The organism is Ohessyouella blattaphilus, from assembly GCF_024721265.1.
Lineage (GTDB): Bacteria > Bacillota > Clostridia > Lachnospirales > Lachnospiraceae > Aequitasia > Aequitasia blattaphilus_A.
In genome coordinates this window covers 1-57,671 of record NZ_JAMXOC010000017.1, presented here as the reverse complement: position 1 = coordinate 57,671, position 57,671 = coordinate 1, and the positions used below count along the sequence as shown (strand labels likewise).

Annotated in this window: 61 protein-coding genes and 1 pseudogene (1 of these 62 running past the window's edge); 9 read left to right on the top strand and 53 right to left on the bottom strand. The window is 42.8% G+C overall.

Annotation, left to right across the window (positions count from 1 at the left end; all coding sequences use genetic code 11):
- The 10 genes from NHH16_RS11075 to NHH16_RS11030 all read right to left on the bottom strand — a co-directional run.
- Positions 1-122, bottom strand: the 5' end (the start) of a protein-coding gene (locus NHH16_RS11075) for a transketolase family protein (protein ID WP_262069669.1). The gene continues 811 nt to the left of window position 1, outside the view; the window shows 122 of its 933 coding nt (coding positions 1-122); its start codon is at positions 120-122; the stop codon falls past the left edge of the window.
- Complete coding sequence (locus NHH16_RS11070) at positions 123-947, bottom strand: transketolase (protein WP_262069668.1); 825 nt, start codon at positions 945-947, stop codon at positions 123-125. It lies immediately after the preceding gene.
- 15 nt (positions 948-962) lie between these two features.
- On the bottom strand, positions 963-1,922 hold the full coding sequence (locus NHH16_RS11065; protein ID WP_262069667.1) for an ABC transporter permease: 960 nt from the start codon (positions 1,920-1,922) through the stop codon (positions 963-965).
- A gap of 5 nt (positions 1,923-1,927) precedes the next feature.
- Entirely contained in the window at positions 1,928-3,439 is a 1,512-nt protein-coding gene (locus NHH16_RS11060; RefSeq protein ID WP_262069666.1) for a sugar ABC transporter ATP-binding protein, read from the bottom strand.
- A 67-nt stretch (positions 3,440-3,506) separates the two neighbouring features.
- The gene (locus tag NHH16_RS11055) at positions 3,507-4,577 is read right to left on the bottom strand and encodes a sugar ABC transporter substrate-binding protein (RefSeq protein WP_262069665.1); all 1,071 of its coding nucleotides are present in this window, start codon (positions 4,575-4,577) and stop codon (positions 3,507-3,509) included.
- Between the two features lie 257 nt (positions 4,578-4,834).
- The gene (locus tag NHH16_RS11050; protein WP_262069664.1) at positions 4,835-5,863 is read right to left on the bottom strand and encodes a LacI family DNA-binding transcriptional regulator; all 1,029 of its coding nucleotides are present in this window, start codon (positions 5,861-5,863) and stop codon (positions 4,835-4,837) included.
- 86 nt (positions 5,864-5,949) lie between these two features.
- Complete coding sequence (locus tag NHH16_RS11045; RefSeq protein WP_262069663.1) at positions 5,950-6,300, bottom strand: DUF2200 domain-containing protein; 351 nt, start codon at positions 6,298-6,300, stop codon at positions 5,950-5,952.
- 2 nt (positions 6,301-6,302) lie between these two features.
- Positions 6,303-7,046, bottom strand: a complete 744-nt coding sequence (locus tag NHH16_RS11040) for a class I SAM-dependent methyltransferase (RefSeq protein ID WP_262069662.1) — start codon at positions 7,044-7,046, stop codon at positions 6,303-6,305.
- A gap of 13 nt (positions 7,047-7,059) precedes the next feature.
- Positions 7,060-9,495, bottom strand: a complete 2,436-nt coding sequence (locus NHH16_RS11035; protein ID WP_262069661.1) for a glycoside hydrolase family 3 N-terminal domain-containing protein — start codon at positions 9,493-9,495, stop codon at positions 7,060-7,062.
- Positions 9,496-9,565: 70 nt separating this feature from the next.
- A complete protein-coding gene (locus tag NHH16_RS11030; protein ID WP_262069660.1) occupies positions 9,566-10,813 on the bottom strand; it encodes an MFS transporter in 1,248 nt (415 codons plus the stop codon).
- Between the two features lie 949 nt (positions 10,814-11,762).
- On the opposite strand from NHH16_RS11030, the gene NHH16_RS11025 reads away from it, so the two are divergent.
- Positions 11,763-13,394 (top strand): GH3 auxin-responsive promoter family protein, encoded by a 1,632-nt coding sequence (locus tag NHH16_RS11025; RefSeq protein ID WP_262069659.1) that lies wholly within the window; start codon positions 11,763-11,765, stop codon positions 13,392-13,394.
- Positions 13,394-15,940, top strand: a complete 2,547-nt coding sequence (locus NHH16_RS11020) for an HD domain-containing phosphohydrolase (protein WP_262069658.1) — start codon at positions 13,394-13,396, stop codon at positions 15,938-15,940. Before NHH16_RS11025 ends, NHH16_RS11020 begins: the two co-directional genes overlap by 1 nt.
- Before the next feature lie 56 nt (positions 15,941-15,996).
- On the opposite strand, the gene NHH16_RS11015 is transcribed toward NHH16_RS11020, so the two are convergent.
- The 3 genes from NHH16_RS11015 to NHH16_RS11005 all read right to left on the bottom strand — a co-directional run bounded on the left by NHH16_RS11015 (position 15,997) and on the right by NHH16_RS11005 (position 17,508).
- Positions 15,997-16,569, bottom strand: a complete 573-nt coding sequence (locus tag NHH16_RS11015; RefSeq protein ID WP_262069657.1) for a 4Fe-4S binding protein — start codon at positions 16,567-16,569, stop codon at positions 15,997-15,999.
- On the bottom strand, positions 16,562-16,768 hold the full coding sequence (locus tag NHH16_RS11010) for an ATP-binding protein (protein WP_262069656.1): 207 nt from the start codon (positions 16,766-16,768) through the stop codon (positions 16,562-16,564). The genes NHH16_RS11015 and NHH16_RS11010 overlap by 8 nt, the downstream gene beginning before the upstream one ends.
- An 80-nt stretch (positions 16,769-16,848) precedes the next feature.
- Positions 16,849-17,508, bottom strand: a complete 660-nt coding sequence (locus NHH16_RS11005) for a Crp/Fnr family transcriptional regulator (protein WP_262069655.1) — start codon at positions 17,506-17,508, stop codon at positions 16,849-16,851.
- A gap of 82 nt (positions 17,509-17,590) precedes the next feature.
- Between NHH16_RS11005 and NHH16_RS11000 the strand changes: the two genes are divergently transcribed.
- A complete protein-coding gene (locus NHH16_RS11000; protein ID WP_262069654.1) occupies positions 17,591-18,289 on the top strand; it encodes an ATP-binding protein in 699 nt (232 codons plus the stop codon).
- Between the two features lie 29 nt (positions 18,290-18,318).
- On the top strand, positions 18,319-19,848 hold the full coding sequence (gene hcp / locus NHH16_RS10995) for a hydroxylamine reductase (RefSeq protein ID WP_262069684.1): 1,530 nt from the start codon (positions 18,319-18,321) through the stop codon (positions 19,846-19,848).
- A 52-nt stretch (positions 19,849-19,900) separates the two neighbouring features.
- On the opposite strand, the gene NHH16_RS10990 is transcribed toward hcp, so the two are convergent.
- From NHH16_RS10990 to NHH16_RS10955, 8 genes are all read right to left on the bottom strand, one after another.
- Positions 19,901-20,284 carry a hypothetical protein gene (locus NHH16_RS10990; protein WP_262069653.1) on the bottom strand — a complete coding sequence of 128 codons (384 nt, stop codon included), beginning with the start codon at positions 20,282-20,284 and terminating at the stop codon, positions 19,901-19,903.
- Positions 20,285-20,294: 10 nt separating this feature from the next.
- Positions 20,295-22,061: a molecular chaperone DnaK gene (gene dnaK / locus NHH16_RS10985; RefSeq protein ID WP_262069652.1), complete on the bottom strand. Its 1,767-nt coding sequence runs from the start codon at positions 22,059-22,061 to the stop codon at positions 20,295-20,297.
- A gap of 26 nt (positions 22,062-22,087) precedes the next feature.
- A complete protein-coding gene (locus NHH16_RS10980) occupies positions 22,088-22,828 on the bottom strand; it encodes a DnaJ domain-containing protein (protein WP_262069651.1) in 741 nt (246 codons plus the stop codon).
- Positions 22,818-23,645 carry a DUF5685 family protein gene (locus NHH16_RS10975; RefSeq protein ID WP_262069650.1) on the bottom strand — a complete coding sequence of 276 codons (828 nt, stop codon included), beginning with the start codon at positions 23,643-23,645 and terminating at the stop codon, positions 22,818-22,820. The genes NHH16_RS10980 and NHH16_RS10975 overlap by 11 nt, the downstream gene beginning before the upstream one ends.
- Positions 23,646-23,774: 129 nt before the next feature.
- Complete coding sequence (locus NHH16_RS10970; RefSeq protein WP_262069649.1) at positions 23,775-24,986, bottom strand: MFS transporter; 1,212 nt, start codon at positions 24,984-24,986, stop codon at positions 23,775-23,777.
- Between the two features lie 5 nt (positions 24,987-24,991).
- On the bottom strand, positions 24,992-25,579 hold the full coding sequence (locus tag NHH16_RS10965; RefSeq protein ID WP_262069648.1) for a DUF1349 domain-containing protein: 588 nt from the start codon (positions 25,577-25,579) through the stop codon (positions 24,992-24,994).
- Positions 25,569-26,183: a DUF1349 domain-containing protein gene (locus NHH16_RS10960; RefSeq protein WP_262069647.1), complete on the bottom strand. Its 615-nt coding sequence runs from the start codon at positions 26,181-26,183 to the stop codon at positions 25,569-25,571. The genes NHH16_RS10965 and NHH16_RS10960 overlap by 11 nt, the downstream gene beginning before the upstream one ends.
- 4 nt (positions 26,184-26,187) lie before the next feature.
- Entirely contained in the window at positions 26,188-26,415 is a 228-nt protein-coding gene (locus NHH16_RS10955) for a hypothetical protein (protein ID WP_262069646.1), read from the bottom strand.
- Between the two features lie 132 nt (positions 26,416-26,547).
- Here NHH16_RS10955 and NHH16_RS10950 point away from each other — a divergent pair, with 132 nt between their 5' ends.
- Positions 26,548-27,441: an AraC family transcriptional regulator gene (locus tag NHH16_RS10950; RefSeq protein ID WP_262069645.1), complete on the top strand. Its 894-nt coding sequence runs from the start codon at positions 26,548-26,550 to the stop codon at positions 27,439-27,441.
- A 382-nt stretch (positions 27,442-27,823) separates the two neighbouring features.
- Here the strand turns inward: NHH16_RS10950 and NHH16_RS10945 are convergent, their stop codons facing one another.
- The 26 genes and pseudogenes from NHH16_RS10945 to NHH16_RS10820 form a co-directional block, all read right to left on the bottom strand.
- Entirely contained in the window at positions 27,824-28,435 is a 612-nt protein-coding gene (locus NHH16_RS10945) for a HipA domain-containing protein (RefSeq protein ID WP_262069644.1), read from the bottom strand.
- An 80-nt stretch (positions 28,436-28,515) separates the two neighbouring features.
- The gene (locus NHH16_RS10940; protein WP_262069643.1) at positions 28,516-28,734 is read right to left on the bottom strand and encodes a helix-turn-helix transcriptional regulator; all 219 of its coding nucleotides are present in this window, start codon (positions 28,732-28,734) and stop codon (positions 28,516-28,518) included.
- Positions 28,735-28,845: 111 nt separating this feature from the next.
- Positions 28,846-29,094 (bottom strand): DUF1905 domain-containing protein, encoded by a 249-nt coding sequence (locus tag NHH16_RS15725; protein WP_262069683.1) that lies wholly within the window; start codon positions 29,092-29,094, stop codon positions 28,846-28,848.
- Positions 29,095-29,139: 45 nt separating this feature from the next.
- Positions 29,140-29,541, bottom strand: a pseudogene (locus tag NHH16_RS15720) (iron chaperone); the annotation flags it as partial.
- Positions 29,542-29,559: 18 nt separating this feature from the next.
- The gene (locus NHH16_RS10925; RefSeq protein ID WP_262069642.1) at positions 29,560-30,282 is read right to left on the bottom strand and encodes a phage Gp37/Gp68 family protein; all 723 of its coding nucleotides are present in this window, start codon (positions 30,280-30,282) and stop codon (positions 29,560-29,562) included.
- Positions 30,283-30,347: 65 nt separating this feature from the next.
- The gene (locus NHH16_RS10920; protein ID WP_330643518.1) at positions 30,348-31,091 is read right to left on the bottom strand and encodes a class I SAM-dependent methyltransferase; all 744 of its coding nucleotides are present in this window, start codon (positions 31,089-31,091) and stop codon (positions 30,348-30,350) included.
- Positions 31,092-31,194: 103 nt separating this feature from the next.
- Entirely contained in the window at positions 31,195-32,544 is a 1,350-nt protein-coding gene (locus NHH16_RS10915; RefSeq protein WP_262069640.1) for an IS200/IS605 family accessory protein TnpB-related protein, read from the bottom strand.
- Between the two features lie 24 nt (positions 32,545-32,568).
- The gene (tnpA, locus tag NHH16_RS10910; protein WP_262069639.1) at positions 32,569-32,997 is read right to left on the bottom strand and encodes an IS200/IS605 family transposase; all 429 of its coding nucleotides are present in this window, start codon (positions 32,995-32,997) and stop codon (positions 32,569-32,571) included.
- On the bottom strand, positions 32,994-33,122 hold the full coding sequence (locus NHH16_RS10905; RefSeq protein ID WP_262069638.1) for a hypothetical protein: 129 nt from the start codon (positions 33,120-33,122) through the stop codon (positions 32,994-32,996). Before NHH16_RS10905 ends, tnpA begins: the two co-directional genes overlap by 4 nt.
- Positions 33,123-33,203: 81 nt before the next feature.
- A complete protein-coding gene (locus NHH16_RS10900; protein ID WP_262069637.1) occupies positions 33,204-33,479 on the bottom strand; it encodes a hypothetical protein in 276 nt (91 codons plus the stop codon).
- Positions 33,479-33,922: a VOC family protein gene (locus tag NHH16_RS10895; protein ID WP_275982203.1), complete on the bottom strand. Its 444-nt coding sequence runs from the start codon at positions 33,920-33,922 to the stop codon at positions 33,479-33,481. Before NHH16_RS10895 ends, NHH16_RS10900 begins: the two co-directional genes overlap by 1 nt.
- A 13-nt stretch (positions 33,923-33,935) precedes the next feature.
- Complete coding sequence (locus tag NHH16_RS10890) at positions 33,936-34,460, bottom strand: flavodoxin domain-containing protein (protein WP_262069636.1); 525 nt, start codon at positions 34,458-34,460, stop codon at positions 33,936-33,938.
- Positions 34,461-34,482: 22 nt separating this feature from the next.
- Entirely contained in the window at positions 34,483-35,148 is a 666-nt protein-coding gene (locus NHH16_RS10885) for an ABC transporter ATP-binding protein (protein WP_262069635.1), read from the bottom strand.
- A 5-nt stretch (positions 35,149-35,153) separates the two neighbouring features.
- Complete coding sequence (locus NHH16_RS10880; protein ID WP_330643517.1) at positions 35,154-36,449, bottom strand: ABC transporter permease; 1,296 nt, start codon at positions 36,447-36,449, stop codon at positions 35,154-35,156.
- A gap of 166 nt (positions 36,450-36,615) precedes the next feature.
- Positions 36,616-37,698 carry a sensor histidine kinase gene (locus NHH16_RS10875; protein WP_262069633.1) on the bottom strand — a complete coding sequence of 361 codons (1,083 nt, stop codon included), beginning with the start codon at positions 37,696-37,698 and terminating at the stop codon, positions 36,616-36,618.
- Positions 37,686-38,357, bottom strand: a complete 672-nt coding sequence (locus tag NHH16_RS10870; RefSeq protein ID WP_262069632.1) for a response regulator transcription factor — start codon at positions 38,355-38,357, stop codon at positions 37,686-37,688. The genes NHH16_RS10875 and NHH16_RS10870 overlap by 13 nt, the downstream gene beginning before the upstream one ends.
- A 21-nt stretch (positions 38,358-38,378) precedes the next feature.
- Positions 38,379-38,636, bottom strand: a complete 258-nt coding sequence (locus NHH16_RS10865; protein WP_262069631.1) for a hypothetical protein — start codon at positions 38,634-38,636, stop codon at positions 38,379-38,381.
- Positions 38,637-38,804: 168 nt separating this feature from the next.
- Positions 38,805-39,023, bottom strand: a complete 219-nt coding sequence (locus NHH16_RS10860; RefSeq protein WP_262069630.1) for a hypothetical protein — start codon at positions 39,021-39,023, stop codon at positions 38,805-38,807.
- A 17-nt stretch (positions 39,024-39,040) separates the two neighbouring features.
- Positions 39,041-39,751, bottom strand: coding sequence for an ABC transporter permease (locus NHH16_RS10855; RefSeq protein ID WP_262069629.1), 711 nt, complete (start codon positions 39,749-39,751; stop codon positions 39,041-39,043).
- A complete protein-coding gene (locus NHH16_RS10850; protein WP_262069628.1) occupies positions 39,748-40,428 on the bottom strand; it encodes a fluoroquinolone export ABC transporter permease subunit in 681 nt (226 codons plus the stop codon). Before NHH16_RS10850 ends, NHH16_RS10855 begins: the two co-directional genes overlap by 4 nt.
- Positions 40,425-41,273, bottom strand: coding sequence for an ABC transporter ATP-binding protein (locus NHH16_RS10845; RefSeq protein WP_262069627.1), 849 nt, complete (start codon positions 41,271-41,273; stop codon positions 40,425-40,427). The genes NHH16_RS10850 and NHH16_RS10845 overlap by 4 nt, the downstream gene beginning before the upstream one ends.
- A gap of 24 nt (positions 41,274-41,297) precedes the next feature.
- Positions 41,298-42,251, bottom strand: coding sequence for a winged helix-turn-helix transcriptional regulator (locus tag NHH16_RS10840; RefSeq protein WP_262069626.1), 954 nt, complete (start codon positions 42,249-42,251; stop codon positions 41,298-41,300).
- Positions 42,252-42,358: 107 nt separating this feature from the next.
- A complete protein-coding gene (gene rlmD, locus NHH16_RS10835; RefSeq protein ID WP_262069625.1) occupies positions 42,359-43,741 on the bottom strand; it encodes a 23S rRNA (uracil(1939)-C(5))-methyltransferase RlmD in 1,383 nt (460 codons plus the stop codon).
- A gap of 71 nt (positions 43,742-43,812) precedes the next feature.
- Complete coding sequence (locus NHH16_RS10830; RefSeq protein ID WP_262069624.1) at positions 43,813-44,067, bottom strand: DUF4366 domain-containing protein; 255 nt, start codon at positions 44,065-44,067, stop codon at positions 43,813-43,815.
- An 80-nt stretch (positions 44,068-44,147) separates the two neighbouring features.
- Positions 44,148-46,376 carry a DNA helicase PcrA gene (gene pcrA / locus NHH16_RS10825; protein ID WP_262069623.1) on the bottom strand — a complete coding sequence of 743 codons (2,229 nt, stop codon included), beginning with the start codon at positions 46,374-46,376 and terminating at the stop codon, positions 44,148-44,150.
- Positions 46,377-46,379: 3 nt separating this feature from the next.
- Positions 46,380-46,778: a DUF3783 domain-containing protein gene (locus NHH16_RS10820; protein WP_262069622.1), complete on the bottom strand. Its 399-nt coding sequence runs from the start codon at positions 46,776-46,778 to the stop codon at positions 46,380-46,382.
- 137 nt (positions 46,779-46,915) lie between these two features.
- Between NHH16_RS10820 and NHH16_RS10815 the strand changes: the two genes are divergently transcribed.
- Positions 46,916-48,193, top strand: coding sequence for a polysaccharide deacetylase family protein (locus NHH16_RS10815; protein ID WP_262069621.1), 1,278 nt, complete (start codon positions 46,916-46,918; stop codon positions 48,191-48,193).
- 14 nt (positions 48,194-48,207) lie between these two features.
- The gene (locus tag NHH16_RS10810; protein WP_262069620.1) at positions 48,208-48,816 is read left to right on the top strand and encodes a DUF1836 domain-containing protein; all 609 of its coding nucleotides are present in this window, start codon (positions 48,208-48,210) and stop codon (positions 48,814-48,816) included.
- Between the two features lie 18 nt (positions 48,817-48,834).
- Here the strand turns inward: NHH16_RS10810 and NHH16_RS10805 are convergent, their stop codons facing one another.
- Together NHH16_RS10805 and NHH16_RS10800 are read right to left on the bottom strand one after the other, a co-directional pair.
- Positions 48,835-49,125, bottom strand: a complete 291-nt coding sequence (locus tag NHH16_RS10805) for a YerC/YecD family TrpR-related protein (protein WP_262069619.1) — start codon at positions 49,123-49,125, stop codon at positions 48,835-48,837.
- A gap of 56 nt (positions 49,126-49,181) precedes the next feature.
- Complete coding sequence (locus NHH16_RS10800; RefSeq protein ID WP_262069618.1) at positions 49,182-49,907, bottom strand: phosphatase; 726 nt, start codon at positions 49,905-49,907, stop codon at positions 49,182-49,184.
- A gap of 79 nt (positions 49,908-49,986) precedes the next feature.
- Here NHH16_RS10800 and NHH16_RS10795 point away from each other — a divergent pair, with 79 nt between their 5' ends.
- Complete coding sequence (locus NHH16_RS10795) at positions 49,987-51,006, top strand: asparaginase (protein ID WP_262069617.1); 1,020 nt, start codon at positions 49,987-49,989, stop codon at positions 51,004-51,006.
- A 72-nt stretch (positions 51,007-51,078) separates the two neighbouring features.
- Here NHH16_RS10795 and NHH16_RS10790 read toward each other — a convergent pair whose 3' ends face one another.
- Positions 51,079-52,368 carry a D-serine ammonia-lyase gene (locus NHH16_RS10790; protein WP_262069616.1) on the bottom strand — a complete coding sequence of 430 codons (1,290 nt, stop codon included), beginning with the start codon at positions 52,366-52,368 and terminating at the stop codon, positions 51,079-51,081.
- 100 nt (positions 52,369-52,468) lie between these two features.
- Here NHH16_RS10790 and citC point away from each other — a divergent pair, with 100 nt between their 5' ends.
- Complete coding sequence (gene citC, locus NHH16_RS10785) at positions 52,469-53,515, top strand: [citrate (pro-3S)-lyase] ligase (RefSeq protein ID WP_262069615.1); 1,047 nt, start codon at positions 52,469-52,471, stop codon at positions 53,513-53,515.
- Positions 53,516-53,576: 61 nt separating this feature from the next.
- Here the strand turns inward: citC and NHH16_RS10780 are convergent, their stop codons facing one another.
- The 3 genes from NHH16_RS10780 to ptsP all read right to left on the bottom strand — a co-directional run bounded on the left by NHH16_RS10780 (position 53,577) and on the right by ptsP (position 57,531).
- Positions 53,577-54,401, bottom strand: a complete 825-nt coding sequence (locus tag NHH16_RS10780) for a DUF368 domain-containing protein (RefSeq protein ID WP_262069614.1) — start codon at positions 54,399-54,401, stop codon at positions 53,577-53,579.
- A gap of 95 nt (positions 54,402-54,496) precedes the next feature.
- Positions 54,497-55,879 (bottom strand): NCS2 family permease, encoded by a 1,383-nt coding sequence (locus tag NHH16_RS10775; protein ID WP_262069613.1) that lies wholly within the window; start codon positions 55,877-55,879, stop codon positions 54,497-54,499.
- A 32-nt stretch (positions 55,880-55,911) separates the two neighbouring features.
- Positions 55,912-57,531, bottom strand: coding sequence for a phosphoenolpyruvate--protein phosphotransferase (gene ptsP / locus NHH16_RS10770; RefSeq protein WP_262069612.1), 1,620 nt, complete (start codon positions 57,529-57,531; stop codon positions 55,912-55,914).
- Between the last annotated feature and the right edge of the window lie 140 nt (positions 57,532-57,671).

The following is a 57,671-nucleotide window of genomic DNA, read 5'->3' as shown; positions in this document are numbered from 1 at the left end:
GCAAACGGCGTTAACGAAGCCGATCCTCTTGAATCACTACAAAGCACAACTATTTCTTGATCTTCGTTTACGCGCTCCAAGAGTGTTTCGCAGATTGCTTGCCTATTAGCAACTTTATTCATTTAGAAATCCTCCTTCCGCTGGGCAAAATCTTTGATAATTTGCTCATACTCTTCACTAGTTGGAACCTTATGGTGCCAATTGGCCTTATTCTCCATAACCTTAGAACCTTTACCTTTAATGGTGTTGGCAATCACTACCGCCGGCTTACCTTTTACTGTTTTAGCTAATTCATAAGCCTCTACAAGTTGGCTGATACAGTTGCCATCACTTACATCGATAACGTGCCACCCAAAGCTCCTAAAGCGTTCCGATAAATCGTCGTGTCCCATAACCTCTTCTGTATTGCCCGAAATTTGCAAACGATTACGATCAACCGTGGCACATAGATTATCTAGCTTATACTGAGCAGCCGCCATTGCGCCTTCCCATACAGAACCTTCTGCTAACTCGCCATCACCCATTACCGTATAGACCCGATAGCTCTTCTGATTCATTTTTCCTGCTAAGGCCATCCCCACACTTACTGGTAACCCGTGACCTAAGGAGCCGGTATTCATTTCTATTCCCTTTACCTTATTATTCGGATGTCCAATATAATTCGAACCCACTTTATTAAAATTCGCTAAGACATCTTCTAATTGAATAAAACCTGCATTTGCCAGAACCGCGTAATACGCTTCCATACTATGCCCCTTGCTCATAATAAACCGATCGCGATTTTCATCTGTGAAATTTTCAGGTGAAACATTCATAATCTTCTTATACAAGCTTACTAGGATCTCCATAACGCTCATATCACCGCCGATATGACCGCCTTTTCCAGCCACAATAATATCAACTGTATCTTTTCTTAAATCATAAGCTAATTTACTTAAATCTTTCATACCTTCCCCTTTCCTTTACTTTACAGACTTTCTAAATCTATCAAGTCCGACTGCAAGGAGCACTACAATACCCATACACACTTGTTGCCAATAGGTATTAACATTTAGAATCGTCAAGCCGTTATTGAGAACAGCGATAAAAATGGCGCCAACAAGCGTTCCACCCATACTACCAATGCCACCCTTGGTAAAACTAGCTCCACCGATAACCGCAGCAGCAATAGCATACATTTCATATGACTGACCTGCAATCGGTTGACCGGAATTGAGTCGACCCATATAGATAACACCACTAAGAGCAGAGCAAAAACCTGAAAGAATAAAAGTACCAAGGATCACTCGCTTAACCCCAATACCTGATAGTCTTGCCGACTCTCCATTATCACCAACAGCACAGACTTTTCTACCCATTGTTGTCTTATTAAGAACGATATAACAGATAGCGTAGACAATAGCGATAATCCATACGATATTGGGAATAAACAAGATACTTCCTAGGGCCATACTGGTAATCCCCTCTGGCAAGCCAGTAACCGCTTGCCCGCCAGTATAGAGATAGGCAAGACCACGAAATAGCCACATTGTTGATAAGGTTACAATAAATGGTTGAAACTTTAGATAAGCAATTAGAAATCCATTGAACGCTCCTAGAAGAATCCCCGCCCCTAAGGCGCATAGAACCCCCAAAATCACATTATCTGTCTGTACCATTGTCGTCGCTCCGATACAGGAGGAAAGGGCTAAGATTGCCCCTACTGATAAGTCAGTATTCCCTGAAATAATTACGTACGTCATCCCGACGGATATAACCGCATTGGTACCACTTTGAATCAGTACATTGGTTAAGTTACTACTGGTAAAAAACGTTGGCGATAATACTGCAAATACAAGCATCAAGACGATTAACATCAGAACCGTTCCAAAACCACCAGATAAAATTCTTTTTAATGAAAAATTCTTTTTTACTTTTTCCACTTCTCCTACCTACCCTTCGTCGTCACATATTTAAGAATATTGTTTTGCATGATATCTTCGCCTTCAAGTTCACCTGTAATATGTCCCTTTGACATGATGATGACTCGATCACTAACTGCAGTTAATTCGTTTACTTCCGAGGAAATAACGATTGCCGCTTTACCCTCTTCCTTGGCAAAATCCCTAATCAGCTGATGAATTTCTGCTTTCGCTGCCACGTCAATCCCTCTAGTGGGTTCATCAAAAATCAAGATATCGCATCCTGCATGCAACCACTTGGCAATCGCTACCTTTTGCTGATTACCGCCACTTAAATTCATCACCTTTGTTGCGGAAATGCCTTTTGTCTTAAGCTTCCTTATATATTCATCCGAGATTCCTCGTACTTTTTTCCAATTAATAATGCCACCTGTGCTAACCGCTCCCATATCACAATGAACCGTGTTTTCTTCAATGGACATTCCCAGCGATAGTCCGTCTTCTTTTCTGTTCTCGCTTAAATATCCGATTTTATTAAGAATGGCTCCTTTAGCATCTTTAATCTTACAGACTTTTCCTTTAATCTTGACCGTACCACCAACAAGCTTATCAGCACCACAGATCATTCTTGCAAGCTCTGTCCGTTTTGAGCCAACTAAACCGCCGATTCCTAATACTTCACCTTCATATAGCTTCAAATTTAAATCTTCGATAAAACCACCATCCGTAATGTGTTCAAGTTCTAAAATTACATTACTCGTCTTAGCACCTCTTTCTTTATCCGTCAGATCCACATCCACCACTTTACCGCTCATCATTTGCACTAAATCATCTGGTGTACTATCCGCAATGTTTATTTCACCTACGTACTTACCATCTCGCATAACAATGGCACGATCACAAATTTGAAATATTTCATTCATTCTATGAGAGATGTAGATAACCGTTATCCCCTGCTTTCTAAGGGTATCAATAATCGTAAATAACTTTTCTGATTCCTCCCACGTAAGAGACGTGGTGGGCTCATCCATAATTAGAACCTTACAATCAACGGCTAGAGCTTTGGCAATCTCCACCATCTGCTTTTCTGGCAGGGTAAGCTCTTTAACCTTTTTACAAGGATCTATGTGCTGAGCGTTAAGTTTTGCTAACTGAACGAGCGTATCTTCTTTCATTTTCTTATAATCAATTAACTTAGCTGGTGCGAATTTTATAGGTTCATGAGAAATATAGACATTTTCCATGACACTCATTTCCATCATTAAACTCAGCTCTTGGTAGATAATTGCTACTCCGAAATGTCTCGCTTCTAGGGTCGTGTACTGTTTAGGCAACTCTTTGCCGCCTAAGATTACGCTACCGCTGTCTCTTGTGTAGGCACCACTAAGCACCTTCATAAGAGTTGATTTCCCAGCACCGTTCTCCCCCAGAAGAGCTACCACTTCTCCCTTATCAAAGTCCATAGAAACATCATCTAAAGCCTTAACTCCAGGGAATTCTTTCTTTATATTTTTAAATTCCAGTATTTTCTCAGGCATTTGCTTCTCCTTGTCTTTCTTTAGAAATACAGGCTTTGCCGATGAGACAAAGCCTGCTAGTTAAATTCTAGTAACCGTTTTCGGTAACACCGCGAAGCGGAAATCTCTCTGCCGCAAACTCATAGATTGTTTGATCTGTTAAACCATCAATATAGCCGTCTGTTACTAAAGTACAATCATAAATAATCTCTCTGTCGTATACATACTCACTATTCATAACTAGTGCCGAGGCAAGTTTAACACCCATTGCTCCTTCATCTAAGTTTGGTAGAGACACGAAAGCATCAAGATCACCAGCTAGAACAAGATCAACCGCGTCAAGAATACCGTCAAATCCGACTAGCACAAGATCATCTGCGCTTTTCCCTGCTGATTTAGCTGCATTCACCATGCCCACAGCCATCTGGTCATTACATGCAAAAATTGCTTTTACATTTGGATTAGCCGTCAAAATATTAGTAGTAACATCTGCTGCTTTATCACTTGACCACTCTGCACTTTGCTCTGCTACTACTTTGATTCCTGTGTACTCTTCACATGCTCTCATAAATCCCGCATGTCTATCCACACCTGTAGACTGTGCCATCAACCCAGTAATAATAGCCACTTCACCTTCTCCGCCAAGTTGCTCACAGATATATTTTCCAGCTTTATATGCACCGGCTTCATCATCACCACCGACGAAAGCATCGATTACCGATTTGTCACTGATTCTTGTATCGAAGTTTACAATTTTGATTCCCTGCTCTCTCGCCTTCTTAATGGCAGGAACAACACCGTCAGAACTTGCTGCTGAGATTACAATGGCATCGGCATTTTTTTCAATAGCGGTCTCAATCATCGCTACTTGCTTCTCTAGGTCAACCTCCTCTTGCGGAATCGCAATTGTTAGGTTAACACCTAAAGCATCTGCTTCTTGCTGCGCAAAATCAGAAACGGAAATCCACCATGGATTATTTAATGTCTTACCTATCCAGTACACATTAATGTCTTCCTTCTTCTCCGTAGATGCTGAGGCATCTGCCTTGTCCGTAGTTTCTTCTGAGGTGGTACTGCTCTCACCACCTGAAGAGGTACAGGCAACCATCCCTAGCGCCAACACCATTACCATTAATAAACTTGCTACTTTTCTTTTCATTCTCTTCCTCCTTTGTTTTAAACTATTTACTAAATTATTATTTATTTACTTTACTAATTTAGTATTTTTATAGTTTTTTTAGTTGTTTGAATTATAGCAACGGGTTTCTCAAAGGTCAATACAGTTTAGTAAATAAAATAAATTTTGGTAATTATATTTAGTTTCTTCCACCTAATTTAGTTGATTTGTACATAAAAAAAGCAGTTATCATTAAAACAATAACCACTTTCTCTAAATTCTCTATTGACTTTTGGTATTTAATCTAAACGTTTGACACTTTCACGGACAATAATATTGGTCCCCACAACGATCTTCAGCGACTGCTGTCGCTTTTCTTCTATCTTACTGATTAATAAAGCCACAGACTCAGGGCCAAATATTTCTTTTGGAACATTAATCGTCGTTAGACGAGGTTCAACCAGCTCACTAATCGGTCGATTATCAAAGCCAATCACCGAGATGTCTCCTGGAACCTGGTATCCTTTTTCTTGAAGCATACGCATTACATTGCAACCTAAAAAATCATTTTCAGCAAAAAAGGCTGTGGGTAATTCTTCTTTATTCATACCATCTAAATAAATGTTCACATCCTCTTGAATCATCGACTTAGAATATCCCACATTTAGAATATGCTTACGGTCTTCCTCAATTCCCAAATGACGCAGCTTACGTTTGAAAGCAGAGCGTCTTTCTTCAAAACTATTGATTCGCACCTTGCTTTTAATATAACCAATCCTCCGGTGTCCCATCTCATAGAGATAATCAACCGCTTTACTCACACCAAGGTTATTATTAATAGCTACTGCATCGATATCACTTTCAGGAAAAGAATTGTCAATGATTACAAAAGGAAGATTCGACTTTTTTAGAACATCGAGGTCTTCGTATATCATCTCTACTCCAAAGACCAATAACCCTTTGTAGTCTATTCCTTTGATTTGGGCTTCCTTCTCCTCTTGAGACATATTACTATTAATATAAATAAAATTTAATATATAACCGTTATCGTAGGCTCTCGCGGTCATGCCTTCGAGCAGATAATTAAAAAACGGCGATTCATCCACAATACTGCCTTCTCGCTTATAGACAACAAAACCAATGTATCCCTTATGAGATACCTGTCCGCTCCCCTTCTTCAGCAGGTCTTCGCAGCCAAGTTCATTGATTTTGTTTATTATAATCTCACGAGTCTTTTCTCCAACTCCAGGCTTATTGTTAAGTACTAGTGAAACCGTTGTCGGAGAAACTCCTAGTTCTCTAGCTATATCTTTCGCTTTGTACTTCACGTGAACCTCCATATGCTTTATTTATCTGCATTATAAAATAATTTATTAAATAAAGCAAGTTATTTAGCAAATTTTTAGTTTTTTTACTACTTCCGTAATATCTTCTCCATACTCTTTCCCTTAGCCAGCTCATCCACCAGCTTATCAAGCCAGCGAATCTGCTGCATTAAGGGCTCCTCAATCTCTTCTACCCGGTAACCGCAGATCATTCCCTTTATAAGCTCGGCCTTAGGATTCATCAACGGTGCCTCTTTAAAGAAGGTCTCAAAGTCTACCTCATGGTCTAATTGTTCCTGAAGGCCGTTCTGATTATAACCAGCTAACCAGTAAATCACTTCATCAAGCTCCTCTTTCGTGCGCCCCTTCTTCTCCACCTTCGCTAGATACATAGGATACACCCTAGCTACGGTCATCCTATAGGCTTTCGTATTATCCATGCTTATCTCCCTTCCTGCTTCTTCGCCGCCACTAAAAGCATCATCGGTCTGCGCAGTTCGTCCTTCATGCCTAGAACGGTCTCTAAGAGCTCTGGCGCTGGACGTGGCTCTACAATTTCGGTAATAGCGAATCCTGTTTGTAGCAACGTATTTAAATACGTTGTTAACGTCTTATGGTATTTAACCACCGTCTCTCCGAGAAATACTGCCTCTCGCCTTCCCTCTGTAAAATAGTGATCCACTGGCCAGTGGCTAGCTACGCCTGCTTGGTCATACACCCACTCCTGAGTCCCTAAAGCGGTAAACACTGGGTGCTCCACCGAGAATACAAAGTCGCCCCCACTACGCAGGCACTTGCTAATCCGCCCGCAAACCTCGCTGAAATCTGGCGTATAGTGAAAGGCTAGCGAACTAAGCACCACATCAAAAGAATCTGTAGGAAAATCAAGATCCTCCATCGCTAGCTGCCGATACTCCACATTGGGATATTTCGTCTTTTCTTTTGCTACCTTAAGCATCTTTTCGGATATATCCGTTCCCACAACCTTAGCGGCTCCCCTCTCAGCTGCGTATAAGCAGTGCCAACCAAAGCCACAACCAATATCTAAAACCCGCTTGCCTTTAAAATCAGGGAGCATTTTCTTTAGTTCATGCCATTCACCTGCCGCTGATTGTCCCTCTACGGAACGTGGGAACTGACTATAGGCTGCAAAAAATTGTTCGTTATCGTATTTATTTTCTTTCATAATCCTACCTTATTTATTTCCGCGCCTCCGTCAGCTCTCTAGCCATCTTTAGCACCCTAGTCGCGTTGATTTGGAGCTGTTCCTTCGTAACAATGCCTTCTTCTAGACCTCGTTTCATTTCTTTAAAGTCCCCTTTGCCGCCCGGCATAAACACGTCGCTTCCCGCGGCTGCTTCATAGCTAGCTAAGGTATTCCGGTGTATCCCTTTTTTATTAGTCGCTAGAGCAATGACCCAGTCTGTCATCACGATTCCTTGAAAGCCGTATTCTGCCCGCAACAGATCTTCGATCATCCCCCGGTGTTCCGCCGTGTGGGTACCGTTAACTAGATTATAGGAGGTCATCACAGCCTTTGGCTGGGCTTCTCGGACACAGATGCCAAAGCCTTTTGTATAGATTTCACGCATAGCCCGTTCGGATACTAGACTGTCGTTACCGTACCGGTTTAGCTCTTTATTGTTTGCCGCATAGTGCTTAATCGTCACCCCACAGCCGGGATGCTTTTGGACACCAAGGGTCATACTAGCTGCCATCTTACCAGAGATAAACGGATCTTCCGAAAAGTATTCAAAATTCCGGCCGCAACGAATCGAACGATGAATATTTAGGGCCGGCGCTAGCCACAGATGGACGCCGAAGCGCTCCATTTCACTCCCCACAACGTCACCGTAGATGGTCGCTAACTCCTCATTAAAGCTCTGAGCAACAGCTGTCCCAATGGGGATCGCCGTACAGTACTGATACTCGAGCTTGCTGCCTTTCTTTGGCTTCTTAGAACTGGTGAGGCTTAAGAGGAATAAGAGAATCTTCGGCATAAAATCAAGCATACTCTCAGGTATGGCTGACTGACCGATGGAATGAAGTCCCTTTTCGTCTCGGTAAAATTCTTTTGCTAAGCGCAGTCCTGCAGGTCCATCGGCCATTACTAGATGGGGAAAATCCCTTACCATACTGGTAGTCTCTCCGGCCGCGCCGCAGACAGAGACGCCGGCGTTACCAATAATACTTCCGATTCCACTCTTATTTGGATCAAAGGCGCCGATGTTCATATAGAGAAGCTCATCTACGGAAAGCTGGGCGACTTCTGGAAGAATCTCTTTATTTGGCTCATACTCTACCGTTTCACTCTTAAACGCGTTCTCCTCAATCGTAAGAGTAGGTATCTGGTCATTAAGCTCTTCTTCTGCCCTTCCCGTGGCCGTTAGCTCCATAAAGCCTGGTTTCCCGAACACATTCTTAGCTGTTAAAATCACCTGTTCCTGACTCATTTTTATAAGGGCGATCGCTTTCGTCTCACCTGAATGATTACCAAATCTCAATAGATAATCTCCCCGTTCGAGAAAATAAAGCGCTCTTTCCTCGTCGTAGGAAGCCATCTGTGAAAGCTTAAAAGTAAGGCTTACACTCTGGCTTTCTCCGGGGTTTAAGATCTTGCTTTTTGCGAAGGCGCATAATTCCTGATAGGGATGGTCAAGCCTCTCTGTAGGCACCGATAAATAGAGCTGGACTACATCCATACCGGGATACTTCCCTTGATTGGCAACATTCACACTAACGCTTACCTCTTCACCAGACACCTCTACCTTATCTACCTCCTGGGTAAACTCCGTATAAGAAAGTCCGTAGCCAAAAGGAAACAGCGCCCTCTTCTGGAAGGTATCAAAGTAGCGGTAGCCCACATAAATGCCTTCTAGGTATTTGGTTTCATTAATATCTTCAAAATCTGGCATTGCCGGATAGTCCTCTACCTTCGCCCAAGTGGTACTTAAGCGTCCTGAAGGATTGCCTTTTCCCAGTAAGATATCGGCCAAAGCCGTTCCTGTCTGGGCACCTAACTGAGAGAGTAAAAGAATGTTCTTTACCCCCATCACCGGTGATAAGTCCACCACGCCGCCAACGTTAAGAACCAGCATAAACTTCTCGTATTGCTCGTTTAGTTCGAGAATATCCCGGATTTCTGTCTGGGAAAGCTTGATTTCTCCAGCTACCTCCCGCCGGTCATTGCCCTCTCCTGAGATTCGCGCCAAAACGTAGACGCAAGTATCACCGCTCCCCTCAATGGGCAAATCGTAATCTGGCTCGAGCATCGCCTTTCCCATAGAATAGACGATGGTATTCTGTCCGGCGGCCTTCGCCTCAGCTTTCACATCCCGGATAAACTGCTCTTTCGCCTTTTCAAGTTCCTTATCATAGCGATCTAACCATGAGGCAGTTGAAATGGTAAAGCCTGCCTCTATCAGTCCTTCTTCCACATTGACACTGTAGCGAGAATTCACTTCCCCAGAGCCTGTCCCGCCTTTAATAGTGTGGCGAATCCCACTACCGTAGGCCGCAATTTCGCAAGGTCCAGACAACGGAAAATGACCGTCCTTTTTCAAAAGTACCGTACACTCTGAAAGCGTATCTCGCAATCGTTCGCTGTGTTTCTTTTCATAAGCAAATAGTTTCATCCTTTTTCTCCTCACTTATCATACTAAAACCGCCCCGCTCTTTAAGAGCAGGGCGAAGCCGATTAATCAGCTAACTATTTTCTTCTATTTTTTCTGGCAATCGCGTCTGTTCATCGTAAGGTCTCGTCAAGATGCGGCAGAGGATTCCGGTTAGGACAAGAGCCACACCAGACCAAAAGAACCACGTACCTACACCAATTACCTCACACACCGGTCCTGCAATAAGTAGGCCAATCGGCATGGACCAGGTCATAGCCGTCATCATTAGCGAGAACACCTTCCCCATCATTTCTGGGGCTGTGCTTTCCTGAACGTAAGCCATTACCGGCACATTAATAAAGGTTCCCGACATCCCCATAAAGAAGCAGACTACGGCAAAAACTACAAAGCCAAGGGTCGTAGCTGGCAAAATCCCGCTTACAAGCGAGGTCACGCCTAATAAGACAACAGCTAAGGAAGCCATTAGAAAACGGTTCTTCATACCGCCCCACACACCTATCATTAAAGAGGATATTAAAAGTCCTCCTGCAAAGATAAACTCCACAATACTATTGTGAATAGCTTCTCCTAAAAAGTGGGTTCGCACAAGCAACGGGAACAAGGTTCCAAGCGGCATATAAATCACATTCATCAGCACCATCGGAAAAAACACTGCCATTAGCGGCTTGTTCTCCCGCATCGCTCCTAGTCCTTGCTTCAAGTCCTGAGAAAGGTGGGGCATTTCTACACTTCTCGGAATATCAGGTATATTTACGAACAAAAGACAAACAATTGCAAATAGGGCGCCCACAATATCGATTAGCATAATGGTTGCAATGGGAGCCACTCCCATCAAAGCCGCACCAAGCACCGGACCTAACATATTCGACAATGAGTTAATCAGGTTGCCATAGCCGCCGGCTTTCGTCAAATGCTCTGCGGGGACGAGCATAGGAATCGCCGCCTGCATCGCCGGGCTGTGAAACATATTACCGATTCCCCGCACAAAAAGTATCACAAAGATAAACCATATCGGCGGTGCCTGGTTTATAAGAAATACAATTCCTAAAATAACGCTAGAAAGGGCAACTAAGCCATCTGCTGCCATCATTACCAGCTTACGATTATAGCGGTCTACTAACACACCGGCAAAAGGACCGATAAACATGTTAGGAACAAAAGCCACAATTGTTGATAGCGTCAACACCATTGCCGATTCTGTCTGAATTGTCAGCCACCAAATAACGGCAAACTGTACAGCAGCCGATCCCAGTAATGAAAGCGCCTGCCCTACATAAATAATGGCAAATTGCTTTTTCCACGAATCTATTTTTTTCATATATTCAATTTCTCCTCGTATTTTAATTTAGCATAGATACTAACCTCTCATCTCAGAGAGATTGTGCTAAAAATTAAATTACAAAGATTCCCGTTTTCATTTGATACATAACAGCCTCTTTTCTGTTAAAAAATATGGTTTCAATTTCTATTCTAGGCGGTTAACACATCTCTGTCAATTACACTTAACTATTTTGAAAACTTCTTACAAATCACTATATTTTGTGATACAAATCTTACAAATATTCCAAATGTGTCATTTGTGAAGATTATTCCGAAAAAGCTTGTCATTTACAGACCTTTTTAGTACAATATCACTACAATATATACAATTCAAATAATTATGAATTATGTGGGGAAAACTTTATGATGGGAACAATAATTGGTTTGGTTGGTTTTATCTGCTACTTTATCTACGACATCAACACCGTCCTTTGGAAAAAAAAGGTCTTTTTTCCGTTTTTCTTTTTAGGTTCTCTCATCGTCATACTCGCATCTATCTACACTTATTCTAAAGCGTATAAACAAGCAGGATTTTCTGAGCATGGTCTTTTCATGTTCATACTCGCCCTCTGCTTTTTTTTACTGCTTATCTACACTCTTTTTTTTGCACTTCCTTTTCAGGAAACATATCGCGATCATTCTCAAGTCCCTACCGTATGCAATTACGGTGTCTACGCGCTCTGCCGCCATCCAGGCTTTCTCTGGTTCTTTTTCTTTTACCTATTTTTAGGCTTCACATTGAAGTCGATGAATTTTTTATTTTTTGGCCTTTTTTTAAGTTTCTGTAATTTTATTTATATCTGCTTACAGGATGCCTATGTCTTCCCCAAGCAGTTTAAAGACTACCAAGTGTATAAAAAGGAAACCCCGTTCCTAATGCCAACCCCAGCGAGCATTAGAGAATGTTTCAAGACAACTACAAGGAGAGCATAGAAGGGAGATGACAAATGAGGTTTCAAGAAAAACTTAACGAAAGCAGTAAGCAAGAAATTTGGGATGAGTACTGTGGCTTTTTGGATTTAACAATGGATGAGTATATGACCATTCAAAAGCGGCTTCTTTTAGAGCAAATTGGTCTATGGTCAGCTAGCAAGCTCGGTCAAAAATTCTTAAAAGAGAGAAAGATTGACACTATCGAGGATTTCCGAAAGACAATCCCGATTACGACTTACCGAGATTATAGTGATATTCTCTTGCAGAAGAATAAGGATATGCTTCCCGCAGATCCCGTACTTTGGATTCAAACCACCTGGGAAGGTGGCCTAAATCCTATTAAAGTCGCGCCCTATACTAAAAGCATGTTAGCGACTTATAAAAAGAATATGATGGCCTGCTTTCTTCTGGCTACAAGCGAGAAGAAAGGGGATTTTGATGTATCCGCTAAGGATCACATTTTATATGCTCTAGCACCTCTCCCTTACGCGACGGGCTTGCTTCCCGTCCTCTTAAAGGAGGAAATCGACATCCAGTTTCTCCCGCCTGTAGAAGAAGCGCAACATCTTTCTTTTAGCGAGCGCAACAAGAAAGGCTTTAAAATGGGACTAAAGCAGGGGATTGAATTTTTCTTCGGTCTAGGAAGCGTTACCTATTACGTCAGTAAAAGCTTTTCTTCACTGAGTAGTGGTGGTAAAAAGGGGGGCTCTCTAAAGCAAACCCTTACTGGCGTATCGCTAGATAGACTGATTAAATACGTCAAGACCCAAAATGAATGTAAAAGAGACGGGACGACGATGGCACCTAAGGACCTTTTTCGCCTAAAGGGCTTTATGTGTGCCGGTACGGATAACCAGTACTACAAAGACGATTTAGAAGAATTATGGGGCATTCGCCCTATGGAGCTTTTTGCCGGCACGGAACCTACGGTAATCGGCACGGAGACCTGGACTCGCTCAGGGATGTACTTTTTCCCCGACGCCTGCTTTTACGAGTTCATCCCTGAAGAAGAAATGGAAAAAAGTTTGGCAGATGCGACTTATCAACCGCAAACTCTATTGATGGATGAAGTTGCCCCCGGTGAGAAATACGAGATTGTCCTAACGGTACTAAAAGGTGGCGCCTTTGCAAGGTACCGAGTTGGTGATATGTATCGCTGTGTGGGCAAGACTAACAAAGAAGATGAGACACGAATCCCCAGATTTCAGTATGTTGATCGGATTCCCACGATAATTGATATTGCTGGCTTTACCCGAATCACAGAAAAGACCATTGCTACTGCTATGGATTTGTCGGGGCTCAATATTCAAGACTGGGTAGCCAGAAAAGAATACCTTGACGAAAAAAGGCCACTTCTTCATATTTTTGTAGAAATGCATAAGGATTCGATGATTACTACGGCTATGAGTCAACAGATCATCAAAGAACACTTGAGCATCTACTTTCGCTATTTGGATCACGACTATAAGGATTTAAAAATCATTCTAGGCATGGATCCCATGAAAATTACGCTTGTAAAGCATGGAACTTTTAATCAATTTGAAAGCGAGGATGCCCCCTTTAGTCGACGGGTAAATCCTCCTTTATCGGAGATGAATCACTTCCTTCGCGTGGTCTCCGGTATTCGCGAAGATAGGAGGTTTTGATGAGTAACTACGAATGGGTTTCGATACTCTGTGTTTTTTGCTACACTTGTTTATTAATGACTTTTATACCTGCTCATGGGAATAGGATCGTCCGCTCATTCCTTGGCATCTTGCTAGCCATGCTCCTTTGGACCGGCGGCTCCTATTGTATGCGGCTTCAACTATTTCCTTCCGTTGATTTTTGGTTTCACGTCTCCATTTTAGGACTCTTTATCCTGCCCTATGCATTCCTGCTTTTTATCCAGGAGTACGTTAACCAAAGGAAACAAAGCAGCAATATTTTATGGCTTATTGTTCTCGGTGGTCTTTATGCCTTCAATGTGGTGACAGAGAAAATTATCCCGCCACCTAATGTTGAGAGAATCTCCGATTCTCTAGTTCGCTTTGCCTATGATTTTGACTGGAAGGTGGCTATCGCCTTTGTTATCTTCTTGATGTTAATTCTGCAAATGCTCTATATTATTTTTATAACTGCCAAAGAAGACCAGCATTCACGTAAGCAATTAGTCCCTATTGTCCTAGGAATGATGATTTTATTCTTAGGTCATCTCTTTCTTTTGCTGCCCTTTTTCCGAGGTTTCCCCACCGACCTTGTCTCGGGATTCCTTAACGCCCTGTGCATGATATACGCACTGTCCAAGAGAAAGCTTTTTAGGTTACAACTTTTGGCCTCACGAACCTCCTGCTATGCTATTACCGGAGTCATCGTCCTCTTTATCACCTATTTTACCGTTAAAAGTCTTAACTTCTTTGTACAAGGTGATGGCTCAAGCTTTAGTATCAAGATAACGATGACCTTTGCCCTTGCCATTTTAATCGGTTCGGTAGTTATTTACCACTTAGTAAAACGTTTTCTAAACGCGATTTTCGTCCGAGGAGAACAGCGGAAATCCGAGAACTTAAAAACGTTTACCCACAGCGTCTCTAAGACCTTAAACGTACAAGAAATACTGGAGCAACTAGCTAGTGTTATTCAACAATCGATAAAATCAACAAACGTCTTTATCTGTGTAATCGATAATGACGGAAATTACACGATGCAGCATAGTGCTCCCCCTATTGGCTATAGTTCCTTTTCTCTTACAAACACCCATCCCATCCTTTCGTTTCTAGAGAAAAACGATGGTTGTATTAGTTATCGGCAGTTTAAAAGAACACAAAACTATAAGTCCATGTGGGATACGGAAAAGAAGCTGTTTAATGACTGGGGTATTGAATATCTTCTCCCCTTAAAAGCGGAAGACGATTTAGTTGGTATCGTACTCCTCTCCGGCAAAGATAAGAGGGAGTACTCTCAGGAAGATATTGATTTTCTAGTCTCCATCGGCTCCGTAAGCTCCATTGCTGTAAAAAATTCTAAGCTCTATGAAAAAGTTTTTGAAGAGGCAAGACGCGATGAGCTAACGGGTCTCTTTAATCGTAAGTGCTTCTTTGAAACCTTAGACACTTTGGTTGAGGAAAACAAAAACAAGTCACTTGCTCTAGCAATCTTGAGCATTGATGACTTCACCCTCTACAACCAACTATACGGTGCGAAAGAAGGAGATATTGCTCTTAAAAAGATTGCTCAGATTATTGAATCCACACTTGGTACAGAAGGCTTTGCCGCTAGATATAAAGGAAAAGTGTTCTCCCTGATTATGCCTGAATACGATATATATCGGGCCAAAATGACCGTAGAAAAAATCTGCCAGCAGGTAAAAAGCATTAACGTCACTGCCGAAAATCATCGCTTAAAAATGTTAACCTTAAGTGCCGGTATTTGTGGTATTCCTTACACCGCTTCAAGCGCTCAAGAGCTCCTACACAATGCCGAGTTATCCTTATATAATGCCAAACGCGCCGGTAAAAACACCATCAAAATCTATTCGTTAAGCGATGAAAATGCCAAAACCGATACGAAAGAAAAGAGTAACTTATATAACAGTGACGCGTACAGTGAATATGCCCCGACAATTTATGCCTTAACAGCGGCCATCGATACGAAAGACCACTATACCTTCGGTCATTCCAAAAATGTCGCTTACTACGCTACTGCTTTAGCCAAAGGGCTACATCTGGATAATGACCATATCGAGATTATCCGCGAGGCCGGGCTCCTTCATGATATCGGTAAAATCGGAATTCCTGAGAATATTCTTAACAAACCAGGAAAACTAACAGCAGATGAATACGAGATTATGAAAAACCACGTGGAGAATTCCATCGGCATCATTCGTCATCTCCCGTCTTTAGACTACGTAATTCCCGCTGTCATCGGTCACCATGAGAAGTACGATGGTACCGGTTATCCAAGACGCATTGGTGGTGAAGACATCCCTCTCTCTGCTAGGATACTCTGTATCGCCGATAGCTTTGATGCCATGATCTCTAAGCGTTCCTACAAGCAATCCATGCCTCAGGAGAAAGCTATAGAAATTCTCGAAGCAGAGGCTGGAAAACAATTTGATCCTAATCTAGTCCCGCTTTTTATCGACCTGTTAGAATCTGGTAAAGTAAAGGTTATGAAACCAGAGCTTTTATCCATCTCCGGTACAAATTCCTAACAAGTTTAAAACGCCTCGTTCACACATACACGTGAACGGGGCGTTCTTACAAAACATTATGCTTCCGTTTTTACTTTACATATCATCTGGGTCATCGTTCCCATTGGACAATACACACACCAAGACCGCGGCTTAAAGAGAATCATTGTGACCAGACCAAGAACGGTAGAAGTAAGCATCACACTATAAAAGCCGAAAGCAAACTGAGCAACCCCAGGTGGTGCAAAAGCGGTATTCGTCCAGTGCCAAGGCAGTTTAAAGGTCCATAGCAGTGTTACCTTTTCCTGTAAGCCAGTCGTCCCGCTAAAGACAAGGTATGTTGCATAGAGCATCATGCCAAACATCGTTAAAAAGAAAAGTAGAAACCCATAACGAAACCATTTTGAACGTAAAAAGCGAGGTGGTGTCTTCTTTCTCGATAAGCCCAAGTTTCCACCTAAAAGTTCAAACAGCTGCCCTCTACCACAAAATTTATTACAGTAGGCCTTGCCTCTACCCAAAAGAGAAATCATCAGCGGTGTAATAAAACAAATTAGTCCAAGCCATGCAAATAAAATATTGAAAAATCCCAGACTCAAATATAGCACCGAGGCAATCCATAAGTAGTCATACCATCTCTTCTTAACCATACACGACCTCCCTTGCTACCATCTCTATCGTTCCCGCTGGACAGGCCTGCTCGCACTTTCCACATCCTACACATAAGCTCTCATCCACTACTGCACAAATTCCTCTATCAATTGTGATCGCTCTTCGTGGGCAATATTTCGCACAATTTCCACAAGCCACGCAGTCTTGGTGTACGACTGCTATTTTTTTACTTTTCACTTTTTCATTCCTCCTACTTTTTTTATCTAGGTTTTATTCTATGGAACTCACAGACAAAAGTCGGTTGGAAAAACAACCTACTAATTTATCGTGAATTTATTCTTGGTAAACTGAATAATCCCCTCATCTCGCATTTTACATAAGGTATTCGATAAGGCACTGCGTTCCACCGAAAGATAATCGGCAAATTCCTGACGGTTAAAAGCTATGGTAAAGGTGTTGCTTCCGTGTATTAGAGCGCAAGCTGACAAATAAGACAATACCTTCTCTCTCGTCGTTCTCTTAGTGATGTGCTCCATTTTACGCGTCAGCATAATGTTCTTATTGGCAATTATCTTCATTAAGTTCCGAATCAAACGAGTGTGGAAATTGCAAGCAGAAGAACAAGAGGTCAATATTCTTCTAGAGTCTACCAATAAAACCGTGCTATCTTCACCCGCTATAACCGACACCGGAAGTTCGGTTGCCTCCGCTAGGGAAAAGGCCTCGCCAAACAAATCTCCAGCTTGTACATCCGTAAGAATCGTCCGATTCCCCCAATAATCCTCCTGAATCACATGGGCCTTTCCTTGTAGCACAATTCCGATATAATCTGGCCTCTCTCCTACCGAAAAAATAGTCTCGCCTTTTTTTACGTTCATTTCTTTCGCTTGTAAGCAGGCCATCAGTGCCTGCATATCCTTTTCCTCAATTCCGGCAAATAAAGGACATCGCCTTACGATCTCAATTTTTTCATTCATATTTCTTCTCCGTTGTTTTTGCAACCGACTTGTTGTTTTGATTGTATTATGATAATTTCAGAAAGTCAAGGAGGCGAAACTAATGAAACGAAAAATCATAAAGATAGACGAAGAAAAATGCAATGGCTGTGGACTCTGTGCCGAGGCTTGTCACGAAAATGCCATTGGTATGATAGACGGCAAGGCCAAACTATTACGGGATGATTACTGTGATGGCTTAGGTGATTGCCTGCCTGTCTGCCCTACAAATGCTATTTCTTTTGAAGAAAGAGAAGCCGCAGCTTATGATGAGGCGGCGGTAAAAGCCAATATGGAGAAGGCCAAGCAAAATTCACCTTGTGCTTGCCCAGGCAGTAGCGCGAAAACCCTTAGCCGGGTAGAGGCGCCTTGCGCGTCCTCACCAACTAGGGATTTAAACAGTCAGCTAAGACAGTGGCCCGTGCAAATCAAACTGGCACCAATAAATGCACCCTATTTTGACGGGGCCAAGCTTTTAATCGCTGCTGATTGTACTGCGTATGCGTATGGAAACTTCCACGAGCGTTTTATAAAAAATCACATTACTTTAATCGGGTGTCCGAAGTTAGATGAAGGGGACTATTCAGAAAAATTGACCGCTATCTTGAGAGAGAATGACATAAAATCCGTAACCGTTGTCCGTATGGAAGTGCCTTGCTGTGGCGGCATGGCAAATGCGGCCATCAAAGCTTTAAAGGACAGCGATAAGATGATTCCCTGGCAAATTGTCACAATCTCTACAGAAGGCGAAATCTTAGACTAAGAAAAATGGAGGAAGTAAGTATGAGTAACATGTTTTGTTTCCAATGTGAACAAACTGCCGGCGGTAAAGGTTGTACCGGCAAAGCTGGTGTCTGCGGCAAGCAAGATACCACCGCTAACCTACAGGATGAACTGACTGGTTCCCTAATTGGACTCGCGCGTTTTGTAAGTAAGACCGCACCTACCGAGACAACTGACCGATTAATGATGGAAGGACTCTTTACCACCATCACCAATGTAAACTTTAACGATGAAACCTTAAGACAACAAATTGCTGAGTTACACCAGGACGAAAAAGTGGATATGAACACCATCTGGACTGCCGATGAGGATATTCGTTCTCTTAAGTCACTAATCCTCTTTGGTATTCGGGGAATGGCTGCCTATGCTTATCACGCTTACGTGCTTGGGTATACAGATAAGGATGTAAATAGCTTCTTTTATAAAGCAATGAACGCTATCGGCGAGGACTCTTATGGCATGGATGAGCTTCTTCCACTGGTCTTAGAGACCGGTGAAGTGAATCTTAAATGCATGGCTCTTCTCGATCAAGCGAACACTGCGACTTACGGTACGCCAACCCCTGTAACAGTGCCGTTAACCGTGGAGAAGGGTCCCTTTATTGTCATAAGTGGTCACGACCTTCACGATCTTAAGCAGCTCCTAGAGCAAACGGAAGGAAAAGGTATCAATATTTATACCCACGGCGAGATGCTACCCGCCCACGGCTATCCAGAGTTAAAAAAATATCCTCATTTAAAGGGTAACTTTGGAACCGCTTGGCAGAATCAGCAAAAGGAATTCATTGATATTCCTGCTCCGGTTCTCTTTACTACAAACTGCTTGATGCCGGTAAAAGACAGCTATCGCGACCGTGTCTTTACTACCGCTGTCGTCTCTTATCCAGAGATGGTACACATTGATGACAATAAGGACTTTACCCCAGTAATCGAAAAAGCCCTAGCCCTAGGCGGTTATCCAGAGGACACGGAATTCACTGGTATTAACGGCGGCAAAACGGTAACCACTGGCTTTGCTCACGGAACCGTCCTGTCTGTGGCGGATAAGGTTGTGGAAGCGGTAAAGTCTGGCGATATCAAGCACTTCTTCTTAGTAGGTGGCTGCGACGGTGCCAAGCCAGGTCGTAACTACTATACCGACTTTGTAAAGCAGACTCCAGATGATTCTATTATCTTAACCCTAGCTTGTGGTAAATATCGCTTTAACGATCTTGACCTTGGAGAAATTGGTGGCTTACCACGGATTATGGATATGGGACAGTGCAATGACGCCTATTCCGCCATTAAGGTTGCTGTTGCTCTCGCGGAAGCTTTTGATTGCGGGGTTAACGACCTGCCACTAACCCTAGTGCTCTCTTGGTATGAGCAAAAAGCAGTTTGTATCTTACTTACCCTTCTTCACCTAGGTATTCGTAACATTCTGCTTGGTCCAACCTTACCAGCATTTGTCTCACCAAATGTCCTACACTACTTAGTAGATAATTACGCGTTAACGCCAATTTCTACGCCGGAAGAGGATCTAAAGAGAATTCTTTCTTAGATAATAATAGCCCGCAGATTTTCTGCGGGCTGTTAATAATCCTCTCACTATATCAAGTTCTATGCACACTGCTATGCCCACAGGTCGGACAGGTAATCTGAATCTTGCCTTTTCCTTTGGGAACACGGATAAATTTGCCACAGCTTTTACAGAGGAAAATCCGTGAGGTACTGCGCTCCTCAAAGCGTAGCTTCCAGAGCTTTTTATATTTTAAATATTTACGATTCTCTTCTCCTCTATCCCAGTGTTTCTTAGAAAGCAAGCGGAAAAGCTCATAAAACATCACTAAGCTACCCAAAAGAGAAATGGTACTGCTTCTAAAAATCGTTCCTAGAAAATAAAAGACAACTCCGACAATTAGGAGTAATTTTCCTAACTCATCATAGCCGTATCTTCCCTGAAGAAAACGATTCATCGTTTCGCGTATTTTTCCCATAAGCTCCTCCTTACCACTGGCTCAGCATATTCATACTTGATGCTTCCAGTACTGTTTTTGCCTGTCTTAAGTTATCGATTTCGGACTGAGTGACTTTATCTACTCGCAATTTGGTTACATACTTCTGTAGATTTGCCACATCGATTTTGATTTGTTTCTTTTCTGGCTTTGGTAATTGTTTGCCCGCATTCTTTAGCGAAACTTGCACTCTTGCTAACAATCGATTGGCATCGTTAGAAAGCTCTAGCGCTTCTCTTCTTAAAGAGTCTTGACCGGCATATTCTCTGGCATCGCGCATCGCTTGTTCGATTTCTCCATCTGACATTCTATCATCTGCCGTAATAGTAATCGACTGCTCTTTTCCCGTATCAAGGTCTCTAGCTGATACCTTGAGAATGCCGTTGGCATCCATGTCAAAGGTTACCTCTATCTGAGGCACGCCAGCCATTGCTCGGCGAATTCCTTTCAGACGGAAATTGCCGATTTTCTTATTGTCTTTCGCTAGCGGTCGCTCCCCTTGAAGAACCTTGATCTCCACGTTGCTCTGATAGGGAGCTGCTGTTGAGAATACCCGAGAATACTTTGTTGGTAGCGTGGTGTTTCTTTCAATCAACCGAGTAGCAACTCCGCCTACCGTTTCGATAGAAAGGCTCATCGGGGTTACATCAAGCAGTAATAGGCCGCTCCCGCCACCAGCAGTCACGATTGCGTTTCCTTGGAGCGTATTACCAAGAATCGCCGCCCCCATCGCCACACACTCATCAGGATTGATGTTTTTTGAAGGTTCTTTTCCCGTTAATTCCCGAACCTTATCTTGCACCACTGGCATTCTCGTGGAACCGCCTACTAATAGCACCTTTCCCAGCTCCGCTGGGGATATATCCGAATCTGACAAAGCGCTACGTACTGGCCCTACTAATTTATCCACCAAGTCACTGACTAGCTGCTGAAATTTAGCACGGGTAAGAACAATATCCATATGTACTGGTCCACTTTTTGTTTGGGCGATATAGGATAGATTGATATTCGTTCTCTCAGCCGTTGAAAGTTCTTTTTTCGCGTTCTCTGCCGCCTCTTTTACCCGGTGATAGGCCATCGGATCTTTTCGCAAATCCACATTATTTGTGGCTTTAAACTCTTCGATTAACCAATCCGTAATTCTTTGGTCAAAGTCATCACCGCCTAAATGGTTATCACCGGCTGTTGCTAAGACTTCGATCACGCCATCGTCAATCTCAATTACCGAGACATCAAAAGTCCCCCCGCCTAAGTCTAAAACCATGACCTTTTGGGACTCTTCGTGATTTAAGCCATAAGATAAGGCCGCACTTGTAGGCTCGTTAATAATTCTTAAGACATTAAGACCGGCTATTTTCCCCGCATCTTTCGTGGCCTGTCTCTGGACATCGTTAAAATACGCTGGTACAGTAATGACCGCATCCGTTATCGTCTCTCCTGAAAAGCCTTCTGCATCCTTCTTAAGCTGCATCAGGACCATGGCGCTAATCGTCTGGGGCTTGTACTCTTTGCCGTCTATTTTAATCGACCATTCGCTTCCCATATATCTTTTGACCGAGCTAATCGTTCTGTCCGAGTTGACCGCTAACTGCCGCTTGGCCACCTCGCCCACAATGCGCTCGCCGTTTTTTGAAAAGGCCACAATACTCGGCGTTGTCCTCGCCCCGGTGCTACTCGGAACAATTACGCACTCACCATGTTCAATAATTGCCACACAACTGTTGGTTGTCCCCAAATCTATACCGATTACTTTTCCCATAATCACCGAATCCTTTCTGTCTTTTATCAACATCTACAAAACATACACAAGAACTGAAGCGCACATAGACTCGTGCAATACGTCTGCATGCCACTAGCGGCGCTGCCATAGCTCCTACTTGAGCTCTGATAGGCATTTCCCGTCTGTTTGAGAATGTTGTAAGCTTGCATATATTCCCGGTTCCCAGGCTCTAACTGTAAGGCCATCTGGATCTGGGAAAGGGCGTTAATCCGGTTGCCAAGTCCGTGGTTTGTAAGAGCAGATAAGAAATACCAGCGACCATTTCGCTGGGTACTGGCTATCGTATTAAGATACTGCATCGCCAAATCATAGCGACCAGACCAAATAAGATCAACCACCTTCCTAATTGCCTCAGAATCACTAGCTTGTCTACTGGGCTTTGGCATCTCTTGACGACGTCCACCAAAGCCAAATAAATCTTCAAAGTCAAAACCGTAGAAACCGCCTTCTCCTGTCGTGCTCTGTCCAAAAGGATCTTGGCCGTAAGGATTCTGACCATAAGGGTTCCTACCATAGGGATTGCCACCGCCATAACCACTACTTTCCTGCTGCCTTCTTTCGTACTTTTCGGGATTACTTAACATATCATAGGCTTCATTGACTTCATTCATTTTGTCCGCTGCCGTAGGATCATTCGGATGTAAATCCGGATGATATTCCTTGGCTTTTTTTCGATATGCTTTCTTTATCTCTTCCTTGCTGGCACCGCGCTGGATACCTAATACACTATAGGGATCATTTACCATCTTGATTCTTCTCTTCCTTAACCTTAATATTGTACTGCTGCCACACCCCGCTATAGATTATATTTTCCATAATACCGGTGTCTTTTATTATCGGGAGCCTGTCGTATAAAAAGCTAACGCTACCGATTGCCTGCTCCATAATATCGCGAATCTCCTCTGGCTTTTTATCCATTAGAAAAAGGGGATTATAACTCTTTTCTTTTTTGTCTTTTTCATAATCGAGAGCGGCATCCGCAAGATAGATAAAGCGTCCTAGCTCATAACCGATATCTCGTAAAGTATCCGCCCAAAAATCTTCTTTATAGACAAAGACTTCTGAAAGCATTCGCCCTGATAAATTGACGGCCTCATCAGGAGTACCAGTGGGGGATTTCTCAATCTTACTTAGCTCTTCAAGACTCGTCTTGACACATTCGGCCTGCCTTGGATAAATCCTCGCAACTGCTAAAAAGTCTTTATGCAGTAGTTTTTTTAGTACCTTGGCCGCAACCTTCCCTTCATCGGCAATGTCGTCTTCGGCCTTATAATAAGCCAAAAGAATTGTCATATCTGCAGCATAATCTATAAATTCATTAGCAATCACCACTTGCTTCTTAGTGGGATGGGCGAGACATCTGATCTCCTTTTCTCGCTCATCTTCCTCATAAAGCCCTTCTAGCAATAGGGCCAGAAAGGTCATATCGTAATTAAGGGTTAGACGTTCTATCTGACCGTACCTGCTCTTAAGACTCTGACATAACCCGCAGTACACACTGCGATATCTAGCTAGCTCTTCTGTTGTTAATTCATTTTTGTTACCTACTACAATGCCAAACATGAAACCTACTCTTTCCATTATCTAACTGGGTTAGATATCTGTTTGTATATAAAGAAGGGCAAAACCGCTACCTTTTGCCCTTCGTCTTACCTTCATTATTTAGTTATTATACGGATTGTGCGCAATTTCTCAAGAGTTTTCACAAACTCTACATACTCTTTTTCGCTCTTCCCGGCGTTTACAAAGTAAAACACCAATAAGAAGAAGGGCCGGAAAGATAATGGCTACCAAGATTCCCACCTTAAGATTATCATGATATCTACTGGATATGAGACCCACTAAAGTCGGGCCGCCGGCACAGCCGATATCACCGCCAAGGGCCAGTAAAGCGAACATTGCTGTCCCGCCGTTTCGCATAGCGGATGCGGCTTTACTAAAGGTTCCTGGCCACATAATTCCTACCGATAATCCGCAAACTGCACAGGCGATCAAGCTAAGCTGAGGTATCGGTAGTAGCGAAATCCCCAGATAAGAGGCAATACACAGGAGACTGCTGTAAATCATAAAGCGGTCTAAATTAATCCGGTCGCCGTACTTCCCGTAAAAAAGCCTAGATAGTCCCATCATAATCGCAAACATCATTGGCCCTGCCAAATCGCCTAGGGACTTGGTAATGCCAAGGCCTCTTTCGACAAAAACGGAAGCCCACTGGCTCACTGCTTGTTCACTGGCACCGGCACAGATCATCATGATAAGCAGTACCCAGAAAAGCTTCATTCTGAATAGATCCTTGATCCGCAAGCCTGACTCACCCTCTGGAAGCAAAGGTGCGATGGGAACTTTCATAAAAGCTACTGCGTTGCCAAGGGGAATAAGCGCCCAGATAATGGCTAGTACTTTCCAGTTGCCAATTCCCACTAATTGGAAGAACAAAGTAGACAGTGCTACCACACCGACGTGCCCCCAGCAGTAAAAAGAGTGGAGCATACTCATGGCCTTTTCCTTATTATCTGAAGGACACGCTTCTACCACCGGACTTACTAACACCTCTAGGAGACCGCCTCCAATGGCATAGATAATAACAGCGGTTAGAACGCCTACATAAGAATTGCTCATTATCTCCGGTAGAAAGGTTAAGGAGATCAGTCCGCCCGCAGCAAAAAGGTGAGCCAGCACCATGGAAATTCGGTAACCGAGGCGGTCAATAAATTTGATAGATAGTATATCCACTAGAAGTTGCACGCCAAAATTAATCGTCACTAACATCGTTAGCTGGGAAAAAGAAATCTGATACGTTCTACCAAACGTCAGAAAAAGTAGGGGCGCAAAGTTATTAACGATCGCTTGGACGATGTAGCCGATAAAGCAAGCGACGATAGTTTTGTTGTATTTGTTATTCATCTTCTTTATCTTCCCATTCTAATATTCTTGACGGTCTTTCGCTCAATGCTTAAATTCTCATATACTCTGATACCGCCATCACCCGTTGGCGCCTGAGCCAATAAGCCTACTTTTACCACCGAATCGACTGGTAGATGGAAATACCTAGTCATATAGTAATTTTCACCATCTAAAGAATAGTGAAAGGCAAAATCATTGTTTACCCGGCACACTTGTAGCCACGCTGAATTGCCCTCGATGTTACAGCCATTGGCATCATCCGAATTCCCATTTGTAACTACGCTTACAGCCGCGTGCGTCCCGAAATCAGTAAGTTCAAAGCACACCTTTGCCCAACAAGTCAAATCCTTCATTACCATGACCGAAGCCGAGTCATAAATATCCTTAAAGTCATGAGACACCTTAACCTTAAGCACAAAGTCACTCTCAATCTCTGTGTAATAATATGGGGCATTACTTAAGGTTTCCGGCAAAAAACCTTCCTCACATTCATCGATATTACCACAAAAGAAGTCTGTTTGCCCTGGTGCCATTATTTCTATACGCTCTTCTTTTATCGCTATTTCGCTTTCGTTTAACCACTTAAATTCCATCTTCTTCCTCCCGCCACTCGGCATCTGTCTTCCACTCACACTCTCCTATTTCCAACTCGGTAAAGGTTGCTTTGTAAGAACCCACCGTCGGACTACACGCATAAATTCCAAATTTAATCGCATCCCCACCTTCAAACATGTGAAAAATTCGCATCTGTCTAAAATCTACGCCGTCCGGACTAGATTCAATACAATAATCACTTTCTCTTCTGGAAAACCGATACCACATCTCTTTTACATCGCTAGAAATATCTGTCGTCGCCCAATCAGAATACCCATGATTGGTCACCACGCTACCAAGACGCTGGAATTCGTCATCTTCATATTCGATAGAAGCTTTAAACCAGTTATCGCTATCTAGGTACATAACTACCCCGCACTGGTCAAAGCGGCAGGTACTTTCAAACTCGGTCTTCACAATAAAAGAAAAATACTTTTCCTTCGTACTAATTTGCAAAACCGGCGCGTTATCATTTTGAAATCCGTAATACGTACGAGCCCATAAATCGGTCCCTTTTTCTGTCGTAATCACAACCTTATCTTCGTCGATTTGATATTGCTTTGGCGCCCGTGTCCATTCTGGGTTACTTTTTAAAAATTCCATTCTTTTATCCTCGCTCTCTTTTATATTCATGAGTCACTATATTAAAACCCATATTATTACCAATAAGGTAGCTTTCATATCTGCCGTCTTTATTTTTCGGCTCATATAACACATCTAGACCTGTTTCCATCATGTCTAAGGTTAGTTCATCTACATCCGTTTTGCATCTAACCGCAAATACAGCTACCGTATAGCCATCTTCCATTTTAACAAAAGACAGTTTACCTTCCATAAGAATTCCCTCCCAACCTTCGTCTAAGACTACCTTTTATAGCACAATATCATATTTCTACTGCTATTTCATTGGACTATATCAGAGTTTTATTGTACTATATAACAAACAAGAAAGAATCGAGGTATAGAAATGCAATTTTACCGAATCGATACCGATGACACGCTAAGAGAAACTGTACAGCATGGAAGTGATGACTTTCATTTCGCTTATTATGTAGATGATATCTGGAAATATGATTTTCATTATATTGACTGGCACTGGCACTACGAATTTGAAATCGTAACTGCTACTAGTGGTTCGGTTATCTGCCTTATTGGCACAGAGGAAGTCATTCTCGAAGAAGGGAATAGTCTGCTTATTAATAGTGGCGTTATGCACCGTTTTGAAACGAGAGACGGGGCCATTATGCCCAATATTGTTTTCTATCCTAGCCTTCTCGCCCCTGAAGAAACTCGCATATACGAAAAGTACATCCGTCCGTTTATCGAGTCTTCCCTCACTTATCAAGTATTTACTCCTGAAGTTCCATGGCAAGAACAAATTCTCCAGATTCTCTACCCTCTCTATAGGTATCTGGACGGCTCGGAAATATCTGAGTTCTACATTCTCAAGCAGCTTTTACAGTTGTGGGATGTTTTATTGAAACACGCAAAAATACCGACTCCTATTGCCAGTGAGAAAGACAGCGCATCAAGACAGTACAAGATTCAAACCATGATTCAATTTATCCACGATCACTACCAGGAGGAATTGTCGCTGGCTGATATTGCCAGCGCTGCTACTATCAGCAAAAGTAGCGCTTTGCAGTTATTCAAAAAGGGCATACACGTTTCCCCAGTAGAATATCTAATTCAATACCGCTTAAGTATGGCTGCTATCTTACTGCGAACAACAAAACAGCCGGTTTCTGTAATTGCTCAGAACACCGGCTTTCAAGACTCTAGCTATTTTTGTCGTAAATTCAAAAAGTTTTATCAGATGCGACCTGGGGAATATCGGCAAAGTAAAGATTCTTCAACTTAAAGTTTCTATAAAGTTAAGCAGAGTACCACGTCCATAAAACGTGCATGGGCGTGGGTGAATGCTCACATTTTCCTCACATTTCCATCGTTAAGACATTTGTTTTTAACCGAACATTTGTTTGCGTAATCTTGGTAAATATGATACAATATAAATAAGAACGGAACATTGAAAACCGAATATTGTATGAGGTTTTGTAAGTCAAACATCTTACAAGTAAAACAATATGTGTCGTCAAGTAAAGACGATAAAACATACCGTTCCTTAAAAAGTATTCCGGTCAAACGGATAGTGGTGGCATGAGACCGCCGTCTCGGCACGAACAGCCTGTACGATACAGGTTCGAAAGACGAAAGTGTTACGGCTAGTAAAGTAAGTCGAAGACTTACATCCTTGTTTGCACTTCGGTGCACAAGATACCACTTCCAAGCATAGGCATTGGGAGTTGGTTATTCATGCGTTTATTTATTATATCCTTCATTGCTTTGACCAAGTCCTGTGGTAAATAAGACTCCTCGCATTGTTTCACATACGTCTCCCTTAGCGAGGTTAATCGACTCAAGATTTTTTCCGCTGCATGTTCTGTTAGATTACAGCTCTTTGCAAATAAAAGAAAATCTTTTTTTCGAATATTACGTTTTTTGCCATTTAAAGTTAACGCTAACTCTTCCTCATCTTCAGGCATAATAACATTTACTGGTAAAATATCATACGCTCTTGAAAGCGTGTATTCCCTCGTCGCGGGGTTTGTTTCAATCAGCGAAAAATTCTTTAAATGCATATCTGAGTTTCCAATTATAAAAGAATGAACAACTCGAATAAATAGCTCGGATAAATCCAAGCCTGGAAACGCGGAATATTTCTTAATTATTCGACCACAGCCTTCATAGGAACCACGGTATTTATCCTGAGTCAAACGGCCTGACAGCTGACAAAAATCTTCCATTGCATATATGCGGGTCTCTCTTTTTGTGATTTTTCGATCAATCCTCATCATAAGTATACAGATAGCCCTCTTCCGTCTCTTGGATTATGCCTGCATACTTATTCTGCACATAAACCAAGCCCTTACGGTACTCATTCCTCATTTACTCCCTCCCTTGTAAGTTTGCCAGGAACGGCCTCCATCCCAAACATCGCCAATGCTTGATTCACCTTATCCAATCGAACGGTCTCCTTGCCCTGCTCTAGCTCCCGCACAAAACGTAGTCCTAATCCTGCCCGTAAGGCAAATTCCTCTTGAGTTAAACCAACACTTTTTCTTTTTTCTTTAACGTATTTCCCTATTGTATTCATGCTTAATATTTTATACCCTTTCGGGTACTTTGTCAATTATTTTCGGCATAATTATACCCGATAAGGTGCATATTTCAAATCAAGTCATTTTCTACACCTTATCGGGTATAATTACTCTCTTTCCTTAATAGTCACCTTGACCATATCGCCTACTTGTTTACCGATTTTCCCTCTTATATCCTTACGAATCCCTATGATATAACAGATGGAACCATCAGGGTTTTTAATCCCCATATTTACCACACTGCCATCATAAGGTTCGCCGTCAAAGGTGGCATGAACTTTTACTCGGCCTTTTCCAAATTCCTGGCGCACATCGAAGGGGAAAGCCACATATGCCCCGCCCTTATCTGCAGCCATAATTTCGCCTTCATATTCATAGATTTTATCATTTAATTTATGAGCTTCTTCCACAGTCTTAACCCTCCATTTGGTAATATCCTCGATCAATTTATAATCAATAGGCTTATCAAGCGGAAGCTGAATCGCCCCTTTCGAATGCTTATATTCTTTTAATCGATCAGCAAATGTAAGCAAGGATAAATCCCCTGGATAGATACCGATGTGCTTTTTAAAAGCGGCAAAATGTATAAGGTTCTCCTGTTGCCAAAATGTTGGCATACTCCAGGAAATCTTTTCTGTTGCTTCTGGTGCTGCCTTGCGGATAGTTTCTCTGACCTTATGCAAAATCGGTTGTACTTCCTCTGATTGTTCCGATATATATTGATCAATCGTTTCTACTTTGCCACAATAATGATCTTGGTTTTGGTTCTTGAATTCTCGCCCACACTTTTCACACTTCCACATAAGAGCACCTCCACTTTACTAGAATAACCTTTTGCCATCTGAAATATTAATATCTAACTCTTTTGCGAGACTCCCCTGCTTAAAAGGGTTAATCTTTTCTACTTCGTTGCCTCGTTTAAAATACGTACCTGTACTTTTAAACCAAAAGGTCTTACCAGCCCTCTCACACTGTTCTTTAATATCTAGCACCCATTCATAGTCGCAGATTCGGGTGTCTCTCCCATTTTCACCGCTTACCGTTACGTGATCTACGCCATGCAAATAGTTCGTTAAATCAATTCTCTCAAGGAGTGGAGACACTGCAATAAAACGTCGTTTGATAGGATATGACAAAAATAAAGGAAGGCGCACATCCGCTAGTTCTTGATTTTCTACGGTGCAGCCAATATTCACATTATCATACCCCTCACCCCAGTCCTCAGGGAGCCCCATCATAAAGCGGTCGATACGTTTGGTGAGAATCAAGAAATCAATGTCTTGGCGTTCCTTTACCATCGCCCAGACCTCGCTTCGCCACTCATCGGCTTCCGGTAAGAAAAAATCCGTGGCAAAGCAAGTTGCCAGAATCTTATCTCCTTTAATGTTATACTCGCCTTTCTTATTTCGTCTAATAGGCCAATCGAATTTGTCGGTTTTGGTAATGGTGTTTTGTCCAAAGCGCTTAGCATTTGGACCATAAAAATAACAGTTATCGCACCCTGCACTTGCAGGATAACATCCCGTCCACGGTTCCCAGTTCATACTCTCTCCTTTTGATACTTTAAAATTTATGAAAATGCATATAATAATCTTCCCTAGCCAAAGAGCTACATCTTTTTACCGATATAAAACACATACCCGTAATCTGCTTTATTCTTCCTGTATAAGTCAACCTCATACCTCATGCTCTTTACATACTCCTCAACTACTTGATTACCAGAATACTTTTCAAGGAGCATTTTTTCTGCATTCACTCGCGGAGTAAAATACCCCTCTAGCCAACAATTTTCAGGCAATGTAAACGCAGAAACAAAGCTATATCCGACCTTTTGCATGGAAGCAATATTATCTTCAATCGCATAAAGTCCGCTTCCTGCATCGGTCCAAAACTTAGCGATTTCTGCCGGGCGATTTCGGGTGAGCCAAGACGGACTTGTCACCGCAACATAGCCGCCCTTTTTAAGGAAAGCGTTCCAAAAATTAAGGGTTTTCTCAAATCCCAAGCTATCAATCATACCCTCAGACCAGATAAGGTCGAAGCTATCCTTTGTAAATGGCAAACTAAGTGCATCCCCAACCATGCCCTTAACTCTATCTGTCAATTCTGCCATTTTTATATTGCTGTTGAAGATATCTACAAAATCTTGCACCATATCTACGCCGATAAAATCACCAGGTGTGTTCTTAGCAAGGGTGATTGTCTGTGTTCCTGTACCACAGCCAATATCAGCAACTTTAGAGCTTTCATCCAGGTTATCGATAAAACTTAACGCTTTTAGCGTCATCTCGTCACTTCCAGGACCTTGTCTTTGCAAACCGAGATGACTTTCAATTAGTAAGTGAAGCCTCACATCACTAAAGTGACGTGCTTCCTACAGCGACCTTACGGTCGCTGCTCCCTTTAGGGGAGCGGACTGCCTTTCCACATTACTGTCTACACTCAGCTACTGTGTGCTATGCACACATAGCCGTATGTAAACTGATGAGCGTGGATAAGGTGCAGGTGCTTCTCTTGGTACACTCAGGAACTTTTGCCTGAATGTCCAACCTTGACGTCTCCGGCAAGGATTTTAAGATTTCACGAATATAGTATCTGGCACCGATGTTATAGGAGGCATTGAGGTCGCAGTTATAGGTCTTACCGGTAGGAAAGACACAGATGGAATAGTTGTATTTCACTTCTCCATTCTGTTCGTACACCCCTCTCTCTACCCTACCGCTTCCGTCGAAAGCCAGACGTGAGGTATTCCAGGCATTCACTCGTGATATACGCATGCCATATACGTGCGCCTTATGCGTAACAATAGTCTGCACATCTCTAGCCTTCCACAAATGCAACCTTTGCTTCTTACTGCCTCGCTTCTTGCCGTTCAGTTCCAAATGTTCAAAGACGATTACCTCTGACTCATATTGCCGAGCCACAGAAAGGATGAAGGCCGCTGTCCTCTCAGCGATGTGCCGGTTGATGCCCTTGGCGCTTGCCCATAGTCTCGGTGTCCGTTTATTGCCGTGCTGCTGCGCCTTCTTAATTCGTCCTATGCAGTGATTCAGACGGTCTTTTTCTCTGGAGAGAGTCAGGATCTCTCTCCCCATGACAGTGCCGTCACTTGTCATCACGCTGCAGACGCAGGCATTGTTAATCCCTAAGTCAACCGCCACAATCCGCTGGGCGTATGGTTCCACTTTTTTAAGTTCTATTTCCCGTTCAAAGGGAAAGTCCAGAAACCACTCCTTCCCCCGCTTCTGCAAAGTGGGGGCGCATTCCTTACTGTCTGCACAGTGATGCTTGATATAATCTACATCTCCCTTGTTAAGAGAAACCATAATCCAATTCCAGGTTCCATTTATAAAGACCTTGATTGCCGCCTTGCTCTCACCTGACTGCTTATACATATTCTCGCGGTAGAGGACAGGATAAATAAACCCGGCTCGGGGACAAGCTGGTGGCTTCCCTCGAAGGTTCACATCAGACTGCTCCCAGTTGTCCAGATTGCTGCGATAGGAGGAAACCTTACCCAAGGCTTCATTGATAGCAGCTCTTCGTAGATAAGAGGGGAATTTGTAGAAAACCTTCTCAGCTTCTTCAAAACAATACTTGGGACTGGGTCGCTTAGCCGTTCTGTGGGCAAACTCTTCCATGAGCCGCAAGCGATACATAGATGATGAAACTTCTTGAAAATATGACCACTCCTTATCGGCGACGGCAATAAAATAATCCACTGCCTGGCGATAGGCAGTGACCGTATCCTTAAATACCCGTCTATAGTCCTTAATTTTTACCGAATAGGTTGATACATGCTTCATAAGTACCCCCTAACAACCTCCGTGCTATTGTTTCTTTTGACTTTCAATATACTGTGTGACCTGTTCGCGGCTTCTTTCACTAACCGTCACCACAAAGTAAGAGGGGTTCCACAGATGACCGCCCCACAGCTGCTGCTTGATATGAGGGTAGTTAAGAAATAACCATCTGGCACAATTGCCTTTTAGTACCTTGATAGCATCTGATAGCCGCAGCTGCGGCTTACAACTCACCAACAGATGGATGTAATCTGGCATAACCTCCTTAGCCAGAATCTCCAGCTCCAACTTCTGCGCCGTCTCTTCCAGATAACTGCTTACAACATCCTCTAATCCGCAGGCGAATATCCTCTTCCGATACTTGGTGCACCACACAATATGGTACTGTAAGGAATAGACATATCCCCTACCATGCGTAACTTCGTTTTCGTATGTAAATACCTCTTTTTTATTCATACATATATTATACCATATGTATCGCCTGAATCCAAGTGGTTTGCGTCTAACTCACGACTAAAGTCACGAGTGTGCGGCTCTACTTTATCAAATTCCGTCACTTCCTGTTTATGCTTATCTTTCACTTTATCCTCCTGACAATCGCAACACTGCTAGTTAATATTATTATGATGCTTTCTGCGCTTTTGTCAATCGGTAGACACAGGCTATACCCATCTTATAAGCCATTTAATGCCCTTTCTACAAATGGCAGCAAGAGCCACTAATGCTCCGTCAATTAAGATCGCAAACAGAAGCTGGGCAAAACCAGTAACTGAAGCTGCACCTATATTGAACGGCGCACTAGTAACTCCGATGAGATTTAGTATAGATGCACCAAATTGTGTAATGGCCGCCACGAGAAGCATTGCTGCTGAAAGGCCCAAGGCGATAATACCTACTGTCTTGAGAAATATACGAATGGTCTTTTTTACTGTTTTCATTATCTCTCCCACCTTTGCAGTTCAATCAAATTTCCTTCTGGATCTTTCACATAAACGAATGTACCGATGCCAAAATCACCATAATCATTTGATACAACCTGACCCAAAACAGATCCACCCTCCTGCGCTACAAGGTTCATGATGTTCTCAATATCATCGACCTCAAAGGCAATGTGGGCGAATCCACAGGCATTGACAGCCTTGTCCGAATCGATAATTTCGGGATATGAGAAGATTTCCAAGGTCGGGCCGTTATCCGAGACGCCCGGAAGTAACAGGTGCTCGCCTTCAATATGGGCATCCTTGATGCCGGTCATATCGCCAAGCCACTGACCGCGCAAATCTCGCTGTGGGCCTATTGGCTTACAGCCGAAAACAGTTTTATAAAAGTCGGACAGTTTACGCCAGTCCTTGGCTATTAGGTTCGTATGTACGTATTTCATAATGTTTCTCCCTTCATAGTCCCCGAACGTACAGGATAAGCGGTGCTATGGTTGCCTTGTCTGTGAAATTTACATTGCCACCGTAGGTGTCCCTGAAGGCGATGTCCTCCGCGGTAAGCTCCGCTTCTGATTTCTTGTCTATGGTCATCTTCTTCATCATCGCCATCATTGCGCGATGAGGGACACTGAGCTTTCCGTAGTCCATACCGCCGCGCAAGTGGAATATCTTTGTTTTTTCACGCAACCCCTCTGGTATATTCTTATGGATAATTTCGGTATAATCTGTAGTTTCAGGATTCGCCATCCCAACGGTAAAAACGATAAGGTTATTGACCGGATTCTTCACCACCAAATCAATACCGAGAATGCCGCTAGCATACAAACCGCCGCCGTGAATCACAAGATCATACTCTTGCAAATTAGCATGGTTTGCCTCTTTTTGCTCCAGTAAAGTCGCGCCCAATTCCTCAGCAATCCACTGTGCGTATTGTTTTGTTGTACCGTAATGTGTTTTATAAGTAACAGCTATGTTCTTCATCGCGATTCCTTTCCTTAATACTCTATTTTAGGAACGACAGCTTGCCGCCGTTTAATCCCCATAGTTCATCAGCATAGGTTGCCACCTTTTTGGAGTGGGTAACAACAATTACGCATTTATTCTCTTTATGGGCAAGATCGGTTAAGATGCTCATAATCGTATCCTGGGTATCGCTGTCAAGGTTTCCCGTGGGTTCGTCAGCGATTACAATATCGGGATGGTGGGCAATCGCTCTGGCAATGCCCACACGCTGCTGCTCACCGCCAGAGAGCTTTAGTACCTTGCGTTTTGCCGTTTCCTTGTCTATGCCTACTTTTTCAAGGAGCCCATAGGCTTCCTTTTTTATATTGCCACTTTTACAACCACTGATTTTCATGGAAAGCTCCATATTCTCAATGGCAGTGGCATTAGTAAGCAGATTGTAACCTTGAAAAATAACACCAATCTTTTTTGCCCGATAATCATCACGGTTCATCTCGCTAAGACTTTCACCGTCGCACAAAATCGTGCCATCTGTACAAATATCCAGTCCTGAAATTAGGGAAAGCATTGTGCTTTTTCCTGCTCCTGATTTTCCCATAATGCTGTATAACTTTCCGGTTTCAAAGCCGATATTCACATCAAGAAGAACCTGCTTTTTTGTGCCAGGATAGCTATATGAAACGCTTTTAAGCTCTAAAATACTCATGTTCGTCAATTCCTTTCCGAGAGAATTTTCATTGGTTCATATTTCGTGATATACAGAATACCCGACAGACTTGATACAAGTCCAAGAGCAAGAGCGATAATTACAATCGTGAGAATTGCTTCACCGCTCATGGATATTTCCACCTCAGACAGCCTCTGGCGTTCCCTCAAATTGCTGAAGGTGCCGCCCACTTGCTGCACATTACCTGAAAATTCGGCTTCTTCAGCTATCTGAATCTGACTTTCCAGAAGGGTATCTGCAACCGGCTGGGAGACTAGCGCACCAACGCCAAGTCCCAGTATAAGACACAAGCTGGTGATGATAAGCGACTCACAAAGGAAACCTATAGCAACCTTTACCTTCCCCATACCCATTGCTCGGAGAACACCAATCTCATATTTACGCTCACGAATTGCCATCGTAGAGAGTACAACGAGAATAACTCCGCCCAAAATCAAAATAACAATCAAAAATGTGTTTGTAATCTTCGACATTTCTTCCACTGGACCAACCACGGTTTTGTAGCCCGATTCATCGGATGTTACCTTGTAATAGCTGGGCAGACCCTTTGCTGTCAGTTCTGCCTTAAACGCTTCAAGGTCTGATGGGGCCTTTAGCGTATAAACGGCTGTCAACGCACGATTGTCATTTTCCAGCATACCCATAGCCGTGATGGTATCAATGCTTACGAACACTTCATTATGACGGTTATTCCACGGTAGGCGGAAAGGTTCTTGGTCGTCGAGGTAATCAGTCGTATGGTCCTCGAAAATACCGCTAATTGTGAGCGTGTAAGTCTTTGGGCTTTGCCCCATGTCCTTAAGCTGTATGGTATCACCAACAGAAAGGTTATTAAGCTTGGCAAGCTGCTCACTAATCATGCACTCATTTTCGCCTGCGGGGTACTCACCATCTGGGATTTTACGAGCGCCGGACTTAAACTCGTCGCTGATGTCCGCTCTGCTAGAAGCAAGCAGAGACATATTCGGCATAGAGCTTTCGCTGCCCCCCACACCACCATCACCGTAAGCACCGCTCATACCGTTTCCCACACTTAAATCTTTGTCAAGTACATCCATATTTATCAGTTGCCCCGATATTTTGGCTTCATAGATACTGCTTAAAAGCAAATCTGATTCGCCGAATTCAATGTATTGGCTAGTTGTGATGTCATCCACACCCATTTGCCCTGACTGTGCGAGCTTGTCATAATCGAGGTCAATGGCAACCTCCGCTCCAAATCTTGTTTTGTAATCATTAATAATTTCCGTCGTTGTGGTGTTGATGACAATCGATACCACAGTGGTCAGGATGATGATGAAAATAATTACCGCTATCAAAATGTTTCTACCTTTGTTCCTGCCGAGATTCTTTACGGCATTTTTTAATATGTACATAGTCGACTCCTTTGCCTTTGATGAGTCCAGTATAGCAAGACGAATGTTTACTGAATGCTAACGGTGTAACTCAAGCAGCTGGAAAGGAGATGTAAAAGGTTGAACCTTCCCCTGGGGTACTCTCCACCAATGCGAAGCCGCAACAAAGATCACAAACATGAGACACTAAACTCAGTCCAATTCCGTAGCCGTCTTGGTTCAGCTCGTTTACACGGTAGTTATGACTGAAAATCTTTTCTTGCGTTTCATAGGGAATACCGATTCCATTGTCCTGAACGCTCACAACCACACTGTTGTGCTGGTTCTTGACGGTGACGATAATAGGCTTATTTTCGCCATACTTGAGCGCATTGTCTAAAAGATTAGATACTGCACGATATATCCAGCGCTGCTTAGCCCATATTTCTGTCTCTTCATCAAATTCAAAAACGATATTACCAGCAATCTTACTATACTTGTCACATACCTCAGCACAGATAAGAGACACATCGACAATACCTTTAATCGAGCTATCCTCTGATTCGCTCAAGGTTAATACATCATCAATACTATCGGATATATCTCCAAGCTGAGCGGTAAACTCGGATTGTTCATTTAGCTCCATGTTTGTCCGCAGAATGGAAAGTGCGTTCTTCTGCTCATGGGAAAGGTATGAGTAGAGTCGCTTGCTATCGTCTAGTTGCTCCCTGAATTTGGCTTTTAGCTTACCGTGGGCTCTTGCTAACGTAGGATTCTCAATTTTTGAGGAATCGCTCTCCCCGGTAAAATCAAGATTTTCTGCAAGACGGCTTGCTTGCCTGTCATAGGCATGGCGCAAGAATGTCCAAAATGCAAGGGAAGTAGCAAACAATAAAATAAGGAAAATCAGAGCATAGGGAATTAAGCGGCTGAAAATCTGCATAATATGCTCACTATGATAATCCACCGTACTCACAAGGCGGGACTCTTGTATGGACACAGCATTCTTGTCGATAATTGCGGCGACAATTTCTTCATCAGAAAGCTGATACAAAGTGCCTGAACTGTTATATGCCGTATTTGTTGCTGTGTCACGGAATAGAATCATGACTACGGAAAACAACACTGTAATTATCAGCGAATAGATAAGGATTGCAATTCCTGTTCTTATATGAGTTTGGCTTAGTCTACCCATAGTGAATACCCCTTTCCCCGCATGGTAATGAGAACATCTTGCCTAGCAGCATCTGCTAGTTTCTTACGAAGCCTGGTGAGATGAACACGTAGCACAGATGAAAAGGGATCAAAGCTATCATCGTAAATGTGCTCTGCGATTTCTTCACTGGATATAACATTTGGGTGATTCATGGCAAGGTATTCTAAGATATCAAACTCTTTCGCTGACAGATTCAGCTTCTTCTCGTTTATCTTGGCGACTCTGGCTGACGGATTGATAGTCAGAAAACCAATTGCAATATTCGGGTTTGTCCGCCCGTGGAAGCGGCGAATGACAGCATGAACCCTGGCCCGAAGTTCCAAGAGCTGAAACGGTTTCGTCAGATAATCATCTGCCCCTAGGTCAAGTCCCATTGCCCGTTCCTCGATTTCATCACGAGCGGTAATGATAATGACAGGGGTACCTATGTTCTCACTACGCAAAAATCGCAAAATCGAGATGCCGTCCTTTCCTGGCAAATTTAGGTCAAGGAGGATGGCATCGTATTCATTTGCGTAGGCCTTTTCCTCGCCATCACACCCATTGTATGATACGTCAACCGTAAAACCAGCCTTCTCAAGTCCTGCTTTCATTGTCTTTGCAAGTTCCTTTGTATCTTCAATAATTAATAGTTTCAAATTTATGTCTCCACTTTTATCCTAACCATCCATACATGTATGCTTCTCTAATATGTATGATTTAATTACTGCCTCTATAAAATCTACTCGATCAAATACCGTTGGTTTAAAATAAGAAGTAACGGCAACTACAATACTATTTGTAGAATCAACATAAATTACATTTCCACTATTACCTATAGCGGCATATATTTTCTTCTTCTCGTTAACAATCCACCACAAATAGCCATACATCATATTTCTGAATTTATCGCTTTCCACCAAAACAGGAGCCGTCATTTCATCAATCCATTTCGAAGAAACAATTTGCTTACCACCTAAATTCCCTTTATTTAGGCAGAGTAAACCGTTTGATAATTAAAATCGTTTGATATCCCTTTTCGTCCACCCAATAAGTCCAATGATGTTTTCGTCCAGTCCTCACTGCTACAAACTTTCGTCCAAGGATCACCCTTGCATTTGTAGGGAGCTCTCTTGGTAAGCAAATGCTATGCCAATCAGCAGAGAAAATACGCTTTTTGTTGCAGACATAACATGGGTGCAATCATCCACTTTGTAACCATTCCACTCGTCACTATATATTTTTTCACTATCTTTATATGCAACAATCTGGCATATATTGCTTTGATTATTAGAAATTATACTGTGTAATTCTTCTTTATTCATATTTACTCCTTTCCATGCTAGAGTTTTTTTTCAAATCGCTTTACCAGGAGCAAAATCCAAACAGCAGTTACCAATAAACCAATTCCTGTAAAAGTATAGTTGCTTTCCTTGACAGCTTTTGCCAACCAGTACGACGGAAGTGCCGAAAAGAGGTACTGAGCTTTCCCGCTTATGAAAAATGGTGCTAATGCTCCGAGCGTAAACAGCATTGTGAACTTCCCCACTGCCATCCCCTCGACTTTATTTGCGGAAAATGCCACGATTAACAACGCTGAGCAAATACCTTGTACTGTGCTAACGATTACTAATACAATTAGCATTGCCGCATTCATGGAGGCAAGATGAAAAAACGTAACTACGACGACGCTCATAAACAACGAAATAATTCCCGTCATGCCAAATCGTGATAATAAATATCCTTTTTTCCCCAATGGTGTTACTGCTAAATAGGATATTAGCCGTTCGTCAGCCTCCTCTAGAACCACCATTGCGACAATAAAACTGTACATTGACGGAGTGAGCATAACTAAGAACAAATCCAGTAATCCATAGTATGGAGATATAATTTGTTCTACTTCCAGATAGTTAATAAGCTGTGTTTCGGCAAAGGGAATCCCAAAGCGAAACAGTGCTCCCACCAAAACCGGCACAAAGGCAATAGCTAAGAGCATAGCGTCTTTTTTCATCTGCCTGAACATTTGAAAAAAACTGAGTAACATTGCTTTCATAGTGTAACACCCCCAAGTCTTTTCCACATTTTCTCCGTCGAACTATAAGCAAGGACAAGTAAGAGTGCAAATACAAGCCCAAGGATAGCTATGTCATATCCTGCACTGTGCACACTTCCTGTGATTAAGACCATGCTGCTGCACAGCGGAAAAAAACGCAATAGCTTTGTCGGACAAAAAAGATAAATGAGCGGCGGCACAACACACAAAATTTCCAAGGGTACCGTTGCCATCAAATATCCATTCAGGCTATTTATCTTTGTCGCTACAATCAGTCCCAGCAGCGTAAAAATGCCAGAAGTTAAGGCAACGGATAGCAAGAGCATGGGGATATTATTGCTACCCGCCACTACTGCCAATACTAGAGAAACCAATATGGATATAGCGGCAAGGGAAAGCACTTTTGATAAAATGTATTCTATCGTCGTTACAGGGGATACCGCCAGCGCATTTAATACTCGCTCACTCTTTTCCAATAACACAATCGCCCCCATAAAAAACAGTCCAAGAGCTGCCGGATCGGAATAAATCATCAAACTTACCGCTTTTTCCCGCCATGTTTCAGGAAAAACCAGTAACAACATTATATATACGGCTGAGAAAGTCAGATAGAGCAAGTAGAAGCCATACTTCATTTGAAATCGTATATCCCCAAGCAGGAGCTTTATAAATCTCATTTTAGCGTCCTCCCAGTAATCTCCATGAAAATGTCATTAAGCGTAGGTTCGCTGCTGTGAATAGACTGTATGCGATTGCTTTGTAGCAGCTCCATTAATCTGCTGTCCGTTGATGTCTGTGCCAAAGGGCATTCCCCTGTGTGCTCTTTGGTACTATCGTGGAATGTGTACTTTATGGTTGCTGCTCCTTTCCGCATAATCAAATTATGGGGCGTGTCCATAGCCTTAACATGGCCATCAACAATGAAAGCAACTCGATCGCAAAGCTCAGTGGCATCCTGCATATTATGAGTTGTGAGTAGAATGGTCTTGCCATTTTTCTTTTCCTTCAATATTAAGTCTTTCATTATGCGGCTATTGGTAGGGTCAAGTCCGCTTGTTGGTTCATCAAGAAATAAAACCTCGGGGTCATGTAATAGAGCTTTGATAAAATTCAGCCTCGACCGCATTCCTTTAGAATAGTCTGATACCTTTTTTTCAGCATCATTGTGAAGCCCCACGAACTCCAATAGCATATCAATGTTGCGGGACGGCTTTGCATATAAGGAACCAAAGAATTGTAGATTTTGGCGTGCGGTCAATTTTTCATATAGGGTTGAGTATTCAAAATCAACACCAATGCTTTCGTAGAAAGATTGCTTATGTGTTTTGCATTCAACACCATTAAGTGTTGCGCTGCCATTATAAGTTGTTATTAGGCCGGTCAATATTTTTTGGAGCGTTGTTTTGCCTGCCCCAGACGGGCCGAGGAATCCAAATATTTCGCCTCTCGCTACGTGAAAACTCATGTTTTCGATAAATGGATTATTTGTATAGCTGAAGTCCAGCTTTTCAACAGTAATCATAGCGTCCTCCTATGCTGAGCGCCCTTAATTTGACGTTTTATCTTTTTCATCCTCAGGTGGGGTAAGAATAAACCCAAGCGTCCTAAGCTTTCTATCCTTGGAGGGCTTGTTTTTCAACAGGTCAGCCAAAATCCCCTCCATTTGGCGAAGTGTCCGCATAAGTTCCTCATCTGTTGCATAGAACGGTATGGCATTATAGGCACTGATATCGCCCTTAATGTCAATATCATCCCGCTTACAGTAGACCTCAAAAAGTTTTGCCAGTCCGGCAATATACTGCATGAACATCGCCAAGTACGCTTCACCTGAATTGCTCTCCACAATACCATTAATATCCGAAGCAAAATCAACGGCAAGTGCATAGGTTCGCTCTACCGTTCCCCGCACACGATTTTCTGCCACGACCTTAATTATCCCGTCTGTGGTTAGGCGCTTGAGATGACGGTAGAGGGTCGCCTGGGCAATGTCGGGATGACTCTGTGCAAGTTGCTTGGCAGTCATTTTACCGCAAGAATTTACATCCATAATGAGTTTGCACAAAACAGGGTTCATCAGGGCGTCCATAAATTTTTGGTTCATGATACTACACCTCACTTTCATATGCACAATATTATCATATTGATAATATTGACACAAGAAAAATACTTCAGCGGCCATAAATCTAAAGGCTACTAAAGTATTTTCGAGTGAATAGTGATTTGTATTATAGTTCTTACCATCATCAGCAGTTATTCGAAATTTTCGAATAACTGAGCCCTCTTGCAACTCTGAGTCGCTAAAAATCTTTTTAATGTGGTAGTTAATTGTGTTAACCTCAACATCATAAAGCGTTGCCATCATCTTTTGCGTTAGCCAAATATTCTCGTCTTCATAACGCATTTCCATACTGTCAGGATTATCACCAACAGAAGCGATATAGGTTAGGTATTCAGCCGCACTTGAGCGGATAGTTATTTCATCTTTTTTCTTTTTTGGCATAATCATCTGCTCCTTTTTTTGCAAGGCCGCCTTTCTCCGTAGTTCCCTGTCTCCAATTGAACTACGTCTTCGGCTTGTTCTCTTGGACATCTATCACGCGGTCAGCGCTAAATGCTCCCCTTCGTCATTTCACTCCTAGTGAGCAGTGTTACGTTCTCAACATGAACGGTGCTAGGGAACTGATCGATAGGACAGACCTTCTCCACCTCGTATCCTCTAGCTAGCAGTACTTCTAAATCCCTAGCTAAGCTAGTAGGCTTACAGCTTACGTAAACTATTCTATTTACTCCGAAATTAATTATTTTCTCTAAGGCTTTTGGATGAATACCATCCCTTGGTGGGTCGAGGACAATTAAATCCGGTTTATCCTTAAGTTCATCAATAACTTTTAGAACATCACCTGCGATAAATTCACAGTTATCGAGATTATTTAACTTGGCGTTCTCTGTAGCTGCCACCACTGCTTCCTCGACAATTTCTACACCCACCACTTTTGTCGCAACGGGAGCGAGCAACTGGGCAATGGTTCCTGTACCACTATAGAGGTCGAAGATTACCTTATCTTTAGTCTCACCAATAAATTCCCGGGTCGTCTCGTATAAGACCTCAGCGCCTAACGAATTCGTTTGAAAGAAGGAAAACGGTGATATTTTAAAGCGTAGACCAAGCAGTTCTTCAAAGAAATAATCTTGTCCGTAGAGAATGGTCGTCCCTTCGTCCTTAACTACGTCTCCAAGCGCATCGTTATGAGTATGCAAGATGCCCACGATTTTCCCTTCCAGATCTAAACTAAGCAGAACCTCTTTAAAGTCCTCTTCCTTTCTTGCCAAGGCCGAGGTGGTAATTAGGTCTACCAAGATTTCTCCGGTTTTCTTCCCTTTGCGAACTAATAAATGGCGCAAATAGCCTTCGTGGCTCATCTTATGATAGAAAGGCACATTCTCTCTCGTGAAATAAGTAAGGATAGCGCTTAGGATTTTGCGAAAGTCGCCATCCACTAGCTGGCACTCTGGCACATTCACGATATCGTGAAAGCTTCCTTTCTTATGCATCCCTAAAGCCAGTGGACCATTCTTTACTTCATCGCCAAAGGAAAACTCCATCTTGTTACGGTATTCCGAAGCAATGGGACTGCCCTTAATCGGCAAAAACTCCTCTGTGCCTGTTAGTACTGGGCTCAGCAGACGCTTAACTTGCTCTTCCTTTAAAGCCAGCTGAGTCTCATAGGCTAGATTCTGGTAAGCGCAGCCACCACAGCGGCCAAAATGAACGCAAGTAGGTGGTATTTCTACCGGACTTTTCTCCACCACTTCAAGGAGACGCCCTACGGCGCGACCACTACGCTTCTTCGTCACCTGAAAGCGAATCTTTTGTCCGGGAATTCCGCCTTTTACTAACGCTTGTTCTTCTTCATCTGATACGTTAACTACGCTTTTATTGGGAAAATCCACCCGCTCTACGACACCTTCATAAATTGCTTTTTTCTTCATCTTATCCCTCACATAGAAAAACAGGTATGCCTTATGAGCGCTACCTGTTTTGCTATCATTTTCTCATTTTACTATTTTGCTGCTTGTGGCTCTTCCTCTTTGAAAAAGTCATCATCGAAGTCGTCATCAAAGTCTTCTTCGAAATCTTCCAAATAATCTGGAGCAAAGAACGTATACACTGCATACGCAATACCGGCGATCGCTACGACTGCCCCCACAATAGCCAAAATCCATAAAATAGTTCTGCCAGTCTTATCCTCACTGTCTTTTTTACGAATGAGTTCATTCAATTTGCTTTCTGCAATAAAGTCTTCTATCTTACTCATGCAATCACGTCCTTTCGTCTTTTATGTTTTCCATTATAGCATTTGCTTTTATTTATTTCTATATGTTTATAAAATTCTCATCAAATTTTCACTAATCCAGCGAACCCGGCGAACATCTTCTTCTGCCCTACGCGGTCGAACTCCACCGTCACCTCGTAGTCGCGACCACCGCGAACTAAGTTCTTCACGATACCATCTCCGTATTTGCGGTGCCTGACCCGGTCACCCTCACCGTACTCTAAGCCGTCGCTCTCTTCGCTAGCACTGCCAAAGTTTCTAAGGGGCGTGGCGTTGAAAGCTTTTTGCTTAAAGGTCTGCTTCGCCTGGAAATACGTATTTTCCTTTTCTGGCTTGCTTTTCTCAAAATGACGGCCACTATCTAATAAATCCATTGGCAATTCTTTTAAAAACATGGACATCTTCGAGTATCTCGTTTCGCCGTTTACCATGCGCTTTTTAGCATACGTAAGCGTCAAACGCTCTTCCGCTCTCGTAATACCTACATAAGCCAAGCGCCGCTCCTCTTCAATTCCGCTTTTGTCTTCGTCCATTAACGTCATGTAGCTAGGGAAGACACCGTCTTCCATGCCCGTTAGATAGACGTTGGGAAATTCCAGTCCCTTCGCACTATGAAGCGTCATCAGGACTACATAATCCATGGTTTCATCTAAGCTATCTATATCGGCTACTAAGGCTACCTCTTCAAGGAAATCACTAAGACTTGCCGGTTCCCCTGTCGCCGCTTTTCCTTCTTCAAAGTCAGCAGCTTTCGTAATTAGCTCTTCCACGTTTTCCATTCGCCCTTTGGCCTCTTCCGTGCCCTCTAAGGCAAGAGCTTCCATATAGCCGGTCTCGTCAACCACAAAACGCACGAAGTCTAAGAGTCCCATCTCTTCTTGGACACTTTTTAGTTTCTCGATTAGTGCTGTAAAAGATTCTAGCTTACCAACTCCTCGTCCGATATCGGGAATCAAATCCACAACTCGTAAGGCCTCGTAGAAGCTCATCTCCTTCGCGGTGGCGTAGTTCGTTACCCGATTAATGCTAGTTAAACCAATTCCTCTTCGCGGCACATTGATAATTCGCCGCACGGCCAAATCGTCACGACCATTATCAATCGTCTTTAAATAGGCGAGAATATCTTTGACCTCTTTTCGCGAATAGAAGTTAACACCGCCCACAATCTTATAAGGAATGCCCCGGTTAACAAAGCGCTCTTCAAACTGTCTAGACTGGGCATTGGTACGATAAAGTATCGCTGAATCCTTATATCCGTATTCCCCCGCTTCTTGAACGGTAACAATATCATCTACCACAAACTCGGCTTCTTCATACGCATTATCGAAGCTACGAAGGCGTATCTTCTCGCCCTCATCATTGTCTGTCCATAGCGTCTTATCTTTTCTCCCATAATTATTACTGATAACCGCATTTGCCGCATTAAGTATGGTCTTGGTCGAGCGATAATTGCGCTCTAGCTTAATCACTGTAGCGTCTTCATATACCTTTTCAAAATCTAGGATATTCTTTATATTTGCTCCGCGAAACTTATAAATTGACTGGTCGTCATCACCAACCACGCAGAGATTGCGGTTTTTGTCTGCCAGGAGACGAATAAGCTCAAACTGCACAGAGTTGGTATCCTGGTATTCATCTACCATAATATATAAAAAGCGATTCTGGTAATACTCAAGAACGTCTTGATTAAATTTAAAAAGCTCCACTGTGCGAAACAAAAGGTCATCAAAATCTAACGCATTATTGGCCTTTAGCTGCTTTTCGTACTCTTCATAAGCATCTGCTATCCGCTTTCTTGAAAAATCACCTTCCGCCTGCTTCTTCATCTTGGTGACAGTCACCATTTCGTTTTTCGCACTACTAATAGCCGATATAATCGCCCGCTCTTTATAGACCTTGGTGTCGATATTCAGCTTTTTACACACCTCGCGCACCAATGTTTTCTGATCATCGCTATCGTAAATGGTAAAGTTTGTATCGTACCCTAAAAGATCTATGTGTCGACGCAAGATTCGCACACACATAGAGTGAAAGGTGGATACCCAGATGCTTTCCGAGCCGTAACCTACTAGATCATCCACTCGTTCGCGCATTTCGCCAGCGGCTTTATTGGTAAACGTGATGGCCAGCACGTTGTACGGATTAACCCCTTTCTCCGCAATTAAATAGGCGATTCGGTGGGTTAATACTCTCGTCTTTCCCGAACCAGCCCCGGCCAAAATAAGAAGCGGGCCTTCTGTACAAAAGCAAGCTTCCTTTTGTTCTTTATTCAGTGTGTCATAGATACTCAATGATTATTCCTCTTTCTTTCCCTTTCGATTTGCATTCATCTGCTTGATCATTTCCCGCTCTTTGCTAATTTCCTGAAATAACTCGGCTGCTGTCCAGCTAAGATTATTAGGCGTCGTCATCGCTTTTAAGGCGACTTGCACCCCTTCTTCTTTCATTAAAAAGAGAGCTTGATCCAAATCCATTTCGGGGCTCGCGTGAATCACCAGCATCTCCTCCGAAATATCGCCGTTTATAGTCGAACTTTCTTCTACCTCAGCTAATCCAATCAGCCTCTCTAAAGTCTGTCCGTACTTTTCCTTCTCCACGTACACCACTTGATAACCAAGGAAAGTAAAAATACGCTCCAGTTTCTCCCCTTTTTCCGTTCCCGCAAGATTAAAACACAATAATTTCGCTTCCATACATTCCACCTTTTATTCCACCTCTTTGTTTGCTCTTTTTACATTATAGTTTTTTTTACTTCCAAGGGCAAGGTCTTCCTTTTCAGAAGCTCCCGGAGATGGTATAATTACCTAAGAAATCTGCGACGGGGGATGATATGAGCACGAGAAGAAAACAGAATTTAAAAGCACATATGAAGCGCAAAAAAAAGCGACGCTTACAGCGGCGAATAATTGTATCCGTTAGTGGTGTGTTACTTTTTTTGCTTATTAGTTTTCTTTATCTTAACTACAACAAACCAGAACTAATTGTAATTCGCCCTAGAAATGTAGAGATCAATCAAGGGGAAGCTCTGCCAAAGCTTTCTGCCAACATAACTTATGCAGGAAAACGAAAGAAAAGAGCCCTTGGCGAAAATGGATATACCCTCTCCTCCTTGTTGTCTGATTTAAAAAAAGGTAAACATTACGAACTCGTCTTCGAAGGCGACACAAATGTAGATAACAAGTACCCCATTCACGTTAAGTTTACCGAGGATTTTAAAAATCTTTTAAAAAATCAGTATCAGGGGAAGATAGAATTAAAGACAGAAAAGGGACATGTAACCGTTCTCAATTCTCGTGGTAAGTGGCAAAGCGATGATAAGGGTAAGCGTTTCCTTTTAGAAGACGGTACTTATCTTGCCAATCAATACCTTAATTCTCAGGGTCAACTTTACTACTTTGATAGCAATGGCTATATGGTCACTGGTGATGTACCTATTGGCCGTAATATGATGCATTTTAATAAAAAAGGTGCCTTTGAGAAGCGCGGCGAACTGTTGCCGCTCGATCCTGCTCGCCCCATGATTGCCTTAACCTTTGATGATGGTCCCGGTAGTGAGACAGCGGGAATTCTTGATACATTAGAAAAGTACAACGCCCACGCCACCTTCTTTATGCTAGGCACACAAATTCCGAATCATCCTGATATTCCCGGACGTATGCTAGAAATCGGTTGCGAACTAGGAAATCACTCTTATGGTCACCCCAACCTAACGAAAGAAAGTCCCGAGAGTATTCGCACCCAATTTAATCAAACAAATCAACTTTTAACAGATGTGGCAGGCAGTCCTGCAACGGTCGCTCGGGTGCCTTACGGCGCAATCAATGGGAAGGTCAGTGCCAATATGACCCTACCAGCCATCTTTTGGACCATCGACACAAGAGACTGGGAGACCAAAAATAAGGATGCTAACGTAGCTGCCACCTTACAAGGGGCCGGCGACGGACATATCATCCTTTTACACGACATTCATAAATCTACTGCTGAATCCGTCGAACCAATTATCCTTGGTCTCTATGCCCAGGGGTATCAGCTAGTTACCATTAACGAAATGGCAAAAGCCAAAAATATTACTTTGGAACCTGGCAAATCCTATCACATAATTCAGTAATTCAGGAGAAATAAATGACGAAATTCACGAAAGAAGCGCTAAATGCCCTTCTCCAAGATCTCGATTCCATGAGCTATATAAAGGCTGACGATATTCCCGAAATTGACTTGTATATGGATCAAGTCACCACCTTTATGGACGCTCACCTGGGAAGCACTAAGCGTAGTCCCGAGGACAAGGTGCTGACAAAGACCATGATTAATAATTATGCCAAGAATAACCTCTTGCCTCCACCTGTTAAAAAGAAATATTCAAAGGACCATATGATGGTCTTAACCTTAATCTACTACCTTAAGAACGTCCTCTCTATTAAAGATATTGAAAGTATCCTTAAGCCACTGGCTCAGCAATACTTTGCTAACGACGAGCAAATCAGCTTAGAAGCTATTTATGAGCAGATTCGCTATCAGGCTAAGGAGCAGATGACCACCTTAAGAGACGACTTAAACAAAAGTTTTACAGCCGGTGAAGAGGCTCTTAAGGAACTTAATCTAGACGAAGAGAAACATGCTTCCCTAGAGCTTTTTACGATTATTGCTAACTTATCCTTTGATGTCTACATGAAGAAATATCTCATTGAAAAGTTGATTGACCAGATAACAGAAGAAGAGGAAAAAAAATAAAACTTCCCGCAGGAAGTTTTATTTTTTTTCAATTCGTTCAAAAACCATATCATACCCATCGTTACCATAGTTAAGTGAACGATTCACTCGACTAATCGTCGCTGTTGAAGCCCCAGTCTTTTCGGCAATTTCCAAATAGGTCCGTTCTTCTCTCAGCATCTTGGCAACTTCGAATCGTTGCGACAGGGAAAGCAGTTCATTCACTGTACAGATGTCTTCAAAGAAGGTATAACACTCTTCTTTACTCTGTAAGCTTAAAATCGCTTCAAAGAGGTAGTCTACTGACTCCGTTTTAATTTTTTTGCTCATATCTTTGTCCCTTCTTGCGTGATCATTATACCTCTGTATTTTAACACACTAAAATGTTAAAGTCTATTATTTTTCTTAAGCCGCAGGAGCAACTTATCCAGCGAACTATTTGCCACTAATTCTTCAGGAAATCCCACTTCTTCCAGCTTTTTTAGAGCATGATTATTGATACCGGCATCGACGTCCATATGGGCATCGGTACCTACGGTTATCATCGCGCCAACCTCCATACACGCTTTTAAAAGTGTCGTAATATTCTCTTGCCCGTTTTCTCTAAAGCTCCGCGGATCAAGAGAGCTATTATTTACTTCTAAGAGGGTCCCCGTCTCTTTCGCTGCTAGAGCTAAACGAAGATAATCAATGGGAAACCGACTGTCATCGGGATGACCGATAATATCTACCTCTGGATTATTCATAACTTTAATATACGTATCAGTAATTACCTCTTTGGATAACTCCCCGTTGTAGCAGGGAACGTGCATGCTGGCAATCCGGATATCTAGCGTTTTAAGCAGATTGTTATCTAAGTCCAGGGTTCCTGCTGAATCCATAATATTTAGCTCCACACCTTTCAGAACAAGAACGCCTTCCATCATTTCCGGAACCACCTTTAAATTCTGAAAATAAAACAAATGCGGTCCGCCTGGCATCTGGGGAGCATGGTCTGTTATCGCAATGCCTTTTAAGCCATTTCTCTTCGCCGCAGCCGCCATTTCCCGCATACTACTGTAGGCGTGACCGCTGGCAAGTGTATGGGTATGAGTGTCAATTTCAATATGCATAATCTTACCTTCCTTTTCTCTTGCACAAGTATAACGTAAATCCCTTTGTTTTTCCAGTTTAATATGTTATATTGACGATATGAATACTAAAAGAGAAACTAACAAAAACATTTTATTTATCGCAACAGGTGGGACTGTTGCCAGCTCAGAAGGAGGTAACGGACTTACGCCAGCGTTAACTGGGGATTTGATTCTCGCGAAAGTCCCAGAGGTGGATCACCTCTGTAATCTAAGTGTCCTCCAACTAATGAATATCGACTCGACCAACATGGCACCGGAAAATTGGCTTAAGATTGCCGATACTATTTTAGAAGAATACGACGGTTATGACGGCTTTGTCATCCTCCACGGAACAGACACGATGGCCTATACGGCTGCCGCTCTTTCCTATTTAATCCAGAATAGCCCCAAGCCGATTGTCTTAACTGGCTCACAAAAGCCGATTAGCAACCCTTTTACCGACGCTAAGTTGAATATTTATCAAAGTGTTCTCTACGCCCTCGATAAGTATTCCTGCAACGTATCTATCGTCTTTAATAATCAGGTGATCGCTGGTACTCGGGTCAAAAAGCAACGAACTAGAAGCTACAATGCTTTTGAAAGCATGAACTTTACACCCCTGGCCCACTTTATCGAAAACCGTATTCTCAGAAGAGTAAAGGACCCTGAAGCTTTAGAAGGAGAGCTTCTAAGTTACGATAAAATGTGTGACCGGGTCGCCGTTTTAAAGCTTAGCCCTGGACTTTCGCCGAATATCTTCAAGGCCTTTGAACAAGACGTTGACGCCCTAATCCTAGAAACCTTCGGTATCGGCGGCATCCCCGAATACGACGGCCACTCCTTCGAGACGGCCATCCGCGATTTTATCGCCAAAGGCAAGACCATTATCCTCACTACCCAAGTGCCGGAAGAGGGTCTCGATCTATCCCGCTACGAGGTCGGCAATAAGTACACCGCGCTAGAGGGTGTCTTAGAAGCTGGCAATATGACCACCGAGGCCATTGTCGCCAAAATCATGTGGATTCTCGGACAGACAGATAAACCTAGAGAAATCAAGAAAATGTTCTATAAGATAATAAACTACGATAGAGGAGAATAACTGGAAGCATCACGCTTCGCGAAAAAAGGGTAGATCACGTAAATCTAAAATGTGATCCGCCCTTTTTCTAACCTAAATTTTCGTTCTAATATACTCTTCCTGGATCTCCGCCGGCACCAAAACTCCTCCTGTTGCCCAAGCGATGTGACTGGCGTTATCCATTTTATCTTCTAAATTATGCTTTTGAAGATACGTCTTCATCTCTGGATACTTACAGAACTTAACAACTCCTTCAAAGCTAGCGGCAGCACTAGGTTCAATAAACACCTCTTCGCTACTTAAAAGTAAGCGCATATAGTCATAAAGAGAGCCATCTGCCATGGTAAAGCACCCTGCCAACAGCGGCTCCATTACCTTGCCCACAAAGCCTGACGCTCTTCCTACGGCTAGGCCATCGGCATGAGTCTGGCCAGAGAGGCCGATATCCTTAACGGAAATCTCATTATGCAAACCGCTTGCCATTCCTAAAGTCATACAAGGAGCGGCTATTGGTTCAATAAAGAAGCAATGGACGTGCTCACCGAAGATCTCCTTTAGGCCAAAGGTAATTCCGCCGGGCGCGCCACCCACACCGCAGGGAAGATAGACAAACAGCGGATGCTCACCATCTACTTTTATCTTTTGCTCTTCAAGCTGCGTCCCTAATCTAAGAGCGGCCACGGCGTACCCCATAAATAGGTCTTTAGAGTTCTCATCATCGATAAAATAGCTAGTTGGATCCTCATCAGAAAGCTTGCGGCCCTCTTCCACTGCTTTCGAATAATCGTCCTGATATTCAATCACCTCTACCCCATGAGAGCGTAACAAATCCTTCTTCCACTGTCTCGCATCCGCTGACATGTGAACAATTACCTTAAAGCCAACCGCAGCCGAAGCGATGCCAATACTAAGTCCGAGATTTCCCGTGGAGCCTACTTGTATTTTATACTTCGAGAAAAGCTCTCTGGCTTCCGCCTCTGCTAGCTTTTCGTAATGATCGCCGGGATGAATGAGTCCCCTTTCAAGAGCGATTTCTTCGGCATGCTTTAGCACCTCGTAAATACCGCCACGAGCCTTAATCGAACCAGCAATCGGCAAATGGCTATCCATCTTTAACAGTAACGTCCCCGGGGCAACCTCCCCATAGGCATTCGTAAGCGCGACTTTCATCTCGGGTATTGCCATTAATTCTGACTCAATAATCCCCGCCGCAGCTGCCGTCTCTGGAAACACCTTAGCAATAAAAGGGGCAAAACGACTAAGCCTTGCGCTCGCCTCTTTAATATCCTCCATGCCAATGTCTACGGTAAGTCCGGTGAGACCACATTCCTTGTCATTAAGATAAAGAAACTCTTCACCTCGTTTTAATTTCTCCATCGCCATACCACTCATCTCCTCTCAAAATCGTTCCATCTACAAATAGTTTTATATTTACTTCCATGCCAATCATCGCTATAATTAAGCATAGTAAAGGAGAGTATCAATGTCAAACTATTTTGTTTCAGAAGTGCATTCTTATGATTTAAGAGCCCACGACCAAGTTAATCAACTCCTCCTAAATGAGGGTATTCGCCGAGATGCTAATCTGGATTATACCTGTGGCATCTTCGATGAACTCGGTAACGCTCTAGCTACCGGCAGTTGTTTTGGAAATACCCTGCGCTGTCTCGCTGTAAGTAGCGACCATCAAGGCGAAGGTCTCATGAATGAAATCGTAACACACCTGATTGGGCATCAATTCTCTCGTGGTAACACCCATCTTTTTCTCTATACAAAGTGTGATTCTGCCAAGTTCTTTGAAGATTTAGGTTTTTATAGAATTATTGAAATTCCCGGACATCTGGTCTTTATGGAAAATAATAGAACCGGCTTTTCCGACTACCTAGAGACTCTCGCAAAGGAAAAAGTAAATGCTCATAAAATTGCTGCTATCGTAATGAATGCCAACCCGTTCTCTTTGGGACATCTGCATCTGATCGAAAAAGCAGCAGCTGAAAATGACATCCTCCACCTATTTATCGTCAGCGAGGATTCTAGCCTAATCCCCTTTTCTGTGCGGAAACAGCTAGTGATCTCTGGCACGACTCATTTAAGTAATATTTGTTATCACGAAACCGGTTCGTATATGATTAGCAGTGCTACTTTTCCCAGCTATTTTCAAAAGGATCATGATGATATCGCAAAAGGTCATGCTCTCCTTGATCTTACTCTCTTTGTCCAAATAGCAAACGCGCTAGGAATACAAAAACGTTACGTCGGCCACGAACCAAACAGTCACGTTACCAATCTATATAATGAGACGATGAAGCAAAAACTACCTGAGTCGGGAATCTGCTGCACCGAGATACCTCGCATCACTGCGGGATCAGAGATTATCAGTGCTTCAACCATTCGCGTTGCTATTAAAGATGGCGACTTTGACCGTCTGCGCTCCCTTGTCCCCAAATCAACTTATGAATATTTCCTAAGTCCAGAAGCTATCCCCGTCATTGAGCGCATTAGGCACGCCGAAAATATAATTCATCATTAAAAGGAGCTGTTGCTCCAGTTGGTCTTCACCGGCTAGCTTGCAACAGCTCCTTTTTATAATACTATTTTTCAATTTTTTCTTCTAATCTAGACATATATAAAATCGCGATAAAGCCGGCAAAGAACAAGATTATAGAAAGAATCACTTCTTTAAAGTTCGCCGGCAGACCAGGATTTAGCTGGAAAATTGAGGCAACCACAAAGCCTAAGATAACCGTAAACGTACTCTGGCGATATTTCTTTAAGAAGAATTGTAAAAGCTTCGCTATCAAGATTACCCCCACACAAGCTCCTAGCGCAAAGGGAATCAGCTGAATAAAGTCTCGGTTATTAATCGTGGCTAGCACTGTCTTATAGAGCCCTAAAAGGAGTAGCATATAGGAACCGCTAATGCCTGGTAAGACTAGCGCAATCGAAGAAATCGCGCCGGCAACCGCTAGGACAATCCAGTTCATCACCACATTATCCGTAGAGATAGAAAAGGTTCCGGCCGGGAGGTTATCAAGGGCAAAGACCACGAAAACACCAACTGCAAACAAAAGAATCTTCTTAATATTTACATTTTTTGTCGTAATTCCCGTCTCTTTATAAATAGGAGGAATACCGCCTAACACCGCACCGATAAAAAGAAATACCGTTGGTGCGTAAAGATTCTCTAATAGCCATTCAATCGGCATGGAAAAAACCAAGATTCCTAGGCCTCCACCGATGGCAATCGGAATTAGAATCTTCAAGGATTTCTTCGGTTCTTTAAAGAACGAGCCTACTGCATTTATCAGAGGATCAAAAATCCCCATAATCACCGCCATCGTCCCGCCGCTAACTCCTGGAATCAACATCGCAAGTCCCATGACCATGCCTTTAAGTATGTTTAGTAAGTAAATCAATTATCTGCTCCCTTCCATATCTCATCAGATGGGGACGGAGTTTTTTTCAAAAAAACTCCGTCCCCATCTGAAAAAAAGTGTGTCCCCTTTTGATTCTATAGGAATATATATTTTAGAATAAATAGTACCGCCAGTACATACATCAAGATACTAAGCTTCTTCTCTTTGTACTTACCAGTAAATAAGTTAAGTGCTGCATAAGTGACAACGCCCATTGAGATACCTTCAGAGATACTATAAAAGAATGGCATCGCCGCGATACAGATATAACATGGAATCGCTTCAGCAAGATCCTCAAAGTCAATATTCACGATATTAGTCAGCATGTAGAAACCAACGATGATAAGAGCTGGTGCTGTCGCAAAGGCAGGGATTGCTAAGAATATCGGTGACAATAGTAACGCTAGACCAAATAGTACAGCCGTTGTTACCGCGGTCAAACCTGTACGTCCACCTTCTGATACGCCTGAGGCACTTTCTACGTAAGTAGTTACTGTTGATACACCAAGGACAGATCCTGCTGTCGTTGCAACAGCATCTGATAAAAGAGCACCTTTAATCTTCGGTAACTTTCCGTCTTCATCGAGCATATTTGCCTTCGTAGACACCCCGATTAACGTACCGATGGTATCAAACATATCTACAAATAAGAAAGCGAAGACAACGATTAGGAACTGTCCGGAGAACACTCGGCTAAAGTCTAGCTTTCCAAAGATTGGAGCAATACTAGGAACAGAGATACCATTGCTAAAATCTGGTAATAAGGAATAGAAACCTGCTTCCACATTTGGTACGTAGATTCCTGACACCTGACATACGATTCCTAAAAGCCAGGTAATAAGAATTCCCCAGAGAATGTTACCTTTGACGTTCTTTACTACTAAAACAGCGGTAATGATCACGCCGATAATCGCTAAGACAACTGTAATCCCCGCATCTTTAAACGTAGCTTCAACGCCGTTAGCCGCATTAAATCCCTCAAGGCTAAAGAGTTCCACTAAGGTGGCACCGCCAATTACGATTTTGGCGTTCTGGAGACCGATAAAGGCGATAAATAGACCAATACCAACAGATACTGCCGACTTTAGGTTACGGGGAATTGCATTAAAAATCGCTTCCCGCACATTAGTCAGTGATAGCAGAATAAAGATAATACCTTCAACAAATACCGCTGCTAAAGCCATCTCCCAGGTATACCCCATCCCTAAAACCACTGTATAAGCAAAATAAGCATTAAGTCCCATACCTGGCGCTAGGGCAAATGGATAGTTCGCGAAAATTGCCATCAATAAAGTTCCGATTGCTGCCGCAATGGCTGTTGATGTAAAGACGGCACCTACATCCATGCCTGCAGCACCCATAATATTCGGGTTAACGGCCAAGATATAGGCCATGGTCATGAAGGTAGTAATACCTGCCATTACCTCTGTTTTCACATCCGTGTTGTGCTCTTTCAGTTTAAAAAGCTTTTCTAACATGTTCGTCTCCTCATTCTTTCCTTGTAGTGTGATTACTGTATTTCTCTAATTTTCTTTCGTAGCCCAAGAACTGACGGTGGTGCCACCGAAAGCTCGTGAATACCAATCTTAATGAAAAATTCGGTCATCTCCAAATCCGCAGCCATATCGCCACAGATACTGATTCGTTTCCCTTCTAGGTGAATGTTGTTCGCAACAATCCGAATCATCTTAAGAAGTGCCGGGTGATTTTGCTGGTAATAACCGGCTGCTTTCTGATTGTCCCGGCTAACTGCTAGCGTAAACTGGGTCAGATCATTGGTACCAATACTAAAGAAATCAAGCTCTCTCGCTAACTCACCGCTTAGCATAACTGCCGCCGGTGTTTCTATCATGGCGCCTAGCTGAATCTTCTTATTATAATCCACCTTGTCATAATCGAGAGCTTCTTTGGCCTTTTCTACGTACTGCTTTAAGAGCCCCACCTCTTCTTCCGAAGTAATTAGGGGAAAGACAATCTTCACATTACCATACGCTGAGGCCCTTAAGATTGCTCGCAGCTGAGTCATCAGCATCTCTTCTTTATCTAAGAGCACGCGAATACCTCGGTAACCAAACCCTGAATCTTCAGATAAATCCATACACGTGGGTTGTTTGTCATCGCCTAAGTCAGCCACTCGAATGGCCACTGGTTGGGCACCCATCGTCTCTGCCGCTCGTCTATATACCTGGAACTGATCCTCTTCCGTCGGCGTCCGCCCGCTAGGATCCATAAAGAGGTACTCTGTTCGAAATAGACCGATTCCACCAGCATCACTTCGCAGTACATTGTCGATATCCTCTGCTGTTCCGATATTAGCACAGACGTCAATACGGCGACCGGACTGAGTAATATTCTCTTTCCCTTTCAGACGCTCAAGATTCTTTAGCTTGACTAAATTAGCATCCTTTTTATTCTGCATTTTGGTCAAGGTCGTATAATCTGGCTCAATATACACCTTACCCTCAAAGCCATCAAGGATAATGGTCTTTCCTTGATAATCCTCTTTAAGAGCTTCTCCCAAACCGATAATGGAAGGAATCCCTTTCGTTCTTGCTAGAATCGCCGTATGCGAATTGATGGTCCCGTATTTCGTTACAAACCCTAGCACTTTTGCCTTATCAAACTGCATAGCCTCACTAGGATATAGTTCATCGGCCGCTAATACAAAAGGATCGTCCACTAGAAGCTTATCTTTCCAGCTACGGGTGAGCACCCTGATTATTCTAGAAGATACATCCTTTACATCTTCATGATGATTGTTGATATCCGGGTCCTCGGCAACCGTACTACTTTTAAGGAACTCCTCTGTACCCGTTATCACCGCATACTCCGCATTCAATTTTTCTTCCAAAATAATGGCATTAATCAATCGGTTATATTCGTCATTCGCCAATATTTTCTGCTGAACCTCAAAAACGGCTGCATTTGCCTCTCCTACTTCTTTAGAGGCAACTTCAAATAGCTCTTTTAGTTCTAGCTGCGTCTTTTCTTTCGCTTTCAAAAGACGTGTCACTTCTTTTTCTACGTCTTTTACATTGATCTGACGGATTTCCTTCGTTGTTCTTTTAAAGAACGAAAGCTTGCCGATGGCAATACCTTCAGATACTTTTTTTCCCATTAATGTTATCATAAAATAAACCCTCGCGAGTGCAAAATAGTTGGCTATTCTACTTTACACTTTGAGGGTTTTTTCGTCAAGTTTTAATCAAATAATGCAGCTCTGAAAGGTAAATCTTTTTATAGTCATTGATTAATGGGATTTTTTAAAAA

Excerpts from the sequence above, each read along its gene's own strand:
- NHH16_RS11070 (WP_262069668.1), bottom strand. The coding sequence starts at position 947 with ATGAAAGATTTAAGTAAATTAGCTTATGATTTAAGAAAAGATACAGTT.
- NHH16_RS11060 (WP_262069666.1), bottom strand. The coding sequence starts at position 3,439 with ATGCCTGAGAAAATACTGGAATTTAAAAATATAAAGAAAGAATTCCCT.
- NHH16_RS11055 (WP_262069665.1), bottom strand. The coding sequence starts at position 4,577 with ATGAAAAGAAAAGTAGCAAGTTTATTAATGGTAATGGTGTTGGCGCTA.
- NHH16_RS11045 (WP_262069663.1), bottom strand. The coding sequence starts at position 6,300 with ATGGATAATACGAAAGCCTATAGGATGACCGTAGCTAGGGTGTATCCT.
- NHH16_RS11040 (WP_262069662.1), bottom strand. The coding sequence starts at position 7,046 with ATGAAAGAAAATAAATACGATAACGAACAATTTTTTGCAGCCTATAGT.
- NHH16_RS11035 (WP_262069661.1), bottom strand. The coding sequence starts at position 9,495 with ATGAAACTATTTGCTTATGAAAAGAAACACAGCGAACGATTGCGAGAT.
- NHH16_RS11030 (WP_262069660.1), bottom strand. The coding sequence starts at position 10,813 with ATGAAAAAAATAGATTCGTGGAAAAAGCAATTTGCCATTATTTATGTA.
- NHH16_RS11025 (WP_262069659.1), top strand. The coding sequence starts at position 11,763 with ATGAGGTTTCAAGAAAAACTTAACGAAAGCAGTAAGCAAGAAATTTGG.
- NHH16_RS11020 (WP_262069658.1), top strand. The coding sequence starts at position 13,394 with ATGAGTAACTACGAATGGGTTTCGATACTCTGTGTTTTTTGCTACACT.
- NHH16_RS11015 (WP_262069657.1), bottom strand. The coding sequence starts at position 16,569 with ATGGTTAAGAAGAGATGGTATGACTACTTATGGATTGCCTCGGTGCTA.
- NHH16_RS11005 (WP_262069655.1), bottom strand. The coding sequence starts at position 17,508 with ATGAATGAAAAAATTGAGATCGTAAGGCGATGTCCTTTATTTGCCGGA.
- NHH16_RS11000 (WP_262069654.1), top strand. The coding sequence starts at position 17,591 with ATGAAACGAAAAATCATAAAGATAGACGAAGAAAAATGCAATGGCTGT.
- hcp (WP_262069684.1), top strand. The coding sequence starts at position 18,319 with ATGTTTTGTTTCCAATGTGAACAAACTGCCGGCGGTAAAGGTTGTACC.
- NHH16_RS10990 (WP_262069653.1), bottom strand. The coding sequence starts at position 20,284 with ATGGGAAAAATACGCGAAACGATGAATCGTTTTCTTCAGGGAAGATAC.
- dnaK (WP_262069652.1), bottom strand. The coding sequence starts at position 22,061 with ATGGGAAAAGTAATCGGTATAGATTTGGGGACAACCAACAGTTGTGTG.
- NHH16_RS10980 (WP_262069651.1), bottom strand. The coding sequence starts at position 22,828 with ATGGTAAATGATCCCTATAGTGTATTAGGTATCCAGCGCGGTGCCAGC.
- NHH16_RS10975 (WP_262069650.1), bottom strand. The coding sequence starts at position 23,645 with ATGTTTGGCATTGTAGTAGGTAACAAAAATGAATTAACAACAGAAGAG.
- NHH16_RS10970 (WP_262069649.1), bottom strand. The coding sequence starts at position 24,986 with ATGAATAACAAATACAACAAAACTATCGTCGCTTGCTTTATCGGCTAC.
- NHH16_RS10965 (WP_262069648.1), bottom strand. The coding sequence starts at position 25,579 with ATGGAATTTAAGTGGTTAAACGAAAGCGAAATAGCGATAAAAGAAGAG.
- NHH16_RS10960 (WP_262069647.1), bottom strand. The coding sequence starts at position 26,183 with ATGGAATTTTTAAAAAGTAACCCAGAATGGACACGGGCGCCAAAGCAA.
- NHH16_RS10955 (WP_262069646.1), bottom strand. The coding sequence starts at position 26,415 with ATGGAAGGTAAACTGTCTTTTGTTAAAATGGAAGATGGCTATACGGTA.
- NHH16_RS10950 (WP_262069645.1), top strand. The coding sequence starts at position 26,548 with ATGCAATTTTACCGAATCGATACCGATGACACGCTAAGAGAAACTGTA.
- NHH16_RS10945 (WP_262069644.1), bottom strand. The coding sequence starts at position 28,435 with ATGATGAGGATTGATCGAAAAATCACAAAAAGAGAGACCCGCATATAT.
- NHH16_RS10940 (WP_262069643.1), bottom strand. The coding sequence starts at position 28,734 with ATGAATACAATAGGGAAATACGTTAAAGAAAAAAGAAAAAGTGTTGGT.
- NHH16_RS15725 (WP_262069683.1), bottom strand. The coding sequence starts at position 29,094 with ATGGCTGCAGATAAGGGCGGGGCATATGTGGCTTTCCCCTTCGATGTG.
- NHH16_RS10925 (WP_262069642.1), bottom strand. The coding sequence starts at position 30,282 with ATGAACTGGGAACCGTGGACGGGATGTTATCCTGCAAGTGCAGGGTGC.
- NHH16_RS10915 (WP_262069640.1), bottom strand. The coding sequence starts at position 32,544 with ATGAAGCATGTATCAACCTATTCGGTAAAAATTAAGGACTATAGACGG.
- tnpA (WP_262069639.1), bottom strand. The coding sequence starts at position 32,997 with ATGAATAAAAAAGAGGTATTTACATACGAAAACGAAGTTACGCATGGT.
- NHH16_RS10900 (WP_262069637.1), bottom strand. The coding sequence starts at position 33,479 with ATGAAAACAGTAAAAAAGACCATTCGTATATTTCTCAAGACAGTAGGT.
- NHH16_RS10895 (WP_275982203.1), bottom strand. The coding sequence starts at position 33,922 with ATGAAATACGTACATACGAACCTAATAGCCAAGGACTGGCGTAAACTG.
- NHH16_RS10890 (WP_262069636.1), bottom strand. The coding sequence starts at position 34,460 with ATGAAGAACATAGCTGTTACTTATAAAACACATTACGGTACAACAAAA.
- NHH16_RS10885 (WP_262069635.1), bottom strand. The coding sequence starts at position 35,148 with ATGAGTATTTTAGAGCTTAAAAGCGTTTCATATAGCTATCCTGGCACA.
- NHH16_RS10875 (WP_262069633.1), bottom strand. The coding sequence starts at position 37,698 with ATGGGTAGACTAAGCCAAACTCATATAAGAACAGGAATTGCAATCCTT.
- NHH16_RS10865 (WP_262069631.1), bottom strand. The coding sequence starts at position 38,636 with ATGACGGCTCCTGTTTTGGTGGAAAGCGATAAATTCAGAAATATGATG.
- NHH16_RS10860 (WP_262069630.1), bottom strand. The coding sequence starts at position 39,023 with ATGAATAAAGAAGAATTACACAGTATAATTTCTAATAATCAAAGCAAT.
- NHH16_RS10855 (WP_262069629.1), bottom strand. The coding sequence starts at position 39,751 with ATGAAAGCAATGTTACTCAGTTTTTTTCAAATGTTCAGGCAGATGAAA.
- NHH16_RS10850 (WP_262069628.1), bottom strand. The coding sequence starts at position 40,428 with ATGAGATTTATAAAGCTCCTGCTTGGGGATATACGATTTCAAATGAAG.
- NHH16_RS10845 (WP_262069627.1), bottom strand. The coding sequence starts at position 41,273 with ATGATTACTGTTGAAAAGCTGGACTTCAGCTATACAAATAATCCATTT.
- NHH16_RS10840 (WP_262069626.1), bottom strand. The coding sequence starts at position 42,251 with ATGCCAAAAAAGAAAAAAGATGAAATAACTATCCGCTCAAGTGCGGCT.
- rlmD (WP_262069625.1), bottom strand. The coding sequence starts at position 43,741 with ATGAAGAAAAAAGCAATTTATGAAGGTGTCGTAGAGCGGGTGGATTTT.
- NHH16_RS10830 (WP_262069624.1), bottom strand. The coding sequence starts at position 44,067 with ATGAGTAAGATAGAAGACTTTATTGCAGAAAGCAAATTGAATGAACTC.
- NHH16_RS10820 (WP_262069622.1), bottom strand. The coding sequence starts at position 46,778 with ATGGAAGCGAAATTATTGTGTTTTAATCTTGCGGGAACGGAAAAAGGG.
- NHH16_RS10815 (WP_262069621.1), top strand. The coding sequence starts at position 46,916 with ATGAGCACGAGAAGAAAACAGAATTTAAAAGCACATATGAAGCGCAAA.
- NHH16_RS10810 (WP_262069620.1), top strand. The coding sequence starts at position 48,208 with ATGACGAAATTCACGAAAGAAGCGCTAAATGCCCTTCTCCAAGATCTC.
- NHH16_RS10805 (WP_262069619.1), bottom strand. The coding sequence starts at position 49,125 with ATGAGCAAAAAAATTAAAACGGAGTCAGTAGACTACCTCTTTGAAGCG.
- NHH16_RS10800 (WP_262069618.1), bottom strand. The coding sequence starts at position 49,907 with ATGCATATTGAAATTGACACTCATACCCATACACTTGCCAGCGGTCAC.
- NHH16_RS10795 (WP_262069617.1), top strand. The coding sequence starts at position 49,987 with ATGAATACTAAAAGAGAAACTAACAAAAACATTTTATTTATCGCAACA.
- NHH16_RS10790 (WP_262069616.1), bottom strand. The coding sequence starts at position 52,368 with ATGGCGATGGAGAAATTAAAACGAGGTGAAGAGTTTCTTTATCTTAAT.
- citC (WP_262069615.1), top strand. The coding sequence starts at position 52,469 with ATGTCAAACTATTTTGTTTCAGAAGTGCATTCTTATGATTTAAGAGCC.
- NHH16_RS10775 (WP_262069613.1), bottom strand. The coding sequence starts at position 55,879 with ATGTTAGAAAAGCTTTTTAAACTGAAAGAGCACAACACGGATGTGAAA.
- ptsP (WP_262069612.1), bottom strand. The coding sequence starts at position 57,531 with ATGATAACATTAATGGGAAAAAAAGTATCTGAAGGTATTGCCATCGGC.